At 61.9% G+C, this 51,316-nt stretch carries 51 protein-coding genes and 1 tRNA gene; 36 read left to right on the top strand and 16 right to left on the bottom strand.

The window, feature by feature from the left end; translation table 11 throughout:
- Positions 1–1,065: chromosomal replication initiator protein DnaA (gene dnaA / locus H2052_RS15570; RefSeq protein WP_293783657.1), on the top strand; the 1,065-nt coding region annotated here is incomplete at its 5' end.
- 141 nt (positions 1,066–1,206) lie between these two features.
- Here the strand turns inward: dnaA and H2052_RS15565 are convergent.
- Complete coding sequence (locus H2052_RS15565; protein ID WP_293783654.1) at positions 1,207–1,926, bottom strand: SIMPL domain-containing protein; 720 nt, start codon at positions 1,924–1,926, stop codon at positions 1,207–1,209.
- A gap of 78 nt (positions 1,927–2,004) precedes the next feature.
- On the opposite strand from H2052_RS15565, the gene H2052_RS15560 reads away from it, so the two are divergent.
- Genes H2052_RS15560 through H2052_RS15540 form a run of 5 tightly spaced genes read left to right on the top strand, consistent with a single transcriptional unit; the run spans position 2,005 to position 5,844 of the window.
- Complete coding sequence (locus H2052_RS15560; protein WP_293783651.1) at positions 2,005–2,457, top strand: thioesterase family protein; 453 nt, start codon at positions 2,005–2,007, stop codon at positions 2,455–2,457.
- Complete coding sequence (locus H2052_RS15555) at positions 2,454–2,870, top strand: VOC family protein (RefSeq protein ID WP_293783648.1); 417 nt, start codon at positions 2,454–2,456, stop codon at positions 2,868–2,870. The genes H2052_RS15560 and H2052_RS15555 overlap by 4 nt, the downstream gene beginning before the upstream one ends.
- 5 nt (positions 2,871–2,875) lie before the next feature.
- The gene (gloB, locus tag H2052_RS15550; RefSeq protein WP_293783645.1) at positions 2,876–3,595 is read left to right on the top strand and encodes a hydroxyacylglutathione hydrolase; all 720 of its coding nucleotides are present in this window, start codon (positions 2,876–2,878) and stop codon (positions 3,593–3,595) included.
- Between the two features lie 11 nt (positions 3,596–3,606).
- A complete protein-coding gene (locus H2052_RS15545) occupies positions 3,607–5,403 on the top strand; it encodes a gamma-glutamyltransferase family protein (RefSeq protein ID WP_293783642.1) in 1,797 nt (598 codons plus the stop codon).
- Positions 5,404–5,457: 54 nt separating this feature from the next.
- Positions 5,458–5,844: a DUF6491 family protein gene (locus H2052_RS15540; protein ID WP_293783639.1), complete on the top strand. Its 387-nt coding sequence runs from the start codon at positions 5,458–5,460 to the stop codon at positions 5,842–5,844.
- Between the two features lie 2 nt (positions 5,845–5,846).
- On the opposite strand, the gene H2052_RS15535 is transcribed toward H2052_RS15540, so the two are convergent.
- The 4 genes from H2052_RS15535 to H2052_RS15520 are packed head-to-tail and all read right to left on the bottom strand — an operon-like array spanning position 5,847 to position 9,495.
- Positions 5,847–6,602, bottom strand: a complete 756-nt coding sequence (locus tag H2052_RS15535; RefSeq protein ID WP_293783636.1) for a tetratricopeptide repeat protein — start codon at positions 6,600–6,602, stop codon at positions 5,847–5,849.
- Positions 6,603–7,325: an alpha/beta hydrolase gene (locus H2052_RS15530; protein ID WP_293783632.1), complete on the bottom strand. Its 723-nt coding sequence runs from the start codon at positions 7,323–7,325 to the stop codon at positions 6,603–6,605.
- Between the two features lie 13 nt (positions 7,326–7,338).
- Positions 7,339–8,382: a M48 family metallopeptidase gene (locus tag H2052_RS15525; protein WP_293783629.1), complete on the bottom strand. Its 1,044-nt coding sequence runs from the start codon at positions 8,380–8,382 to the stop codon at positions 7,339–7,341.
- A gap of 6 nt (positions 8,383–8,388) precedes the next feature.
- The gene (locus tag H2052_RS15520) at positions 8,389–9,495 is read right to left on the bottom strand and encodes a YjgN family protein (RefSeq protein ID WP_293783626.1); all 1,107 of its coding nucleotides are present in this window, start codon (positions 9,493–9,495) and stop codon (positions 8,389–8,391) included.
- Positions 9,496–9,625: 130 nt separating this feature from the next.
- On the opposite strand from H2052_RS15520, the gene H2052_RS15515 reads away from it, so the two are divergent.
- From H2052_RS15515 to infC, 4 genes are all read left to right on the top strand, one after another.
- Positions 9,626–10,522 carry a hypothetical protein gene (locus H2052_RS15515; RefSeq protein WP_293783623.1) on the top strand — a complete coding sequence of 299 codons (897 nt, stop codon included), beginning with the start codon at positions 9,626–9,628 and terminating at the stop codon, positions 10,520–10,522.
- A gap of 112 nt (positions 10,523–10,634) precedes the next feature.
- Complete coding sequence (thrS, locus tag H2052_RS15510; protein ID WP_293783620.1) at positions 10,635–12,626, top strand: threonine--tRNA ligase; 1,992 nt, start codon at positions 10,635–10,637, stop codon at positions 12,624–12,626.
- A gap of 18 nt (positions 12,627–12,644) precedes the next feature.
- A complete protein-coding gene (locus H2052_RS15505) occupies positions 12,645–13,397 on the top strand; it encodes a sulfite exporter TauE/SafE family protein (RefSeq protein ID WP_293783617.1) in 753 nt (250 codons plus the stop codon).
- 140 nt (positions 13,398–13,537) lie between these two features.
- Complete coding sequence (gene infC, locus H2052_RS15500; protein WP_293783614.1) at positions 13,538–14,056, top strand: translation initiation factor IF-3; 519 nt, start codon at positions 13,538–13,540, stop codon at positions 14,054–14,056.
- Positions 14,057–14,094: 38 nt separating this feature from the next.
- On the opposite strand, the gene H2052_RS15495 is transcribed toward infC, so the two are convergent.
- A complete protein-coding gene (locus tag H2052_RS15495; RefSeq protein ID WP_293783611.1) occupies positions 14,095–15,186 on the bottom strand; it encodes an alkene reductase in 1,092 nt (363 codons plus the stop codon).
- A gap of 85 nt (positions 15,187–15,271) precedes the next feature.
- Here H2052_RS15495 and H2052_RS15490 point away from each other — a divergent pair, with 85 nt between their 5' ends.
- Positions 15,272–16,204, top strand: a complete 933-nt coding sequence (locus tag H2052_RS15490; RefSeq protein ID WP_293783608.1) for a DMT family transporter — start codon at positions 15,272–15,274, stop codon at positions 16,202–16,204.
- Here H2052_RS15490 and H2052_RS15485 read toward each other — a convergent pair.
- Positions 16,173–16,574 carry a hypothetical protein gene (locus H2052_RS15485; RefSeq protein ID WP_293783605.1) on the bottom strand — a complete coding sequence of 134 codons (402 nt, stop codon included), beginning with the start codon at positions 16,572–16,574 and terminating at the stop codon, positions 16,173–16,175. The two genes, H2052_RS15490 and H2052_RS15485, sit on opposite strands and share 32 nt — an antisense overlap.
- A 112-nt stretch (positions 16,575–16,686) precedes the next feature.
- Between H2052_RS15485 and H2052_RS15480 the strand changes: the two genes are divergently transcribed.
- On the top strand, positions 16,687–17,463 hold the full coding sequence (locus tag H2052_RS15480; protein ID WP_293783602.1) for a helix-turn-helix transcriptional regulator: 777 nt from the start codon (positions 16,687–16,689) through the stop codon (positions 17,461–17,463).
- Here H2052_RS15480 and H2052_RS15475 read toward each other — a convergent pair.
- Positions 17,446–17,919: a VOC family protein gene (locus H2052_RS15475; RefSeq protein ID WP_293783600.1), complete on the bottom strand. Its 474-nt coding sequence runs from the start codon at positions 17,917–17,919 to the stop codon at positions 17,446–17,448. The genes H2052_RS15480 and H2052_RS15475 overlap by 18 nt on opposite strands.
- 131 nt (positions 17,920–18,050) lie before the next feature.
- The gene (gene aceA, locus H2052_RS15470) at positions 18,051–19,343 is read right to left on the bottom strand and encodes an isocitrate lyase (protein WP_366484601.1); all 1,293 of its coding nucleotides are present in this window, start codon (positions 19,341–19,343) and stop codon (positions 18,051–18,053) included.
- A gap of 216 nt (positions 19,344–19,559) precedes the next feature.
- Here aceA and H2052_RS15465 point away from each other — a divergent pair, with 216 nt between their 5' ends.
- A complete protein-coding gene (locus H2052_RS15465; RefSeq protein ID WP_293783594.1) occupies positions 19,560–20,990 on the top strand; it encodes a short-chain fatty acyl-CoA regulator family protein in 1,431 nt (476 codons plus the stop codon).
- Between the two features lie 3 nt (positions 20,991–20,993).
- Here the strand turns inward: H2052_RS15465 and H2052_RS15460 are convergent, their stop codons facing one another.
- On the bottom strand, positions 20,994–22,331 hold the full coding sequence (locus H2052_RS15460; RefSeq protein ID WP_293783591.1) for a UDP-glucose/GDP-mannose dehydrogenase family protein: 1,338 nt from the start codon (positions 22,329–22,331) through the stop codon (positions 20,994–20,996).
- A 305-nt stretch (positions 22,332–22,636) separates the two neighbouring features.
- Here H2052_RS15460 and H2052_RS15455 point away from each other — a divergent pair, with 305 nt between their 5' ends.
- The 7 genes from H2052_RS15455 (at position 22,637) to asnB (ending at position 31,180) form a co-directional block, all read left to right on the top strand.
- Positions 22,637–23,587, top strand: a complete 951-nt coding sequence (locus H2052_RS15455) for a hypothetical protein (protein WP_293783588.1) — start codon at positions 22,637–22,639, stop codon at positions 23,585–23,587.
- Between the two features lie 66 nt (positions 23,588–23,653).
- Positions 23,654–24,898: a lipid II flippase MurJ gene (locus H2052_RS15450; RefSeq protein WP_293783585.1), complete on the top strand. Its 1,245-nt coding sequence runs from the start codon at positions 23,654–23,656 to the stop codon at positions 24,896–24,898.
- Positions 24,895–26,001 carry a glycosyltransferase family 4 protein gene (locus H2052_RS15445; RefSeq protein WP_293783582.1) on the top strand — a complete coding sequence of 369 codons (1,107 nt, stop codon included), beginning with the start codon at positions 24,895–24,897 and terminating at the stop codon, positions 25,999–26,001. Before H2052_RS15450 ends, H2052_RS15445 begins: the two co-directional genes overlap by 4 nt.
- 46 nt (positions 26,002–26,047) lie before the next feature.
- Positions 26,048–26,881, top strand: coding sequence for a class I SAM-dependent methyltransferase (locus H2052_RS15440; protein ID WP_293783579.1), 834 nt, complete (start codon positions 26,048–26,050; stop codon positions 26,879–26,881).
- A 2-nt stretch (positions 26,882–26,883) separates the two neighbouring features.
- Positions 26,884–28,107 (top strand): O-antigen ligase family protein, encoded by a 1,224-nt coding sequence (locus H2052_RS15435; protein WP_293783576.1) that lies wholly within the window; start codon positions 26,884–26,886, stop codon positions 28,105–28,107.
- Positions 28,104–29,225, top strand: coding sequence for a glycosyltransferase (locus H2052_RS15430; RefSeq protein WP_293783574.1), 1,122 nt, complete (start codon positions 28,104–28,106; stop codon positions 29,223–29,225). The genes H2052_RS15435 and H2052_RS15430 overlap by 4 nt, the downstream gene beginning before the upstream one ends.
- Entirely contained in the window at positions 29,225–31,180 is a 1,956-nt protein-coding gene (asnB, locus tag H2052_RS15425) for an asparagine synthase (glutamine-hydrolyzing) (protein WP_293783571.1), read from the top strand. The genes H2052_RS15430 and asnB overlap by 1 nt, the downstream gene beginning before the upstream one ends.
- On the opposite strand, the gene H2052_RS15420 is transcribed toward asnB, so the two are convergent.
- Positions 31,159–32,316, bottom strand: a complete 1,158-nt coding sequence (locus tag H2052_RS15420; RefSeq protein WP_293783568.1) for a glycosyltransferase family 4 protein — start codon at positions 32,314–32,316, stop codon at positions 31,159–31,161. The two genes, asnB and H2052_RS15420, sit on opposite strands and share 22 nt — an antisense overlap.
- Positions 32,317–32,483: 167 nt before the next feature.
- Here H2052_RS15420 and H2052_RS15415 point away from each other — a divergent pair, with 167 nt between their 5' ends.
- Positions 32,484–33,785: a hypothetical protein gene (locus tag H2052_RS15415; RefSeq protein WP_293783565.1), complete on the top strand. Its 1,302-nt coding sequence runs from the start codon at positions 32,484–32,486 to the stop codon at positions 33,783–33,785.
- A 48-nt stretch (positions 33,786–33,833) separates the two neighbouring features.
- Here H2052_RS15415 and H2052_RS15410 read toward each other — a convergent pair.
- Both H2052_RS15410 and H2052_RS15405 read right to left on the bottom strand, forming a co-directional pair.
- Positions 33,834–33,909 (bottom strand) — tRNA-Ala (locus tag H2052_RS15410).
- Between the two features lie 99 nt (positions 33,910–34,008).
- The gene (locus H2052_RS15405) at positions 34,009–34,335 is read right to left on the bottom strand and encodes a TIGR02300 family protein (protein WP_293783562.1); all 327 of its coding nucleotides are present in this window, start codon (positions 34,333–34,335) and stop codon (positions 34,009–34,011) included.
- A gap of 239 nt (positions 34,336–34,574) precedes the next feature.
- Between H2052_RS15405 and aroA the strand changes: the two genes are divergently transcribed.
- From aroA to bfr, 3 genes are all read left to right on the top strand, one after another.
- Entirely contained in the window at positions 34,575–35,891 is a 1,317-nt protein-coding gene (aroA, locus tag H2052_RS15400; protein WP_293783559.1) for a 3-phosphoshikimate 1-carboxyvinyltransferase, read from the top strand.
- Between the two features lie 368 nt (positions 35,892–36,259).
- Complete coding sequence (locus tag H2052_RS17875) at positions 36,260–36,439, top strand: hypothetical protein (protein ID WP_366484591.1); 180 nt, start codon at positions 36,260–36,262, stop codon at positions 36,437–36,439.
- A complete protein-coding gene (gene bfr / locus H2052_RS15390) occupies positions 36,436–36,915 on the top strand; it encodes a bacterioferritin (RefSeq protein ID WP_293783553.1) in 480 nt (159 codons plus the stop codon). The genes H2052_RS17875 and bfr overlap by 4 nt, the downstream gene beginning before the upstream one ends.
- A 2-nt stretch (positions 36,916–36,917) precedes the next feature.
- Here bfr and wecB read toward each other — a convergent pair whose 3' ends face one another.
- A complete protein-coding gene (gene wecB, locus H2052_RS15385) occupies positions 36,918–38,024 on the bottom strand; it encodes a UDP-N-acetylglucosamine 2-epimerase (non-hydrolyzing) (RefSeq protein WP_293783550.1) in 1,107 nt (368 codons plus the stop codon).
- Positions 38,025–38,106: 82 nt separating this feature from the next.
- Between wecB and cmk the strand changes: the two genes are divergently transcribed.
- The 11 genes from cmk to H2052_RS15330 all read left to right on the top strand — a co-directional run bounded on the left by cmk (position 38,107) and on the right by H2052_RS15330 (position 47,523).
- Positions 38,107–38,736 carry a (d)CMP kinase gene (gene cmk / locus H2052_RS15380; RefSeq protein WP_293783660.1) on the top strand — a complete coding sequence of 210 codons (630 nt, stop codon included), beginning with the start codon at positions 38,107–38,109 and terminating at the stop codon, positions 38,734–38,736.
- A 204-nt stretch (positions 38,737–38,940) separates the two neighbouring features.
- On the top strand, positions 38,941–40,659 hold the full coding sequence (gene rpsA, locus H2052_RS15375; RefSeq protein WP_293783547.1) for a 30S ribosomal protein S1: 1,719 nt from the start codon (positions 38,941–38,943) through the stop codon (positions 40,657–40,659).
- A 192-nt stretch (positions 40,660–40,851) separates the two neighbouring features.
- Positions 40,852–41,130 carry an integration host factor subunit beta gene (ihfB, locus tag H2052_RS15370; RefSeq protein WP_293783544.1) on the top strand — a complete coding sequence of 93 codons (279 nt, stop codon included), beginning with the start codon at positions 40,852–40,854 and terminating at the stop codon, positions 41,128–41,130.
- A gap of 78 nt (positions 41,131–41,208) precedes the next feature.
- On the top strand, positions 41,209–41,514 hold the full coding sequence (locus H2052_RS15365) for a lipopolysaccharide assembly protein LapA domain-containing protein (protein ID WP_293783541.1): 306 nt from the start codon (positions 41,209–41,211) through the stop codon (positions 41,512–41,514).
- Positions 41,511–42,188, top strand: a complete 678-nt coding sequence (gene pyrF / locus H2052_RS15360; protein ID WP_293783538.1) for an orotidine-5'-phosphate decarboxylase — start codon at positions 41,511–41,513, stop codon at positions 42,186–42,188. Before H2052_RS15365 ends, pyrF begins: the two co-directional genes overlap by 4 nt.
- A 2-nt stretch (positions 42,189–42,190) precedes the next feature.
- On the top strand, positions 42,191–42,841 hold the full coding sequence (locus H2052_RS15355; protein WP_293783535.1) for a phosphoribosylanthranilate isomerase: 651 nt from the start codon (positions 42,191–42,193) through the stop codon (positions 42,839–42,841).
- Complete coding sequence (trpB, locus tag H2052_RS15350; protein ID WP_293783532.1) at positions 42,838–44,046, top strand: tryptophan synthase subunit beta; 1,209 nt, start codon at positions 42,838–42,840, stop codon at positions 44,044–44,046. The genes H2052_RS15355 and trpB overlap by 4 nt, the downstream gene beginning before the upstream one ends.
- Positions 44,043–44,513 (top strand): hypothetical protein, encoded by a 471-nt coding sequence (locus H2052_RS15345; RefSeq protein ID WP_293783529.1) that lies wholly within the window; start codon positions 44,043–44,045, stop codon positions 44,511–44,513. The genes trpB and H2052_RS15345 overlap by 4 nt, the downstream gene beginning before the upstream one ends.
- Positions 44,503–45,318, top strand: a complete 816-nt coding sequence (trpA, locus tag H2052_RS15340; RefSeq protein ID WP_293783526.1) for a tryptophan synthase subunit alpha — start codon at positions 44,503–44,505, stop codon at positions 45,316–45,318. The genes H2052_RS15345 and trpA overlap by 11 nt, the downstream gene beginning before the upstream one ends.
- Entirely contained in the window at positions 45,315–46,172 is an 858-nt protein-coding gene (gene accD, locus H2052_RS15335) for an acetyl-CoA carboxylase, carboxyltransferase subunit beta (RefSeq protein WP_293783523.1), read from the top strand. The genes trpA and accD overlap by 4 nt, the downstream gene beginning before the upstream one ends.
- A 19-nt stretch (positions 46,173–46,191) precedes the next feature.
- Entirely contained in the window at positions 46,192–47,523 is a 1,332-nt protein-coding gene (locus tag H2052_RS15330) for a folylpolyglutamate synthase/dihydrofolate synthase family protein (protein ID WP_293783520.1), read from the top strand.
- Here H2052_RS15330 and H2052_RS15325 read toward each other — a convergent pair.
- Positions 47,520–48,851, bottom strand: a complete 1,332-nt coding sequence (locus H2052_RS15325; RefSeq protein WP_293783517.1) for an MFS transporter — start codon at positions 48,849–48,851, stop codon at positions 47,520–47,522. The two genes, H2052_RS15330 and H2052_RS15325, sit on opposite strands and share 4 nt — an antisense overlap.
- Positions 48,852–48,963: 112 nt before the next feature.
- Here H2052_RS15325 and H2052_RS15320 point away from each other — a divergent pair, with 112 nt between their 5' ends.
- Entirely contained in the window at positions 48,964–50,115 is a 1,152-nt protein-coding gene (locus tag H2052_RS15320) for an aromatic ring-hydroxylating dioxygenase subunit alpha (protein WP_293783514.1), read from the top strand.
- Here H2052_RS15320 and H2052_RS15315 read toward each other — a convergent pair.
- The coding region (locus H2052_RS15315) for a dicarboxylate/amino acid:cation symporter (protein ID WP_293783510.1) at positions 50,105–51,316 on the bottom strand (1,212 nt) is incomplete at its 5' end. The genes H2052_RS15320 and H2052_RS15315 overlap by 11 nt on opposite strands.

The following is a 51,316-nucleotide window of genomic DNA, read 5'->3' as shown; positions in this document are numbered from 1 at the left end:
GAACAGCCCCTACCCGTGTCAGTGCGCGAGGTGCCGACGTTCGGCGTCGCGCTGGAGTCGCGCTATACGTTCGACAGCTTCGTCGTCGGCAAGGCGAACGAGCTTGCCTACAATGCCGCGCGCACGGTCGCCGAGGGCGGGCCTATCGATTTCAACCCGCTGTTCCTTCACGGCACCACGGGTCTTGGCAAGACGCACCTGATGCACGCCATCGGCTGGCAGATCCGGAATGCCGTGCCGGGCGCCAAGGTCGTCTACATGTCGGCCGAGAAGTTCATGGTCGAGTTCGTCTCGGCGATGCGCGACAAAGACACGCTGTCGTTCAAGCAGAAGCTGCGCACCGCCGACCTCCTGATGATCGACGACGTGCAGTTCATCGCGGGCAAGGATTCGACGCAGGAAGAATTCTTCCACACGATGAACGAGATCATCTCGGCAGGGAAACGGCTGGTCATCACCGCCGACCGCTCGCCGCAGAACCTCGAAGGCATCGAGAATCGTATCCTGTCGCGCCTCGCATGGGGCCTCGTTGCCGACATCAATCCTGCCGACTACGAGCTGCGGCTCAGCATCCTTCTTGAAAAGATGAAGCGGCTGCCGGGCGCGAATGTCGGCGAGGACGTGATTGATTTCCTCGCGCGCAAGATCACCTCGAACGTGCGCGAGCTCGAAGGCGCGCTCAACCGCATCGTCGCCTACTCGACGCTGGTGGGGAAGCCGATCGACCTCGATTTCGCGCGCCAGGTGCTCGCCGATGTGCTGAAGGCGCACGACCGGAAGGTCACGATCGACGAGATCCAGCGGAAGGTGGCGGACTACTACGCGATCAAGCTGAGCGATCTCCTGTCGGCGCGCCGTGCGCGCGAGGTGGCGCGGCCGCGGCAGGTGGCGATGTTCCTCGCCAAGCGCCTGACGCCGCGCTCGCTCCCCGATATCGGCCGCCGCTTCGGTGGGCGCGATCACACTACGGTGATGCACGCCGTGAAGCGCATCGAGGAACTGCGCGCCGACGATAGCGAACTCGACGCTGACATCACGCGGCTGACGCGCATCATCGACGCCTGAAGGCGCTGTTTCCCGATACAGGTGCGGTGCGTCCCTCGACTACGCTCAGGATGATGCACGTTTTTACAGGGTGCAGAGGCCTTTCATCCCGAGCGTAGTCGAGGGGCGCACAAGCATCGGGTCAGCGCCCCAAACGGCCGCTCAATCCTTCAGGTAGAACTCCACCGTCGTCACCACGCGCACCTTCTGCTCGGGCGAGGCGTCGGCCGGGCCGCCCGAGTCGCCGTCGCGCGACTGGATCGAGAAATAGCCCTGGCTCGCGGAGCGGATGCCGCCGACGCTGGCGCCCGAATCCTTGGCGAACTGTTCGGCGCCCTTGCGCGCGTCCTTGGTGGCTTCCGCGATCATCGCGGGCTTCACGTCGTTGAGCTTCGTGAAGCTGTAGGCGATGGAGGGACCGCCGTCTTCGAGCGCGACGCCGCGCGCGAGGAGTGCGGCCTGCCCGGCGTGCGCGGCCTTCGCCTCGGCGATCTTCGTGGTGCGCAGGCGGAACTGCTGGCGCACCTGGATCTGGTCGACGCCGTTGTTGTTCCACTGGTTGACGCTGATGCCGGCGGGCTGGATGTCCGCGCCGCTGAAACCGTGCTCGCCGAGATAGGCGCGGATCGCGTCCGCATCGCGGGCGGCGTCGGCCTGCACGGTGTCGAAGTTGCTGCCGGTCGAAAGCGTGCGGATCGTCCACGTCGCAAGGTCCGCGGTCACGTCTCGCTCGGCAAGGCCGCGCATCATTACGGCGCGGTCGGCGAGGCGCGCGCGCTTCAGCCCGTCGCCGAGCAGATAGCCGCCGAGAATGACGCCGATCGCCAGAACGACGGCGGCTATGATGAGTGATGAGTTGCGGTTGGTCGTGTCAGCGGCCATTGTGTGCCCCCATGAGCGGTGTCGGCGCATTCTATCGCGCTTTGCCGCTGCACAACAGCTGAACGAAGAAAGGCCTCCATGCCGCGCGCCGACTTCCGGTTCTCGTTCCCCAAGCGCGTCCGCTATGCGGAATGCGATCCGCAGGGTATCGTCTTCAACTCCCGCTATCTCGAATATCTCGATATCGGCATCACCGAATACTGGCGTGCGGTGGGCATCTATGCCTTGTCGCCAACGGGGGTGGGGCCGGATTTCCACGTCGCGCGCAATGTCGTGGAATACAAGAAGCCCGTGCTGCTCGATGAAATGATCGACATCTGCCTGCGTTGCCGCCGCATCGGCAGCAGCTCCATGATGATGGATTTCGAGATTCACGGTGCAAGCGCCGACGATCTGCGGGCAGTCGGCGAGCAGGTGGCCGTGAACGTCGCGGAATCGCGCGGCGCGCCCGCGCCGGTGCCGGACTGGGTGGTCCGTTGTTTTGAAGACTATGAAGGGCGCCCACTCAGGGCGGAAAAGGCTGCGGCATGAAATATCTCCACACCATGGTGCGCGTCAGCGATCTCGAAGCGAGCCTCGCATTCTACACGCTTCTCGGACTGCGCGAGATTCGACGCTACGACCACGAGGCGGGCCGCTTCACGCTGATCTTCCTCGCCGCGCCGGGCGACGAGGATGCGCAGGTCGAGCTGACCTTCAACTGGGACCCGGAAGTCTACACCGGCGGCCGCAATTTCGGACACCTCGCCTACGAGGTCGACGATATCTACGCGGACTGCCAGCGCATGATGGACGGCGGCATCACCATCAACCGCCCGCCGCGCGACGGCCGCATGGCGTTCGTGCGCTCGCCGGACGGTATTTCGGTCGAACTGCTGCAGAAGGGCGAGGCGAAGCCCCCCGTCGAGCCGTGGGCCTCGATGCCGAACACGGGCGTCTGGTAAGCGCCATGCTGGAAGTCATTCGCATCCCGGTGCTTTCCGACAACTACATCTGGCTCGCGCACGACGCAGCGAGCGGCGAGACGGCGGTGATCGATCCGGCGGTCGCCGAGCCGGTACTCGCGGAAGCGAACGCGCGGGGTTGGCGGATCACGCAGATCCTGAACACGCACTGGCATCCGGACCACGTTGGCGGCAACGCCGAGATCAAGGCGGCGACGGGCTGTACCGTCACCGGTCCCGCGGGCGAGGCGGCGAAGATCACCGGCATCGACCGCGCCGTCAGTGAAGGCGATACGGTGGCGATTGGCGGGGCCGAAGGCCGCGTTATCGACGTGCCCGGCCACACGGCGGGGCATATCGCCTACAGCTTCGACGGGGCGCTGTTCTGCGGCGACACGCTGTTCGCGATGGGCTGCGGGCGGTTGTTCGAGGGCACCGCCGCGCAGATGTTCGACAGCCTCGGCAAGCTGATGGCGCTGCCTGATGAAACGCGCGTCTACTGCGCGCACGAATACACCGAGTCGAACGGGCGTTTCGCGATCACTGCCGAACCGGAGAATGCGGCGCTTGCCGCGCGGCAGGCGGAGGTCGTTGCGATGCGCGCACGCGGGGAGCCGACCGTGCCCTCCACGATCGGCCTTGAACGCGCGACGAACCCGTTCACCCGCGCGGCTGACGTGGACGCGCTCGCGGCGCGGCGCACGGCGAAGGACAATTTCCGATAAGGGAGAGGGCCATGAAGCGGTTTGCGGGATTTGCGATGGGTGCTCTCATGCTGTCGACGTCGGGTCTCGCCGCAGAGCCTGTGAAGGATCAGGGTGATCGCTATTCGGGCGCCCCGCACGCTACGCGCTCCGCCGTACTCGGCCTGAACGGCATGGCCGCGACCAGCCAGCCGCTTGCAACCCAGATCGCGCTCGATGTCCTGAAGCAGGGCGGCAGCGCCGTCGACGCGGCGATTGCGGCAAACGCGGCGCTCGGCCTGATGGAGCCGACCGGGAACGGCATCGGGGGCGATCTGTTCGCGATCATCTGGGATCCGAAGACGGAGAAGCTGCACGGCCTCAACGCTTCGGGCCGCGCGCCTGCGGGGCAGAACCTTGCGCAGCTCAAGGCCCGCATCGCGAAGGCACCGCGCGCCGCGCAGGACCGGGACGGCACGGTGCCGGATTGGGGGGCGCTCTCGGTGACGATTCCGGGGGCGGTCGACGGCTGGTTCGAAATGCACGGCAAGTTCGGCAAGCTGCCGATGCAGCGCGTGCTCGCCCCCGCGATCCGCTACGCGCAGCAGGGTTTCCCGGTCAGCGAGCTCATTGCCGACGGCTGGAGAAACGGCACGGCGAACTTCGAGGCGCTCGCGAAGGCGGGTGTTATCGAGGAAATCGAGAACATGCGCCGCGTCTACATGCCCGGCGGCGCAGCGCCGAAGGAAGGCGAGGTCTTCAAAAATCCCGATCTCGCGCTGACGCTGATCGAAATCGCCGAAGGCGGCCGCGACGCCTTCTACAAGGGCAGCCTCGCGCAGGCGATGGACCAGTATTTCCGGCGCATCGGCGCGCCGCATCGGCTCAGCGATTTCGCGGCGCACACATCCGAATGGATCGATCCCGTCTCGGTCAATTATCGCGGATACGACGTGTGGGAGCTGCCGCCCAGCGGGCAGGGCGTCGCCGCACTGCAGATGCTGAACATCCTCGAAGGCTATGACCTCAAAGCGATGGGCCGCGCCTCCCCGGATTTCTGGCATGTGTTCGTCGAAGCGAAGAAGCGCGCCTTCGCCGACCGCGCGCGCTTCTATGCGGACCCGGCTTTTGCGAAAATCCCGCTCGGCCAGCTTCTTTCGAAGGACCGCGCAGCAAGGCAGCGCGCAACGATCGACATGGCGATCGCGTCGAAAACGGATATGCCCGGCCTCGCCATCGAAGGCGCGGGCAAGGATACGATCTATCTGACCGTGGCGGACAAGGACGGCATGATGGTCAGCCTCATCCAGTCCAACTATCGCGGCATGGGCTCGGGGCTGGTGCCGGACGACGGGCAGGGCCGTACGCTCGGCTTCATGTTCCAGGACCGCGGCGCGCAGTTCAATCTCGATGCGAAGCACGCCAATGCCTACACGCCCGGCAAGCGACCGTTCCACACCATCATCCCGGCGTTCCTCACGAAAGGCGGCAAGCCGCTGATGAGCTTCGGCTTGATGGGCGGCGCGATGCAGCCGCAGGGCCACGCGCAGATCGTGGTGAACATGGTCGATTTCGGCATGGGCGTGCAGGCGGCCGGCGACGCGGCGCGCTTCCACCACGACGGCTCCACCGATCCCGAAGGCGGCGCGCCGATGACGGACGGGGGTATCCTGGAAATCGAATCGGGGGTGCCGCAGACGGTCGCCGAGGCGCTGCGCGCGCGCGGTCACACGGTGCGTTACACGACCGGCCCCTTTGGCGGCTATCAGGCGATCTGGCGCGACACCGATACGGGCGTCTACCGGGGTGCTTCTGAAATGCGCAAGGACGGGCAGGCGGCGGGCTACTAAATCCCTTCGCGCTCTGCTAAATTTGTTCGGCGGGGATCAGTGGAGATCGAACACATGCGTAGCCTGTTTCTGCTCACTGCGGTCGCCCTCGCCGGGTGCGCCGCGAACGATGGCCCGGCACGTCAGGAGGCGCTTGCCGCCGTTCCCGGCAAGGCCGTCGGCGAACCCGTGACCTGCATCCAGCAACGCGATGTCGATCGCGTTGAAGCCGTGAACGATTATGTCGCCTTCTTCCACATGCGCGGCAGCCGCGTGTACCGGATGGACTTCCCGCAAAGCTGCCGGGGCCTGAAGCACGACGCGTTCAAGCACAGCTCATCGATCGCGCAATATTGCCGGGGTGACATCATCACGACGTTCGACACGACGACGAAGATGACGACGGGAAGCTGCGGCCTGTCCTCGTTCACGCCGTGGGAACTGCCGCCGAAGGGCGAGTAGGGCTACTTAGGGTTCCTGAGCAGCGCGGCGTCGGCGGCCTTGCCGGCGGGCGTATCTGGCCCGGCCCTTACGGCGGCGTTCCAGAGCGCGCGCGCCTTCGCATAGTCGCCGTCCATCGCCGCCATGTTGCCGGCTTCCACCTGCACGTCCGGGTCGTTGGGTGCGAGCCTCAGCGCATTCGCCAGCGCCGGGCGAGCATCGGCCAGTCGCTCCTCGCGCCGTGCAAGCACGCCGAGCAGCAGCCAGCCTGCCGCATCGTCGGGTGCGAGCGTGACCGCCTGTTCGAGATCGGCGCGGGCGCCGGTGCTGTTGCCCTGCGCCTCGCGGGCGCGGGCGCGGTCGATCAGCAGTTCGCCCTTCGGCTTGCCGCCCTGCCGCGCGGCGATCACGAGCGCGTTGCTGAGAACCACCTCGGCGCGCGCATATTGCTCGGCAAGCAGCAGCGCGTTGCCCGCCTGCCCATAAAGGTCCGCAGCGGACGCGTCGCCCTTTGCTTCGGCGATGCGCGCCGCATCCTCGAAGGCGCGCGCCGCTTCCGCAGGCTTGTTCGCGCCCATGTAGGACAGGCCGAGGCAATGCCGCGCGGGCACGCCGCCGTTCGCGTTCAGCCAGCGCGTCGCCGCGTCGATCGCGCCCGGAACGCCCTCGTTCGCGGCGCGCACGCAGTCCGCATAGAGCGCGCGGTCGCTGGCGGGGGCGGCGGGGCCGGGGAGCGGCGCGACCACCTGCATGAGCATCAGGGCGGCAAGCATCGGCATCTACAGATCCTCGATCACGCGCAGCAGCAGAGCGATGTCCTGCGGCCGCGAAAGGCGGTGGTCGCCGTCCTTCACCAGCAGCGTCTGTACGTCGGCTGAACCGAGCGCTTCGGCGAGCCGGAGCGAGACGGACCATGGCACGTCCGGGTCGGCCTGCCCGTGCAGCAGCCGCACCGGGCAGGTAAGTGGGATCGGCGCATCCAGCAGGCGGTTCGCTTCGCCCGAGCGCCAGAAGGCGGCGGTGGTGACATAGGGTTCGTCCGAGTAGGCGGACGGTTCCACCAGGTCCTCGCCGCGCGCGAAGGCGGCTTTCTGGGTGTCGGTGAAGCCCCAGTCGGTGAAGTCCGGCGCGGCGGCGATGCCGACGAGCGCCGAGACGCGCGCAGGGATGGCAAGCGCGACGAGCAGCATCAGCCAGCCGCCCATCGATGAGCCGATCAGCACCAGCGGACCCTCTGGCGCCGCCGCCGCGATCACGTCGAGCACGTCATCGCGCCAGCGCGTCAGCGTGCCATCCTTGAAGGCGCCACCGCTCCCGCCGCAGCCCGAATAGTCGAGCCGCAGGCAGGCACGGCCGTTTTCGGCGCACCACGCGTCAACGGCGAGCGCCTTGCTGCCCTCCATGTCGGACATGTAGCCGGGCAGGAACACGAATGTCGGGCCGGTTCCCGTGCGGTGCGCATAGGCAAGGGGAATGCCGCCGCGCGACGTGATCGTGGGCATGGAACTCCTGTCGTCAGTCTTGCCGGTCGGGATCGTTATGGCAGATATCGACGAGCGCGTCCCATTCGTCGCGGGAAAGCGCTGGGGTATAGGCCGCGCCTTTCGCGGCGCCCTTTCGGAAAGTCGCGGCGCGCCCCTTCGAAATCGGATGCGAGGAGAGGTAGACGAGCATGTCCGCGCCGCCGATCGTATCCTCGGCCTTCGCCAGCCGTTCGAAGAAGCCTGCCGTCGGCGCGGGCGATATGTGCGCCCGGTTCATCATCGCGATCGATTCGGCGTCGGCTTCGCCCTCCGCGTCGCGGCTGTAGCTGAGCGAGAGCAGGCCGTGGACGTTGCCCGCGACATCGCCGCCGAGCGTCGTGAGCACGAGGCCGAGGCCAAGCTCGCGCACCATCGCCTCGGCGACATCGCGGTTCTCTATGTGCGCGATTTCGTGCGCGAGCACGCCGGAGAATTCCTCGGGGCTCTTTGCCTCTTTCAGCAGCTCGTTGAAAATCACGATGTTGCCGCCGGGAAGCGCGGCAGCGTTGACGATGGGCAGATCGACGACGCGCACGTTGAGGCCTTTCACATCGGGCGCGAGCCGCCGGGTGAGCGCGTCGAGCGCGGCCTGTCCGCCCGGGCCTGCGCAGAACTTGCCGCCGAAATCGCCGACCATCGCATCGCCGTAGCTCTTCATCACGCGGTCGGGCACCAGCGGGGCCAGCCAGTGCGGCAGCTGGTAGACCGCGAACAGCACCGCCGCCGATACCGCAAGGCCGATGGCGCTCGCGCGCCACAGGCCGATGCGGTCGATCCAGCCGCCGTAGTGCGCCGCGTTCGGAAGCAGCGCGGCGATTTCGTCGGCAACAGGTTCGGGAACGCCGAGCCGCCAGCCGAGCACATCCTTCCGCCCGTACACCCGCTCTTCGGGGCGACTTTCGATGAAGACGAGATCGGCGGGGGCGACGCGGACGGTGCCGTCCTCCCCCGCGATTTCCAGCGTTTCGTCGCGGGCGTCGAGCGTTACGCTCCGGCGCAGCGCGGATTCGCCATCATACAACCAAGCGTTCGTCATCCGACGTCAGATTGCGCCGATGTCGAATGCGTCCGCAAGCCCTTCCGCATCGCTTCTGATGCGCGTGGTGGACTGTGTCAGCGCCGCCAGATCGACTTCGCCCTGCACTTCGAGGTGCCGAACGTAGAACGACCAGTGCCGATAGCCGAGGTACATGATGCCGAAGCCGAGCGTGAACACCACGAGCGCGATGTTGCCAAGGATCAGCATCACCCAGTCCATCGTGCGCGCGTTGAACGCGAAGCTGAGGTTCCCGAGCGTCATCTCTCCCACCACCTTGCGCATGAACACGGCGTAGTAAGCGAGGCTGACGAGCGAGAAGAGGGCGTAAAAGCCGATCACGGCGATGAAGAACGTCCCCATCATGCCCGCCATGACCCGCGGATCGGGATTCGTGCCCGCCGTGAAGAGCGTGCCCATGCCGAGCGCGAAGACGAGAATTCCCCACAGCACGGGTGTGGCATAGATCAGCAGATAGCGCCCCATCAGGCCTTGCACGGCGGGTCCGTCGCCCGCTTCGAACGCATGGGGGCCGAAGCTCATCTTGCCCCAGCGTTCCCGCCACAGCTTCACCATCGCCCACGGCACGAGGAGACCGAACGTCACGAACCCGATGATGTATTTCAGCATGGCGGAACCGGCATAGCTCCAGCCGCCGTCATCGCTGCCGCCGCGGATGCCGTGCCAATAGGTGCGGCTCAGCCGGTAGCGCAGCGCCCGGAACAGGGCGAGGCCGGCGAGATAGAAGAGAGCCAGATAGAGCCCGAGGGCGAGAACGGACGCGAGCACGCCCTGACCGCGCAGGATCAGGGCCTGCAGGCCGAACTGGAAGAACAGCAGGATCGGCACGAAGATCGCCATCACGATCAGGAAGCCGATGAACATCTCCCTGCCCGTGCCCGCCCATTCTAACCGTTCGTCGATGAACTGCGTGCGGCTCCACAGATATTTGCGCTCCCGCGTCTTCGCCCAGAATCGGTAGATTCCGAGCGTGACAATGGTGAGGAGCAGGTTGGTGAGCGCAATCGGCAGGAATTCCTGCCAGCGGCCGTGGAAAGTAAAGCCGTCAGAAAAGTCGCCGATTCTCGTATGATCCGGAGTCGCGTCGTCCATGAATACAATCCCCCTGCCTCGAATGGGGTCAATACGCTCTAATGGCGTAGCTTATCAAGAGGGAGGTATTGTGATATGTATTTGTGAATTTTCAATGATTGGAAATAATTCGCACAAAAGAGATTTTTCCATGAAATTACTGTATGTTTTAATTTTCCTGTCGTTGATTTCTGTGAAATCGGCCTGTGCAATGCAAAGCTCTTCTCCGAAAGGCTTTATAATTTCCCGAGAACACTATCCCGAAGGTTATTATTATCAAGATATAGAACTAAATTTTCCATTTAACAGCAAGGAATTTCATTTTAAAAAAAGAAAAGATGGAAGAATAGTTTTCTATTATTCCGGAAATACTAAAAATGCGCCACTGATAATATCCATGGGCGGAATTCCTCCGATTTTTGTTCGTTACGGCTATGTTATGGCGAGCGTTAGAGTTTACTATCAAGATCGGTTGACCGTTCAGGAAAGAATTAAAATCACGCTGGATTCGATCAGAGATTTTTTGGAAGAATCTAAGGAATATGGGTTCGATACATCGCGGATCGTACTGATGGGATTTCGTGAACATGCAATGCCTGCCGCGTTGCTGGCCACGGACCCCTCTTATCTTTCGAATGGACCGATCGATTTTACGGCCATCAAAGCGGTCGTTCTTCTGGATCCCGTGTGTCTCGATGTTGCCGCGCAGAACAATTCGTCGCGTGCACAACGATCAGATTTTATCCGTAAGAAATGCGGCGCCGTCGAAGCTGCTGAAAATCTCTCTCCGGCCAAACACGCGGGCGCACCCAATGCCGGTGCCTTTCTTATGATGCCAACGACCAGTACCACTGGTTCGGAGCGGCAGGTTCAGCTCTTTGATGAAGCCTTGCGTTCCTCTGGCACAACGGTGCGCATTGAAAATTTCGAGTTGTCCAGCAAGCCTTTGTTCGACGCACTTACAAAGTCGACATCTGCGGTAACGACATCACTCGTGGAATTCCTTGCCGAAACCGTGCCTTCCCAGGCGACACGTCCTGCGGAGTGACCCGCTCGTGAATCGCTATCGTCCTTTTTCCTGCGCTCTTGCGCCTTGCTTATCTGGCCTTTGAAAAGGCATAAGCCCGCGTCGTTCAATCACGCAAAGTCCAGAAACAGCCATGTCCGAGATGATCCGCCTCACCCTGCCTGACGGTTCCGTGCGCGAGATGCCGCGCGGTACGACGGGCGGCGATGTGGCGCGTTCAATCGGCCCGGGGCTTGCGAAGGCTGCGCTCGCCGCGAAGGTGAACGGCGAGGTGATCGACCTCGAACGGCCGATCGAGCAGGACGCGGCGCTGGCGCTGGTGACGGCGAAGGACGAGGCGGATGCGCTCGAACTCGTGCGGCATGACTTCGCGCATGTGCTCGCCGAGGCGGTGCAGAACCTGTTCCCGGGCACGCAGATCACCTTCGGCCCGGCGACCGAGGACGGCTTCTATTACGACCTTGCGCCGGTTCGGCCCTTCACCGAGGAAGACCTTCCGGCGATCGAGGAGGAGATGCGCCGCATCATCCGCGCCGACCAGCCGCTGCGCCGCGAGGTGTGGGATCGCGACGCGCTGATCGCGCGCTGGCGCGAACAGGGCGAGACGTTCAAGGCGCAGTGGGCGGCGGAGCTGCCTGCGGGCGACGAGATCAGTGTCTACTGGTCGGGCGACAAGTGGTTCGACATGTGCCGGGGGCCGCATCTTGCTTCCACCGGAAAGCTCGACCCGCAGGCGTTCAAGCTCACCCGCGTCTCGGGCGCCTACTGGCGCGGCGACCAGAAGAACGCGATGCTCTCGCGCATCTACGGCACGGCGTGGCTCAACAAGAAGCAGCTCGATGCGCACCTCCACATGCTGGAGGAGGCGGGCAAGCGCGACCACCGCAAGCTGGGCCAGGAGATGGACCTGTTCCACCTTCAGCAGGAGGCACACGGCAGCGTCTTCTGGCATCCCAAGGGCTATCTCATCTGGCGTCAGCTCGAGGCGTACATGCGCCGCCGGCTTGACGCGGGTGGCTATGAAGAGGTGAAAACGCCGCAGATCATGGACGCGCGCCAGTGGGAGCAGTCCGGCCACTGGGGCAAGTACCGCGAGAACATGTTCGTCATCCCCGACGAGGTGCCGAACACCGAGGACGAAGGCCCGGTGATCTCGCAGGACGCGGACTGGATGGCGCTGAAGCCGATGAACTGCCCGGCGCACGTGCTGATCTTCCGCCAAGGCATCAAGAGCTACCGCGACCTTCCCATCCGCATGGCGGAGTTCGGCTGCTGCCACCGGAACGAGCCGCACGGCGCGCTGCACGGCATCATGCGCGTGCGCCAGTTCACGCAGGACGACGCGCACATCTTCGTGCGCGCCGATCAGCTCGTCAGCGAGGTCGCCAAGTTCGTCGACCTGCTCGACACGGTCTACAAGGATCTCGGCTTCGACAAATATGCGATCAAGCTCGCGCTCCGCCCCGAAAAGCGCTTCGGCAGCGAGGAGATGTGGGACTGGTCCGAGCAGTCGATGCGCGACGCCGTCGCCGCCACGGGGCGCAACACGGCGGAGTTCGGCTGGGAAGAGCTTCCGGGCGAGGGCGCTTTCTACGCGCCCAAGCTGGAGTTCCATCTGACCGACGCGATCGGCCGCACCTGGCAGGTCGGCACGATCCAGACCGACACCGTACTCCCCGAGCGGCTCGATGCGAGCTACGTGGGCGAGGACGGCGAGCGCCACCGCCCGATCATGCTGCACCGCGCGATCCTCGGCTCGTTCGAGCGCTTCATCGGCATCCTCATCGAGCATTACGCGGGCAAGTTCCCGCTCTGGCTCGCGCCCGTGCAAGCGGTCGTCGCGACGATCGTGTCCGACGCGGACGGCTATGCTCACGATGTGGTCGAAAAGCTCCGCGCCGCCGGCCTGCGCGCAGAGGCGGACGCGCGCAACGAGAAGATCAACTACAAGGTCCGCGAACACAGCCTCGCCAAGGTCCCGCACCTCCTCGTCGTCGGCAAGCGCGAGGCGGAGGAAGGCACCGTCGCCATCCGCACGCTTGGAGAAGAGCGCCAGAAGGTGATGCCACTCGAAGAGGCCATTGCGTGGCTGCAGGCCGAGGCGACACCGCCTGACCTGCGTTAGCGGCACGGCCGGGGCGCGATGTTCGATGCAATCGGCCTGTCGCCCGAAGGCTTTGTCATTGCCGTCTTGATGACCTTCAGCGCCGCATTCGTGCGCGGCGTTACCGGGTTCGGCATGGCGATCATTCTCGTGCCGCTGCTCGGCCTCGTAATCGCACCTGAGCAGGCCGTGGTCGGGGCGATCCTGCTGCAATTGCTGATCGGCCCTGTCGGCCTGCGCCGCGTGATCGCGGACAGCGAGAAGGAGAGCGTTCTGCCGATCTCGCTCACCGCGGTCGCGACGACGCCCCTCGGGCTGCTCGCACTGACGATGATCCCGGCCGATCAGGCGCGGCTGCTCATCGCGGTGATCGCCATCGGCGCCTTCGTCCTCGTCACCCTGCCGGCGTCGGCGTCGGCCCGGGCGCCGAGCCGGATAGCAACCCTGCTCACGGGGAGCGCGGCCGGTCTGCTCGCGGGCTTCGCGGGTATGCCCGGTCCGCCGGTCGTGCCTTATTACATGCGCCGCAATCTGCCGCCCAGGTCCTCGCGGGCGTCCATGATCCTTGTGTTTTTCGCCACCGCGATCATGGGCAGCCTTGTGGCGGCACTGCGCGGGCTTGCGACTCCGTCGCTGCTGGCGCTTTCAGCGGCATTGTTTTTGCCGATGCTGGCGGGCAATTGGCTCGGCGGGCAGCTGTTTGGTCGCGTTCCGGTGCGGCTGTGGCGAGCGGGTGTTGGTCTGGTTCTCGGAATCGCGGCGGCTTCGGCGCTTTTTCGTCTGCTTGCCTGACGGGCTTTCCGATTAAATTTGTGTGGGACTGTTGCAGTGCTACCCCTTTCGCTAACGCGCGCAACACACTAAATAGCCACGCTTGAACCACGATTCATGGAGAAACTGCTATTCGACCGCCTCTGACCCGGCGCCCCCCGGTGCCGCAAAACTTTTCGGGCCCTCGCTACAACGAGTTCATCCAGTCCCCGAAAGTCCGTGTCATCGATCACGAAGGTGAAAACCTCGGTGTGATGCTCACAGCAGAAGCGATTGAAGCGGCAGCCGAAGTCGGCCTCGACCTCGTCGAGGTCTCGCCCAATGCCGATCCGCCCGTCGCCAAGTTCCTCGACGTCGGCAAGTACAAGTACGAGGCGCAAAAAAAGGCGAACGCCGCCCGCAAGAACCAGAAGACGCAGGAGATCAAGGAGATCAAGATGCGTCCGAACATCGACGACCACGATTACGAAACCAAGATGAAGGCCGTTCAGCGCTTCATCGAGGAAGGCGACAAGGTCAAGATGACGCTGCGTTTCCGCGGCCGCGAGATGTCGCACCTCCAGCTCGGCATGAAGCTGCTTGAGCGCGTGCAGCTGGATGCGGCCGAATACGCAAAGGTCGAGCAGCATCCGAAGCTCGAAGGCCGCCAGATGCTGATGGTGATCGCGCCCAAGCTGTAAGGGCTGCCCCCTCCTTCAAGGGAGGGGGCGCTCTCGTGTCAGGCTGCGGCCTGCGCCTGTTCCCACGTCGGATAGTCGGTGTAGCCCTCGGTGCCGTTCGTGTACCAGAGCTTGTAGTCTTCGGTCGCGAGCGGATGCCCGTCCTTGATGCGTAGTGGCAGGTCGGGGTTCGCGATGAACGGACGACCGAAGGCGACGGCGTCGGCCTTGCCGCTCTCGACGATCTCCGCCGCCATCGCGGGCGTGATGTCGTTGTTCAGCACCAACGGACCATCGTAGAGCTTCCGGAACGACGGGGATACGAGCGGCACGTCCGATTTTCCGAACGTGCCGTCCGGGCGCTGCTCGCGCAGTTCCACGAAGGCGAGTCCGCGTCCGGCCAGCTGGCGCGCAACGATGTCGAACAGCGTCGCGGGGTCGCTGTCGTCGGTGCCTTGCGTGTTGCCGTTCGGCGAAAAGCGGATCGCCGTGCGGTCGGCGCCGATCTCGGCGATTACCGCGTCCAGCACCTCATTCAGGAAGCGCGTCCGGTTCTCCGGGCTGCCGCCGTATTCGTCCTCGCGCGTATTGGAATTGTCGCGCAGGAACTGGTCGATCAGGTAGCCGTTCGCGCCGTGGAGCTGGATGCCGTCGAACCCGGCACGGATCGCGTTGCGGGCAGCGACGGCATAGTCGGAAACGATACCGGCGATTTCGTCCTTTGTCAGGACGTGCGGGACGACATAGTCCTTCTTGCCTTCATAAGTGTGGGCATAGTGGGGTGCCTGGATCGCGCTTGATGACACCGGCTCCATGCCGCTCACCGAGGGGTGAACGAGACGGCCCATATGCCAGAGCTGGGAGATGATCTTGCCGCCCGCCGCGTGCACCGCCGCCGTCACCGGCTTCCAGGCTTCGATCTGCGCTTCCGACCAGATACCCGGCGCGTTCGGCCAGCCGAGGCCCTGCCGGGAAATGCCAGTCGCTTCGGCAATGATGAGGCCTGCGCCCGAGCGCTGGACGTAATAGTCCTTCACGAACGCCTGCGGGACGCCGTCTCGGTCGGCGCGCGCGCGGGTGAGCGGGGCCATCAGAATGCGGTTGTCGGCGCTGATTGCGCCGAACTGAACGGGGTCGAAGAGTGTCGGCATCACGAACCTTCCTGTTGTGTCCATCCCGCCGCAACGTGGGAACGCGGGATGGCGGCGACAAACAAGATTAGGTATTGCCGCGCCAATGAAAACTCCCCGCTTCGCCTTCCCGCTGTTTCTGACAGGCAGTGCCATGCTCTCGGCGGGGCCGCTCCTTGTGCGCCTGGCCGACGTCGGTGTGGTCCAGTCCGCGTTCTGGCGGCTGGCGCTTGCCGTGCCGCTGCTCTATGGGCTCGCCCGCCTTGCGGACCGGCAGGCACCGCTATTGCCGCCGCGCCAGAGCCTGCCGTGGCTGCTCCTCGCCGGCTTCTTCTTCGCGGCGGACCTCGTCGCGTGGCATCTCGGCATCGGCTACACGGTGCTCGCGAACGCCACGATCATCGCAAACAGCGCGGCGTTCCTGTTCCCGATCTGGGGCTATTTCGTCATGCGCCGCTGGCCGACGCCCATGGCCGCGCTTTCGCTGGTGATGGCCGCGATCGGCATCGCGCTTCTGATGGGCCAGTCGGCGAGCCTGTCCGCCGATCATCTTCTCGGCGATCTGCTCTGTTTCGTCGCGGCGGTCTTTTACACGGCCTATCTCGTCGTCATCGATCGCGCGCGCGGCGGTCTTTCCGCGATGGCGACGCTCGCTCCGGTGACGCTCGCGGGGGCGCTGTTCATGCTCCCGCTGGCGTTGCTGGCGCCGGGCGCGTTCTGGCCTCGGGACTGGGTGCCCGTGGTCCTGCTTGCGCTTGGCAGCCAGGTGATCGGGCAGGGGCTCATTGTTTACGCGCTGCCGCACCTGCCGCCGCTCGCGAGCGGTATCGGACTGCTGATCCAGCCCGCGTTCGCGGCGGTGTTCGGCTATGTGTGGTTCGCGGAGATTTTGACGCCGGTTGCCGCCACGGGTGTCGCGATCCTGTTCGCGGCGATCATCCTTGTTCGGCGGCCGAGCGCGGCCCGGCCACCGGTTGAAAAGCGCGTGCCGCCCGCGGGCGGCGGTGTCACGCCGCCCGGAGGGACGCCGTCCGTTTGAGCGCGCCGATCTGAAGCGCGGCGAAGACCAGCACCGCGGCCGCCTGCACGATCACGAACGCCGTGCCAAGCGGCGTCGGATCGACGAGACCCGAAAGCAGCAGGGCGGCGCTCGACGCGGCCCAGGCCAGATTGATGGCGATGACGGCGCGAACGCCTGCCGCGGGCGGACTTGCGGCGCGCATCAACCACAACAGCAGTGCGACGAACGGCACGAAGACGAGACCCGACGCGAAGAGCAAGGTTTCGGGAAGGCCGAGCAGCCCGGCAAGCGCGCTTGCGCCCGCCAGCAGCAGGATCGCGCAGGCGCCGGACATGACGGCATCGAGCATCAGGGCGCGGCGCAGGGCGCTGTCAGGACTAAGGGACATGGCGATTCTCCTTGAGCATGTTGAACGCCGCCAAGCCTGCCTTTTGCCGTGGAGGCGTGTCGATTACCCCGGAGGTAATTGGAAACATGCCCCGCGCCGTTATGTTCGGGTCATGGCAACGCAGGCTTCATCGATCGGCGATCACCTTCGCGACTGGCGCAAACGCAAGCGCATGAGCCAACTCGATCTCGCGCTCGACGCCGAGATTTCGGCGCGGCATCTCAGCTTCGTGGAAACCGGGCGTTCGCGCCCCAGCCGCGAAATGGTTCTGACGCTGGCGGACCGGCTAGGGGTGCCGCTGCGCGAGCAGAACGCGATGCTGCTCGCAGCGGGCTATGCGCCTGCATTCAGCGCGCACGGCTTTGCTTCCGATGCGCTTGCTGCGGCGCGGCAGGCTGTCGACCATATCCTCAAGGCGCACGAGCCGTTTCCGGCGATCGCCGTTGATCGGCACTGGACACTGGTGGCGGCGAACGGCGCGATCGGGCCCTTGCTCGGGGGCGCGGCGGCCCATCTTCTTGAACCGCCCGTCAACGTGCTTCGCCTTGCGATGCACCCCGAAGGCCTAGCGCCCCGTATCGTGAACCGCGCGGCGTGGAGCGGCCATCTGCTCACACGCCTGCAGCGCGATGCCTTCGCCACCGGCGATCCTGTGCTTGCCGATCTCTGGCGCGAGCTTGCGGATTATGCACCGGATGCGGAAGGCCACGATGCGGCCGGCATCTTTCTGCCGCTGATGCTGCGCGGCGAGGGGGGCAGCACGCTCAGCTTCATCAGCACGATCACGAACTTCGGCACGCCTGCCGACGTGACGCTCGCCGAACTGTCGCTGGAGACATTCTTTCCCGCAGACGACGAAACGCGCGCGGCGCTAGTCGGCCATCGCTGAAGCGGCGGCGCGGATCTCGTCCTCGCTCATCGCCTTGATGTTCGACATGAACATCCACGTGTAGCCCGAAGGGTCGGTGAAGACGACGCGGCGCTCGCCGTAGAACTGGTCGGCAGGCTCTTCCGTCATGATGCCGCCCGCTTCGAGCGCATGATTGGTGAAGGCGTCCACATCGTCAACGTAGACGCAGAAGCTGACCGGCGAATGATCGAGCGCTTCGGAGCGCGGGCTGCGGATGGGGCTGCCGCCGGTGCCTTCGGGCGCACACATGAAGAGCAGCTGGCCTTTGTAGCGGAACTCAGCGTGGATCGGCATATGGCCGGGACCGTCGAGCACGAGGCCCAGCTCGAAGCCGAACACTTTCTCGTAGTAGCGGCGATTGTCCACCCAATCGGTGAGAACCAGATAGGGGGTCAGCCACGGCGCGTCCTGCGGCTTCGGGTTGAATCGGGTCATCGCTGGCTCCGGCGTTTGATCTGACCCGCATCCTTGCACCGCGTTTGTGACGGATACGCGACATGCAAAAAGAAGCGCCCGCCGGTTGTCCCGACGGGCGCTTCGTCACCCTCCCCGGTGATTGGGTAGGCTTATGCCGCGTCTTTCTTGAACTGATCGGCTTCGGTCGATTCGGCGAGTGCCGTCGTCGAGCTTTCGCCGCCTGCGAGCGTCGTCGCGACCATGTCGAAATAGCCGGTGCCGACTTCGCGCTGGTGGCGCGTCGCGGTGTAGCCGTTGGCTTCCGCGGCGAACTCGGCCTGCTGCAGCTCGGAATAGGCCGCCATGCCGCGATCCTTGTAGCCGCGTGCCAGCTCGTACATGCCGAAGTTCAGCTGGTGGAAACCGGCGAGCGTCACGAACTGGTACTTGTAGCCCATCGCGCCCAGCTCGCGCTGGTACTTGGCGATCGTGTCCTTATCGAGGTTCTTTTCCCAGTTGAAGCTCGGCGAGCAGTTGTACGCCAGCATCTTGTTCGGGAAGACCTTCTTGATCGCTTCGGCGAAGCGGCGCGCGTCGTCGAGGTTGGGAACCGAGGTTTCCCACCACAAGAGGTCGGCGTGCTCGGCGAAAGCGAGGCCGCGCTTGATGCAATGATCGACGCCGGTGCCATCCTTCAGGCGGAAGAAGCCTTCAGGCGTGCGTTCGCCGGTCAGGAACTCGCGGTCACGCTCGTCGATGTCGCTGGTGATGAGCTTGGCGCTCTCGGCGTCCGTGCGGGCGCAGATCACGGTCGGCACGCCGCAGACGTCGGCGGCGAGGCGCGCGGCGTCGAGGTTGCGGATGTGCGCCTGCGTCGGGATCAGCACCTTGCCGCCAAGGTGGCCGCACTTCTTTTCAGAGGCGAGCTGGTCTTCGTAGTGGACGCCCGAGGCGCCCGCCGCGATGTACGCCTTCATGATTTCGAAGCAGTTGAGCGGTCCGCCGAAGCCGGCCTCGGCGTCGGCGACAATCGGTGCGAACCAGTCGCGCTTGGCGCCGCCTTCGGAATGCTCGATCTGGTCGGCGCGCATCAGCGTGTTGTTGATCTTGCGGGCAAGCTCGGGTCCGGCGTTCGCGGGGTAGAGCGACTGGTCGGGGTACATCGCGCCCGCCGTGTTGGCGTCGGCGGCGACCTGCCAGCCCGAAAGATAGATGGCCTTCAGGCCCGCGCGCACCATCTGCATCGCCTGGTTGCCCGAAAGCGCGCCCAGCGAATTGATGTAGGGTTCCGTCTTCAACAGCTCCCACAGCTTGTTCGCGCCGCGCTCGGCGAGCGTGTAGGCGATCGGGAACGAACCGCGCAGACGTTCCACATCGGCGGGCGTGTACGGGCGCTTGATGCCGTCGAAGCGGCCGGCAGGGGCAGAGGGGATCAGCGATTCGAAGGTCGGCTGGGCGCTCATCGTGTATGACTCCGTGTTAACCATTCACAGTCTTTTTACATTGCAGCGCGGAAACGGGGCTTCAGATGAACCCTGGCGAATCGCAGTGCCCTGTAAATCTGCTATTGATGCCTTGTGGTCTTTCCCCTACTCGCAGCAAGCGGATCGTGTAAAAAACGTGTGTAAGTGTCTGTAAATTTCGTGTCTTGGTTGTTAAAAAGTAAAAGAGACATACAAATGGCGAGCATCGCAATCGACACTGCCGAACCGCGCGGGAAGCTCTTCGCCGGGCCCCGCGTGCGCCGCCTGCGCAGCCAGCTCGGTCTCACGCAGACGCGCATGGCCGAGGAGCTGGGCGTCTCGATTTCCTATTTGAACCTCATTGAACGCAACCAGCGCCCCCTGACCGCACCGTTTCTGCTCAAGCTGTCGCATCAGTATAATCTTGACCTCCGCCAGCTCACCGGCGCCGACGACGACCGCCTCGCACTCGACGTCTCCGAAGCGCTCGCCGATCCGTTGCTCAAAGGCCTCGATGTTGGCCGCGCCGAAGTGCAGGAATTTGTCGCGGCTTCACCCGGCATTGCACAGGCGATCGTGCGGCTGCGAAGCGCGCTTCGCGATGCGCGCAGCAGCGGTACGGGCGCCGAAGCGCCGCAAGGCGACGGGCCGCTCGAGCTCGTCCGCGCGTTCATTCAGGACCGCCGCAACCATTTCCCGGAGCTTGAAGCCCGCGCGGAGGCGCTGGCCGACGAGCTACGCCTCGCGGCACCGGATTTCTTCGCGGCGGTCAGCGACAGACTGCGCGCCCGCCACGGCCTCACGGTGCGCATCCTGCCCGCCGAGGTGATGCCCGAGCTGCTGCGCCGCCTCGATCTCCACGGCCGCCAGCTCCAGCTTTCGGAGCTGCTGGATCCCGCCTCGCGCAGTTTTCAGGCGGCCTACCAGCTAGCGCTTTCCGAAGGCCGCGGGGAAATCGACGCGATCGTCGCGCGTGCCGGGATGCCCGATGCGGCCTCGGAGCGGCTGCTCGTCCAGAACCTCGCCAATTATTTCGCCGCCGCCCTGATGATGCCCTACGGCCGCTTCCATACGGCCTGCGAGGCGACCGGCTACGACCTCGACCTGCTGCAGGCGCGGTTCAGCGCGGGGCTGGAGCAGGTCGCGCATCGGCTGACCACGCTGCAGCGCCCCGGCGCGCGAGGCATTCCCTTCTTCCTCGTCCGCGTCGACCGCGCCGGCAACATCTCCAAGCGCTTCTCCGCAGGGGGCTTTCCCTTTTCGCGCCACGGCGGCAACTGCCCGCTTTGGACGCTGCACAAGGCGTTCGAGCGCCCGGGGCAAATCCTGCGCCAGCTCGTCGAGATGGAGGACGGCGCAAAATACGTGTCGATCGCCCGCACCGTGCGCGCCTACGCGCAGCCCTACGGCGGCGTCCGCCCCGAGTACGCGATCGCGCTCGGCTGCGAGGCGCGCCACGCACACGGCCTCGTCTACGCGCGCGGGCTCGATCTCGGCAGTGGCGAGGCGACGCCGATCGGTCTCGGCTGCGAACTTTGCGAGCGGCCGCATTGTCGCCAACGCGCTCGGCCCCCCGCGAACAGCAGCCTCATCATCGATGAAAAGCAGCGCGGTCCGAACCCCGTTCAGTTCGGCCATGCGGGCTGAGAGCTAGGCCGGAAGTGATCGTGCCCCTGTGTCTCGGCCCGGGCGACCGATCGAGTGATAATGCAATCCTGCAGATCGCATGTCCTCGGGCGGGTAAACGTTTCGCAAGTCGATAAAAAGGGGTGATTTGAGCTGAGCCTTTACCTTGGCTAAATCGAGTGCCCGCAACTCATTCCATTCGGTTAGCAGTACGGCGGCGTCGGCCCCTACAAGAGCTTCGTAGGGATCGTTCGCCCAGTTCACTCCTGAAAAATACTTGTCTGCCTGCTCCCGTCCTTGCGGGTCGTATGCTGAGATTTGTGCTCCTGCGGCCTGCCAGGAGGGTATCATCACCAGTGAAGGCGCCTCTCGCATATCGTCTGTATTGGGTTTGAAGGTAACGCCAAGGACAGCGATCTTCTTTCCCGCAACTGAGCCGCCGCAGAGCCGGACTACACGCTCAACCATCTCTTCTTTGCGCGTGTTATTCACTTCTGTCGCAGCGGTAACGATCTTAAGCGGTACCCCGTTGGAGTGCGCCGTTCGCAGAAGTGCAAGCGTATCTTTGGGAAAACAGGAGCCGCCGTAGCCGGGCCCTGGGTGAAGAAATTTCGGTCCAATTCTCTTGTCAAGGCCTATGCCTTTCGCAACATCCTGAACATTCGCGCCGACGGCCTCGCACAGGTTTGCTATCTCATTGATAAAGCTTATTTTTATCGCGAGAAACGCATTTGCTGCATACTTGATCACTTCGGCCGTTTCGCGATCGGTGAAAACCAAAGGGGTCTCTCTCAGCGAAAGCGGCCGGTAGATCGCGCGCAACACAGATTCCGCTTTCGGGTCGTTTACACCGCAAATCACCCGATCGGGGCGCATGAAATCCTCAATTGCTGATCCTTCCCGAAGAAATTCCGGGTTGGATGCCACGCTAAGCTGTTTATCGGGCGCCACTTCCCGGCATATGGCTTCAACTTCGCGCGCCGTACCCACAGGGACTGTCGATTTGTCGACAATTACGCAGCCATCGGGGGCTGCAGATGCAATTTCGCGCGCCGCAGCATAAACGTGGGTGAGGTCTGCATGCCCGTCGCCCCGTCGCGATGGTGTTCCGACGGCGATGAAAACGGCATCCGTGGCTGCGACGGCGGATGCCGTATCTGATGAAAAGCGCAACCTTCCGGCTTTTATATTTCGAGCAACCAGCGTGTCGAGGCCGGGCTCGAAGATAGGAATGACGCCAGCTTGGAGCTTTTCAATTACGGAGGAATTGCTGTCGATGCAGACGACGCTGTGACCGAATTCCGCAAAACAGGTTCCAGACACGAGGCCTACGTACCCGCTACCGATCATTACAATTTGCATAGCCTACTCCGTAGATTGCCCTCTGAGACGGCCTTGCCGCAAGGACCAAGGAAGGGCAAGTAGCCCTTGATCAGCTTCTCCGGCATCTGGGCGGGGCGTGCAGCTTTTCCTAGCGTGGGGCGTTGCCTGCGTGTCAGGTTGCAGCTAATGGCGCTTCGATAAAGGGTTATACCGTTGTATGGCGACAGGCCACGGCCATGTCATGCTGTCGGCTCTACTGACCACGAGGACGGTGAGACGCGAGATCGGGAGGTAATTTTTTGGACCAATTTCATTCCGATAGCGGCGTGCCCGGAGAAGCTGCAGTGTCCGAATATCGTGAAAAGATGACCCAGTATACAGCGCTCGCAGAGCTTACATTTTTTGAAGTTCTGAAGATGTCTCTATCGAGATGGTGGCTTATATTGGGAACTTTTACAGTATTCATGACGGCATATTACACGTACATCAATTTCGCTACTTTTAAATATGTCGCCGAAATAAAACTTGCTCCGGCGCCATCAAGTGAAAACTCTTTGCGATCAGGCATTGGTGGTCTTGCTGCTCTTGCCGGTCTACGATTAAATGAAGGTCAAAACCTTCCACCTTTTCTGGTCTATACAGAGCAATTGCGTTCGCGAGAAGTTGCGGAGAGGCTGAGCAGGGACCCGACTATCATGCGAGGCCTTTTTGCCGCTGAGTGGGATCCTGCGGCCCGAAGATGGCGGGAACACAAAACTCTCGTTTCAGGATTGCGCGACGTGGTTAAGGGCGTTTTGGGGGTGCCTGTCTACGAATGGAGGCAGCCCGGTGCGGCGCAACTTCAAAGGCTTTTGGAACTTCAGCTAGAGGTAGAAGAGAACAAGCTCACGTCGATTGTCACATTGTCTTTCGCACATCCCGATGGGGCATTCGCTAAACGGTTTCTGACAAGCCTCCACCAAGCGACGGACGATATCATTCGCACGCGCAACCTTCGCCGCGCCAACGAGAATATTCGCAATCTTGAACAGCGGCTCAGGCAAACGGACATCGCGTCATACCGACAGGCGATTGCGGATATTCTTGCTATTCAGGAACGTTCGCGAATGATGGCCAGCGCAAATGTAGCTTATGCCGCGGAACCCATTGGGGAAGCTTACACGCCGGACAGGCCGACCAGGCCAAGAGCTGGTCTTTTGCTCGTGCTGACCATAGTCGGCTCCCTTCTGCTGGGAATGGTCATATCTCTGACCATCGAATTTCAGCAGCGAAACCCAAGATCTGCAGGGCTTTGACGGCGATCTGAATTGACCCATAACCCTGATCGCGACAAGCCGCTCCATGTGCGTGTACTGCGGAACATGTCGTGGCTGTTCGTCTTTCTCCTAATCTCCAAGGCGGTTGGTGCACTTAAAGAGGTTGTTGTCGCGTGGCACTTCGGCGCCGGCGAGATTGCCAATGCTTACGTTTTTGCAATGGCGATCGTTCTCTGGCTTCCGATGTTGCTTCAATCCGTGCTGACGTCTGTCGTAGTGCCGGTAATGATGAGGACGGAACTGGGCAAACGTGGTTCGAAAGAGCTATTTACTCGCGAGCTTGCCGCCTTCACCGCGCTAGTGGGCATGTTCTGGACGGGAGGGCTGGTCGCGGCAGCGCAGCTGGGCGTACTTCCGGACGAACTTGGATATTTCGGGCGATCGATGCTGGAGCAGCTTGCTGTCGTTGGTACCCTGGCTGCGATAGGTGCAGGCCTAGCGGTTCGCCTTCTCGCAAAAGAACGTTATGGTATGCATTTGATCGAGAGCATTCCTGCCCTTGTCCTCATCCCATTTGTCGTCCTGCTTGCTTCAGGCGTAGATACCCTGCTCTTGGGGACAGTTGCCGGCTATTGTGCTTTCCTCGGCGTTGCTATTTTCTATGCGCGCAAACATCGTGTTTTCGCTTTACCGCGCTTGGGTTTTCGCTCCGACTATTGGTTACCGATCCGCAGAGGGCTGGGCGTCATGATTTTCAGTCAGGTCGTCATGAGCCTGACGAACGTAATCGATCCTTGGATGACAGCGGAGTTGGCCGGAGGCGATGTTGCTGCGCTGGGTTACGCAAATCGCGTGGTAAGCTTACTCGTCACCTTTGGTGGCTCGATGGTGGCGAGTGCAATTTTTCCTGTGCTCTCCGATCTCTCGGCGAGAGAGGGTCATGCCCGCGTCTTCAAACACGCCATGCTCTGGGCTCGGTGGTCGTTTCTTGCTGGATTGGGTGTAGTTTTGGTTGGGTGGTTTTCTGCTCCACATGCCATTGCGTTTCTTTTTGAGCGCGGCGCCTTCCGATCTGACGACACACAGTTGGTCTCTGCAATCTTTCAGTGTGGACTTCTTCAGGTGCCGGCGTACATGGCTGGCATAATTCTTGTTCAGGCCCTGGCTTCCACCGGTCATTATCGATGGATTGCGATCGGAGCCGTTCTAAACGTGCTTGTGAAACTGGCGGCGAACACCGTCCTCGCCCCCCATTACGGGGCGGCTGGGATAGCGCTGGGCACTACAATAATGTATTCTATCTCCCTGATTTTTCTGTTTATTATGTCGCGCAGGGCCGTCCGTTCATGAATGTGATGATCGTGATTCCCTCTTTGGAGGGGGGCGGAGCGGAGCGAGCCTTTGTTAACTTGTCGAGTCATTTTCGGGCGAAGGGTTGGAATGTCACCATTGCTACATTTGGTAGCAGCCACCTTGACGCCTACCAGCTTGACCAAGGTGTTCAACGAATAGAATTGGGGCTATTTATAACCAGTCGTAACCCGGTGATTGGTGCATTATTATCCTTATGCCGGGTCTTTAGAATCCGAAACGCTATCAAGAGTTTACGACCAGACATTGTTGTCGGAGTGATGCCAGCTGCAGGCATATTAAGTATATTGGCGACGGTTTCCACGAAAATTCCAGTAATTGTTGCCGAACGATCTCATCCCGGCGCTATACTTTTGCCCATGCACTGGAGGGTTCTACGTAAGCTGCTTTACCGTTATGCAAATGCAGTGACAGTGCAAACGGAGGCTGCAGCCGTCTGGATCAGAAGCGTATGCAAAATGGAGCGGGTTGAGGTAATTCCTAATGCCTGCCATTGGCCCGTTGCAGATAGCCCGCCATTTGTTCCGATCCCAGACGGTAACAAAATCTGCTTGGCGGCCGGTCGTTTTGGACCCGAAAAGGGATTTGATCTGCTTCTGGAGGCTTGGGGGCGAATTTCATATCGTTTTCCCGATTGGCGACTTGCAATAGCGGGCACTGGTGAACAGTACCGTTCGATCCAACAACGCGTCTTTGAATTGGGTCTTGAAAACCAGGTGAGCTTGCCGGGTCGCGTGGGCAACATGGCGATGTGGTATGCCCGGGCCGAAATGTTTGTCCTCTCGTCAAGATTCGAGGGCTTTCCTAACGTCTTGGTGGAGGCTTTGGCTTCGGGATGTGCTGCAGTTGCCTACGACTGTTTGGCTGGACCGGCAGATATCGTACGCAATGGTATAGACGGCATTTTGGTCAGGCCCGGGGAAGTTGAAGAACTGGCTAACGCGATGGAAAAATTGATGGCAAATCCTGATCTCCTTGCGAGATATCGTGCGGCTGCTCCAGATATCATTTCGCGCCTGTCTGTCGATCAGGTTTATGATCGCTGGGAAGTGCTGTTTCGAACGTATACCCTCGCAGGCTAATTGCGGAAGGGAATGTCGGCAAGCTGGAGTTTGTAAGGAGGTGGAAATGGACGCTGTGAGCGAAATCGATTCCGGAGAACGTTTTGGATTTGGAAAGAACTGGTCAAACTTTCTCAAAGTATTGGACGAGGCGCGGATTGAGCAGGCTGAAAAATCACTCCGTACGATGCTGGAAGTCGAAACTCTCAAGGGTCTATCATTTCTTGATATCGGCTCCGGCTCCGGCCTGTTTTCTCTTGCGGCGCGGCGATTGGGTGCGACGGTACATTCCTTTGATTTTGACCCGAATTCCGTCGCATGCGCGATCGAGTTAAAGAGGAGATATTTCCCAAACTGCAAGGAATGGAAGATCGAACAAGGGTCAGCGTTGGACACAGATTATCTGGATGCTCTGCCAGAATTCGATATCGTGTACAGTTGGGGCGTTTTACATCACACAGGCTCCATGTGGGATGCGTTGCAGAATGCATCGCTGAAGGTAAAAGATAACGGCGGAAAGTTGTTTATCTCGATATATAATGATCAAGGGCTGTTCAGCAGATATTGGCTAATTGTAAAGAAAATTTATAATAAATTGCCAAACTTTCTCCGCGATATATTTGCATTTTTTGTGATGTTTCCCCGTGAGATGGCATCGTTAATCGCGCATATCCTAAGAGGAAATCCAAGTGGATATTTTCGTTCTTGGACGCAATACAAAAAACAGAGAGGCATGAGTCGCTGGCACGATATTATTGATTGGGTGGGAGGTTTGCCGTTTGAAGTGGCTAAGCCAGAGCAAATCTTCGATTTCTACTACAAGAAGGGGTTTTCTCTGGAAAGATTGGCTACATGCGCCGGAGGACTAGGGTGCAACGAATATGTATTTTTTAAAAAATAGTTATGACAAGTAATTCAATAAAATATTATGATAATAATGCTCGATATTGGTCATTTTTATATCTAAATATTGTCGGAATTTTTTCAATAGCATCACTAATATTAAATATTCCAAACTTTTTATCTGTAAATTATAATTTCCCGCCGGTTCTTTTTTATTCCATTTTATCATTGTTATGTTTTATTTCTATAGTAATACATGGAAATAAATTTAGAATTGTTTTAACTCAGCCTTTTTTTATTTGGGCAACGTTTGTTATAATTATATATTATATACATCTTTTAATTTCGTACATCACGTATTCTGAAAGAGTTTCGTCAACTATTGCTATTGATTTAATGATTATTCTGGCGGCATTGCTTCCGGCTGCAGCCCTCACTCTGATGGATCGCCGTGTCAAACATGCAAGCTTAGCAGTTGCGGCGCTTCTTTTGCCCGCGTTGATCGTGCTGGACTTTGTTCGGCCGGGTCTTCTCTATCCTCTGGGGACGGAAGGTGCCGTCCTTGGTCGGGGGGCGGCAACCTTCATCAATCCAAATGGCGCTGGAGAGGCTGCATTGTTGGCCACGCTTCTCGTGGCTCCCATATTGCCACCGCGCTGGCGGATTATCCTTTTGGTTGTTTCCGGCATCGGGGTTCTGGCAACGTTTTCAAGAGCAGCAATGCTGGGCTGGGGGCTTGTGCTTCTAATCCTCGTCTATGCCGGCGCGGTTTCCAAAAAAGTAGTGGGATCGCTTTTTATTGGTGCCGTTTCAATCGTGGCGTTCAGCGCGGTGATCGTGACTTATGTGGCGGGCCGTGAGGACTTGGCGGAAGGGGCCGAGAACCTAGTGGGTCGGATCAACTTTTTTCAGAGTGGAAGCCTGGAGGATGCGAGCAGCCTCGAACGTCTTTATGTTCTGGAGGCCGGCATCGAAATGTTCGCCGAGAACCCCATCCTTGGTGGCGGCGCAGGCGCGACCCGGAACTGGCATCTGCGAGCAAGCACCCATAATCAGGTCGTTCTGCTTGCCGCAGAGTTAGGTCTCGTGGGATTGGCGTTATGGGGCAGCCTTCTGTGGATTCTATCGAAGGGGGAGTATTTCTCAAACTATAGATTACAGGTTGGGGGAGCGTTGTTGGCTGTATATTTCGGCATGTTTTCTCATAATTTGTTCAATAGCACGCATTGGTTGTTGGCATTCATCCTGATATCGTCTCGATACGGAAATCGTGAACGCGCATGATCCGCGTATTGCACATCATTACAGGCTTGTCGGTGGGCGGCGCGGAAACCATGCTCGCCAAACTGATCGGCGCAATGAACAAGGATCATTTCGAAAATGAAGTGGTTTCCTTGACAGACTTTGGTCCAATAGCTGAGCGTATGAGAGATACAGGTGTAAATGTATCTGCCCTGCACATACCCCGCCTCGCTGGTATCTCAGGTCTTGTCGGGAAGATTCGGTCTACCCGCGCGGATATCGTTCAAACATGGATGTATCATGCTGATCTCCTAGGCGGCATCGTTGCAAGGATGCTGACCGATCGACCGGTGATCTGGAATATCCGGAATAACGAGTTGCCAGCCGGTGCTGGGTCGTTGCCGACGCGCTTCACGATGCGCGCGTGCGCTCTGCTCTCCGACCGCGTGCCGACCCGCATTGTCACGAATTCGAACATGGCGAGGGACGTGCACGTCCGTGAAGGCTATCGGGATACAAAATTTCGTATCATACCAAATGGGTTTGACACTCGGCGCTTTTCTCCGGATTCGGAACAGCGAGCTTCCATTCGAAAGCAACTCGGCATTTCAGACAATGATTTTCTTGTGGGCTTTTTTGCACGTCTTGATCCGGTGAAGAATCATACAGGCTTTATCGATTCTTGTGCCTCAATTCTGACTGAGGTCCCGCAATTGCGTATTTTGATGTGCGGGAGAGGTGTCGACGAGAAGAATGTTCTGCTCCTGCGGCAGTTGGAGGCGGCAGGCTTACGAAGCCATGCGATACTCCTGGGAGAGCAGCCTGACATGCCTCGCTACTATGCGGCCATAGATACACTTTGTTTGGCTTCGAAAAGTGAGGCCTTTCCCAACGTCGTGGGAGAGGCCATGGCATGTGGGATACCTTGTGTCGTGACAGACGTTGGCGATTGCCACGACATTGTAGGGGAGGCGGGTTTGGTTGTGCCGGCTGAAAATGAGATTGCTTTGGGTGCCGCGCTGAAGGCACTGGCCGCTATGCCGGTCGAACAGCGACAGGCAATGGGCCGGTTCGGGCGGGAGAGGATTGCTTCGGTTTACTCGCTTGACCAGATCGCGCGTCAGTATGAGCGTCTCTATGACTCCGTGGTGAACATATAATGTGTGGCATTGCCGGTTTCCTCTCCTTCTCTGCCTCGTCTGAACAAGCGAACACGACTCTGGTTCGCATGGGAGAGGCAATTGCTCACCGCGGTCCGGACGATCTGGGACTTTGGTTCGACGAACGCGATGGCGTGGGCTTTGTGCACCGCCGCCTGTCGATCGTTGACTTGTCCGCCGCTGGACACCAGCCGATGATTTCGCCCAGCGGTCGTTTCGTCATCATCTTCAACGGAGAAATCTACAATCACCTTGATCTCCGCCGTGAACTTCAAACGGTTGAGTCGATCTCGTGGCGCGGTCATTCGGATACGGAAACGATACTCGCAGCGGTTGATGTTTGGGGAATTGAGGAGGCCGTCAAGCGCTGTGTAGGCATGTTCGCATTTGCGCTTTGGGATATTCGCGACAAGCGATTGGCGCTGGCGCGGGACCGTTTCGGCGAGAAGCCGCTCTACTTCGGTTGGCAGGGTGAGGCCTTTATATTCGGTTCTGAACTGAAAGCGTTACGTCGACATCCCGGATTTCTCGGCGAGCTAAACCCCGACGCGATCGCGCTCCAGTTCAGGCATAATTACATTCCGACACCGTTTTCGATCTACCAGGGGATTTCCAAGCTCACTCCCGGGACAATTTTGTATTTCGATTCCGCAGCGCGGCGCGCCCGTAGCGCAGGTAAGGCCGTGGTTTACTGGAGCGCGAAGGGTGCCGCGGAAGCAGGGCTTCGCGCGCCATTCACGGGCTCTGAGGCAGAGGCCGCAGATTCGCTTGAGCGGCATCTCCAGAATAGCATTGCTGGGCAGATGGTCGCTGATGTTCCTCTCGGCGCATTTCTATCAGGAGGAATTGACTCCTCAACGGTGGTGGCTCTGATGCAGGCGCAATCTTCCCGCCCGATTCAGACCTTTACGATCGGCTTTGATGAAGAGGGTTACAACGAGGCCAAGCACGCAAAGATTGTCGCAAAGCACTTGGGAACGGAGCACACCGAGCTCTACATCCGGCCTGAGGAGGCGCAGGCCGTCATTCCCCTACTTCCAACAATCTATGATGAACCCTTTTCAGACTCGTCCCAAATTCCGACGTTCCTTGTTTCGCAGCTTGCGAGTCGGTCGGTAACGGTAGCCTTGTCTGGGGACGGCGGTGACGAGTTGTTCTGTGGGTATTCGCGTTATGCGCTGCATGGCGACCTATGGCGCAAGATCCGCATGTTTCCTCAGCCTCTCCGCACTTTCGTCGGTACGGCGCTGCAGGAACTTCCATCGTCGATGGTCAACGTTGCGGGAAATGCCATAAGCCGAGCCTTTGGTTTGGGGCCTGTGCGATTGGGTGATCGTCTGTTCAAGGCGGGTGGGGTGCTTCGTCAGCCCAGCCCCGAGGCGGTCTATCGGATGCTGGTTTCTCACTGGACCGAGCCACAGAACCTTGTGGCAGGATCCAGCGAACCCTTATTGCCATTTTTCGATCCGCAGTACGCGGAGACTATAAGCGACATGACGCACAAGATGATGCTGATGGATACGGTCAGCTACCTGCCTGATGACATTTTGGTGAAGGTGGACCGCGCCGCCATGGCCAACAGTCTTGAGACCCGAGTGCCGCTCCTCGATCATCGTATATTTGAGTTTGCGTGGACTCTGCCGCTCGGCATGAAGCGGGGGAGCGACGGGGGGAAGCACGTGTTGCGGCAAGTACTGTACCGCTATGTTCCGCGCGCGCTCGTGGACAGGCCGAAGATGGGTTTCGGCGTCCCGATAGGGGATTGGATGCGCGGAGGGTTACGCGACTGGGTGGAAGATTTGCTGAGTGATCGCAAGTTGCGTGATGGACCAATCGCCCCCGCCCCGGTTCGCCAGTTATGGAGCGAACACCTGTCCGGGAAACGGGATCATCGATACTTATTGTGGGACGTACTAATGTTCCAGTCTTGGCATCAGGCGTCAAAGGCCGAATGACGCGCTAGTAGTTCGCTGTAACGTTCAAGGACGACCGAGGAAACCGCCTCGTCGGAAAATCGGGCGATGGCGTCTTGGCGCGCTGCGTCGCCCATAGACCTTGCGAGGCTTGGATTTTCGGCCATTTGCATCATGGCGGCCGCGAGCGCTTCCGGGTCACCTGCCGGGACGAGATATCCAGTTTCGCCCGGGCGCACTACGTCGCTGCATCCGGGCACGTTCGTGGCGACTAAAGGCCGGCCCATGGCTGCTCCTTCCAGAAGGACAAGAGGGATGCCCTCTCTATATGAAGGCAATACGATGGCATTCGCGGCCTCAATAAAGGGGCGAACGTCGTCAGTTTGCCCCTTGAAATGGACAATATTCATACTCTTAGCTAGAAATATTTCTTTCTCTGTGAGTGTTGACGGGTTATTTTTGTCAATTTCTCCAACTATATCGATGGATATTAGTCTGTTATTATTTCTAATTATGGCTGCAGCTTGAATAAGATCGTTTATTCCTTTTTCTTTTATAAGTCGGCCTATGAAAAGAAATTTAAAAATTTCTGTATTTTTTATTATTTTTGAGGATTTAAAATATTCCGTATTCACCCCGCTACCATTTACAATCGATGTTTTTTTAGTATTAACGATATTTAACTCTGAAAAAACGATCCAATCGTGCCGATTGTAGAAAAATATATGATCGCACACGCTCAGTGAAACTTTGTAAAGCAAAACAATTGTCCTGCTAATTATTTTTGATTTGCTCAAAAATCCATGCCCCAACCCTGGAATGGTGGCCACTCTTACATCGATGCCGCATATTTTGGCGGCAATCATGCCGGCGATCACAGGTTTCACGGTAAAGGCGTGAAAAATGTCCGGCTTTATCTTTCGGAAAACTTTGATGAATTGCAGAATGAGCAAGGCCAGGGCGATAGGATTAAGTGAGCCTTGCCGGACCGGAATGGCGTGAAACGCGATACCTTCGCGTTCCAGTTTGCGTGCAGAACATCCGTTATCCGTGTCTTCGCCTACCGCGACGACTTTGAAGCCTTGGCGCATCGCAGCGTGTGCAAGCGCGCGCCGTTGTGAAAGCATAGTTTGCGCGCAACGGCTGGCGATAAGCAACTGGGGGGCAGGGCGCGGCACGGCAATCGATCCTTTATGGGCTGTGTTTTGTTATCAAGCGTGCTTAAAATGGTCCAACCGCTGGTTAGCTAGGCTTGCGCGTTGTCTCCAAGTGGGCAAGGCGTGTCGACAGTTTTCTTGGTTGTTTCTTTTAAGGTTTTCGATCTATGGCCCGGCCAAAGTTGCTCATGCTTGAGCTGAACGAAGTAAATTTCGATTTTGTTCAAACTTATATCGATCGTGGTTTTCTGCCAAACTTCAAGACTCTCATTGAGCGCTACGGCTTTGCAGAGACGACGTCCGAAGCTCGCTATGAAGAGTTGGAGCCCTGGATACAGTGGGTAACAGCTCATACCGGTTTATCGCTTGCGCAGCATGGCGTGTGCCGATTGGGCGACATCATGCAGCGGGATATTCTTCAAATTTGGGAGCATTTAGAAGCCAATGGGCTAGTAGTTGGTGCGATCAGCCCGATGAATGCGAATAATCGTCTGAAAAACCCCGCCTTCTTTGTGCCCGATCCTTGGACGCCCGCGTCGACGTCTGGTGGCGTAATTCTTAAACGGTTGTCTTCAGCGGTGTCGCAGGCGGTAAACGATAATGCGCAGTCACGGTTAGCCCTTTCGTCTCTACTATGGCTTGCATTGGGTGCTCTGCGCTACGCGAGAGTCGATAGCTATCCGGAATACTTTCGGTTGGCTAAGGGTGCGAGAATGAAGCCCTGGTTTAAGGCTATGTTTCTGGATCTGCTATTGTCAGATGTATTTATAAAGGAATCAATTAATAAAAATCCAGAATTCTGCTCTTTATTTCTAAATTCCTCTGCTCATATACAGCATCACTATATGTTTAATTCTTCCGCATATCGCGGAGAAATGCGGAACCCGTCCTGGTATGTTTCGGAAAATTTGGATCCCCTTTTGGATGCTTATCAGGTTTACGATAAAATTCTCGGCGAAATAATAAGAGTTTTTCCAGATTACCGGTTGATGATTGCAACGGGGTTGCATCAAGACCCATATCCGAAACTCACCGTGTACTGGCGGCTAAAGAGGCACGACGATTTTCTTCGTAAGGCTGGCGTGCTTTTTGAGGCGGTCGAGCCGCGGATGTCTCGAGATTTCTTGGTGAAATGCCAAACACCGGAAAAGGCATTAGCGGCTGAGCAGCGTCTAAAAGACATTGTGGCAGACGATGGTGTGCCGCTCTTCGACATCCACAATCGCGGCTGTGATCTTTTCGTTATGCTCACTTATCCCCACGAAATCGGGGATGCATTGGGATTCCGCGCAGGTAACGTGCACTTCAAAAGTTTACGCAATGATGTCGCGTTTGTCGCCATAAAGAACGGTGAGCACAACGGTATCGGTTATTTTTTGGATACTGGGAACGCTGTTCCGGTTCGTGAACGCTTCGCTTTGACTGAGATCCCTCAGAGAATATGCGCAGCGCTCGGCGTTGGCCGAATGCCAATATGCGCCGACAAGTGAGATTGGACGGTGTCTTGTGATTGAGAATGAAGGCGGATGAGAAGCGAGTGGTGGAGCCGAGGGGGATCGAACCCCTGACCTCTACAATGCCATTGTAGCGCTCTCCCAGCTGAGCTACGGCCCCACACATCTCGTTTGCGGCCCGGTCTGGTCCCGGGCGGCGGGCATTTAGTTCAGAAGCCGCGTCGCGCGCAAGCGCCTTGTGCGGCTCCCTTTCAAAAAATCAGACGTCTTCGCCCGATTCCTTGGTCACGGCGACTTCGCCGAGGTCGTCGTCGCCGCCGAGGTCGTTCTCGTCGTCCGGGTTCACGTCGTCGTCGTCGACATCCACGTCGAGATCGTCTTCGTCGAGGGCGGTTTCGGCGCTCTCCGGATCAACTTCCTTCTTGGCCACCTCGAAGGGCAGCGGCTGCTTGGACTTCAGGATCGGCTCGGGCGCCCAGGCGGTCCCGCATTCGATGCAGGTGACGGGATCATCGGCGCCAAGATCGTAAAAGCGGGTGCCGCATTTCGGGCAGGTACGCTTCGTTCCCCATTCGGGCTTCACCAAGATATGTCTCCGGACGTTCGTATTTCGTACAGCTGTCTGTCGTGTAGCCGCTACCCAAGCGCACAAAAGGGCGCCGTACGGGGCGGATTCGCGGCCGGTGCCTTGCCATGCGCGTGCCGCGCTGTCAAAACCTAATCGCGCCGGGGGCCTCCGGGCGCGGCCGCTGGTGCTGTGCCGGCAGCTTCCCATAGCCGTTTCCTCAAGGATAAAGGGGCCGACCGCTGTCCGCCGCCACACCCATGCCGCTTTCGCTTGTTGCCGAGGGGCCGCTTTCCGGTCGTGTGCGCGTGCCGGGCGACAAGTCGATCTCGCACCGCGCGCTGATGCTTGGCGCACTCGCGGTCGGTGAAACCGTGATCGATGGCCTCCTCGAAGGCGAGGATGTTCACGCCACGGCCGCTGCAATGCGGGCGATGGGTGCGCACGCGGAGCGGGGTGCGGAGGGGCGCTGGCGCGTGCGCGGTGTCGGTGTGGGCGGGCTGTTGCAGCCTGCGGGCGTGCTGGAGATGGGGAACAGCGGCACCTCGACGCGGCTGCTAGCCGGGCTTGTGGCCAGCCACGCGATTCGCGCGACCTTTGTGGGCGACGCCTCACTGTCGAAGCGCCCGATGCAGCGGATCATCACGCCGCTGTCGAGGATGGGCGCGCGGTTTTCGGGGAACGGCGACCGCCTGCCGATGACGGTGGAGGGTGCCTGTCCCGCGCTGCCGATCGAATACCGCCTGCCGGTCGCCTCTGCGCAGGTGAAATCCGCTGTGCTTCTCGCCGGGCTCAACGCGCCGGGGATTACGCGGGTCATCGAAAGCGTGCCGACGCGCGACCATTCGGAGCGGATGCTGCGTGGTTTCGGCGCGGATTTGACGGTGGAAACGCTGCGGGATGGTGCGCGCCTCATCTCCGTGCGTGGGGAGGCAGAGCTGAAGCCGCAGCGAATCACCGTGCCGGGAGACATTTCATCCGCGGCGTTCCCGCTTGTGGCGGCGCTGGTGGTGCCGGGCAGCGAAGTCGTGATCGAAAATGTCGGCCTCAATCCCACGCGCACGGGCATCATCGATGCGCTCGCCATGCTCGGCCTGGAGGTCGTGGTCGAGGACAGGGGCGAGGCGGGGGGAGAACCCGTAGGGGCGCTTCGCGTCCGCCATGCCATGCTCAGAGGCGGCGAGGTCGATCCGGCGATCGCGCCGCTGATGATCGATGAATATCCGATCCTGATGGTCGCGGCGGCGTTTGCGGAGGGCACAACCGTAATGCGCGGGCTGGAGGAGTTGCGCGTCAAGGAATCGGACCGTCTCGCGGTGATGGCGGCGGGTCTTGCCGCCTGCGGGGTGCCGGTCGAGGAACGGGAAGACGGCATCGTGATCCACGGCAGCGGCGGCGCGGCGGTACCCGGCGGCGCAACCGTGGCGAGCCATCTCGACCACCGCATCGCGATGAGCTTCGCAGTGCTCGGTCTGAATGCAAAGGCGCCGATCATTGTGGACGACGCCCGTCCGATCGCGACCAGCTTTCCCGATTTCCTGCCGCTCATGCAGCGTATGGGCGCAACGTCCCGCTAGAAAAGATAGACCAGCGCAAACGCTGTTCCGGCGACATAGGTCGTCAGGAAAAAGCGCAAATCGTTGATCAGTGCCGCCCGGGAAACGCGCGCGCGAACCTGCACATACTCTTGCTCGGAGACCACGGCCTTACTCCCAACGTCTTTGCTGTTAACAAAGTTACCAAATCGTTAACGATTGGGAAGTCCGAAAATGGCGCGCATAACCGCGAATGCGAACGACTTGCAGAAACGATGCGATTCTGCTAATCGTTCGCATTATTGGCCTTGTGGATGGTCCCGTTCTGATGATCCTTTGTGTGTGCAATGCCTTGCGGGAAAACGACGTCCGTGCTGCCGCAGGACCGAAAGGCTGTCCGGTGGAAACCTATGCGCGCCTGGGCGCGCGCCCGCAGTGTGGCCAGTGTCTCCCGCATGCCCGCCGCCTGCTCCGAGGCGCTCGCGCTGCCTGATAGTGCTTCGCATCATCGCAAGTCATTGTTGACGCTGGATTTTCCGGGGCGCATCATGGCGCTTTCCCTGTTCCGTATCAAAGGAGGCGCGCCATGAAGGGTGACAAGGACGTCATCAAGCATCTGAACGCGGCGCTCAAGAACGAGCTGACGGCGATCAACCAGTATTTCCTGCACTACCGGATGCTGGACAACTGGGGCGTCACGCGTCTCGCCAAATACGAGTACGGCGAGTCGATCGACGAGATGAAGCACGCCGACAAGCTCGCGCAGCGCATTCTTTTCCTCGACGGACTGCCGAACTTCCAGCTGCTCGGGCGACTGCGCATCGGCGAATCGGTCGAAGAGGTGCTGAAGGCCGATCTGGAGCTTGAACGCGAGGCGATTCCGCCGCTGCGCGATGCCATCGAGCACTGCGAGAAGGTGCGCGATTACATAAGCCGCGAGATCCTTGAGGACATTCTTGAAAGCGAGGAGGAGCATGTCGACTTCCTCGAAACGCAGCTGTCGCTGATCGACGCGATGGGCATTCAGAACTATATCCAGCTTCAGACGAAGCCCGCCGAAGACTGATTTTACGCGGCTGGGCGCTGCGCGGCGCGCAGCTCATCACGCAGCCTCCGGGCGATCCGATCGGCGGCTTTGCCGTCTCCGATCCGCGTCGAAGCGATTGCCATGCTGCGATGCGCGGCGTGGTCGTCCAGCAAGCGCGTTGCCGCGGCGAGGATGCTGTCCCGCACCGTGTCCACGATCAGTGCCGTTCCTGCCTCCACCACCTCGGGCCGCTCGGTAAGGGCGCGCACGATAAGTGTCGGGATGCCGAGCGCGGAGGCTTCCTCCTGGATGCCACCCGAGTCGGTGATGACGAGGTGTGCATCGGCGAGTGCGGCGACGAAGTCGGGGTAGGGCATCGGCGGCACCAGCCGTGCGGCCGGCAAGGCTTCGAGCGAGGCGTAGGTTTCAGGCGAACAGCTGGGGTGGCGGGGTAACAGCAGATCCACGTCGCCGCGCGCTGCGATGGCTGCAAGCGCACCCATGATCTGGGGGAAGGCTGTTTCGCGCCTTTCCCGTCGATGCAGCGTCGCGAGTACGAGGCGTCGATTGGTTTGCCGCCGTACCGGCAGCTCTCCGAGCATCTGGCGCAGCGCATCGACGACAGTGTTGCCTGTCACTTCAATGGCTGTTTCGGGCACGCCCTCGGCGCGGAGGTTGGCCTGTGAACCGGGTGTCGGCGCAAAGTGCAGTGTCGCGAGCCGCGCGATCAGCGTGCGGTTGAGCTCTTCCGGATAGGGCTGGGCGAGATCGAAGCTTCGTAGCCCCGCTTCGACGTGGGCGACGGGAATACCGACCTGCCGCGCCGCAATGGCGCCGGCGAGTGCCGATGTCGTGTCACCCTGTACGACCACCCACGCGGGACGCTCACGCGCCAGCAGCAGCGCGAGGGCGCCCACCGCCCGCTCGGTGAGTTTGGCCAGGGACTGCCCCGGCCGCATCAGCGCGAGGTTCACGTCGGCCAGGATGCCGAATGGTCCCAGCGCCTCGACGGCCATCTCGGGATGCTGTCCGGTAAGGCATACGCGGACTGAAAGCAGCTGCGCGCGCAGCGCCAGTATGACCGGGGCGAGCTTGATCGCCTCGGGCCGTGTGCCGATCACGACCATTACCGTCTCTGCTGATGTCACGAAGGCCCCCGCCCGCTGTTCACATCGCGCTTCTCCGCTCTATAGGAGCGGCATGACCGCGCCGAATGCAAATCGTTTCGACATCGTTATAGCCGTCGATGGCCCTGCTGCCTCGGGGAAGGGAACGATCGCACGCGCGCTCGCCGCGCATTTCGGCCTTCCGCACATGGATACGGGAAGCCTTTATCGCGCGGTCGGCCTCGCTGTGCTGCGCGCGGGCGGCGATCCGGCCGACGCCGCGCTCGCTGCGAAGTGCGCGAGGATGCTCGACGTCACTGCGCTCGATGACCCGGCGCTGCGCGAATCGGCGACGGCGCGCGCAGCCTCCGTCATCTCCGCGCATCCGGAGGTGCGGGCCGCACTCCTCGAATGCCAGCGGGGGTTCGCGCGTCAGCCGGGCGGCGCGGTGCTCGACGGGCGTGACATCGGCACGGTCATCGCCCCCGATGCCGACATCAAGATTTTCGTGACCGCGAGCCTCGAAGTGCGCGCACGGCGACGGCAGGCGGAAACGCCGGAGCGCGACCTCGCGGTGGTTCACGCGAATCTCGCCGAGCGTGACGCACGCGATTCCGGGCGTGATGCCGCGCCGCTCCGGCAGGCGGAGGACGCGATCCTGCTGGACACGTCGGCTATGGATCGCGAGGCGGCGATTGCCCGCGCGATCGCTCTGGCCGAGGCGCGGCTTGCGGAAAAGACGGCTTTGCGATAGAGCGACGCCGCTTTTCGTGGTGGCAGCCTTCAGGATGCCGCCCGTTTTCCGCGTTCCCTGAACCCGGAAATGAAGGGCCAAACGCAAGGTTTTGCAGCGCAGGCTTTTGCAGGGGAGCGGACGGGCATGGGGCCCGGACGTCTTTCCAGACCGCCGGAAACAACCGGTCGGCCAGTAAACAGACACGAAGGAAAACTGATACTTATGGCAACCAACCCCACGCCGAGCCGCGACGATTTCGCGGCGCTCCTCGAAGCGAGCCTCGGCGGCAGCGAATCATTCGAAGGCCGGGTCGTCACCGGCACCGTTACGGGCATTGAAAACGACATGGCGGTCATCGACGTCGGCCTGAAGTCGGAAGGCCGCGTGCCGCTGCGCGAATTCGCAGCGCCGGGCGAGAAGCCCGAAATCAAGGTCGGCGACCAGGTCGAAGTCTATGTCGACCGCGTCGAGAACGCCTATGGCGAGGCCATGTTGTCGCGCGACCGCGCGCGCCGTGAAGCCGCCTGGGACAAGCTCGAGTCCGAATTCCAGGAAAACGCCCGCGTCGACGGCATCATCTTCGGCCGCGTCAAGGGCGGCTTCACCGTCGATCTCGGCGGTGCGGTGGCGTTCCTCCCCGGCAGCCAGGTCGATATCCGCCCCGTGCGCGACGTCACCCCGCTGATGGGCATGCCGCAGCCGTTCCAGGTGCTGAAGATGGACCGCAAGCGCGGCAACATCGTCGTGTCGCGCCGCGCCGTGCTTGAGGAAACTCGCGCCGAGCAGCGTTCGGGCCTCATCCAGACGCTCACCGAAGGCCAGACGGTCGACGGCGTCGTGAAGAACATCACCGACTACGGTGCGTTCGTGGACCTCGGCGGTATCGACGGCCTGCTCCATGTCACCGACATGAGCTACAAGCGCGTCGGCCATCCGTCCGAAGTGCTGAACATCGGCGACACGGTGAAGGTGCAGATCGTCCGCATCAATCGCGACACGCAGCGCATCTCGCTCGGCATGAAGCAGCTTGAATCGGATCCGTGGGAAGGCGCCGCCGCCAAGTATTCGGTGGGTCAGAAGGCCACGGGCCGCGTCACCAACATCACCGACTACGGCGCCTTCGTGGAGCTGGAAGCGGGTGTCGAGGGTCTCGTCCACGTCTCCGAAATGTCGTGGGTCAAGAAGAACGTCCACCCCGGCAAGATCGTTTCGACGAGCCAGGAAGTCGACGTCGTGGTGCTCGAGGTCGATGAGGACAAGCGCCGCATCAGCCTCGGTCTCAAGCAGGCCCAGCAGAATCCGTGGGAAGCGTTCGCGTCCCAGCATCCGGCGGGCAGCGTCGTTGAGGGCGAAGTCAAGAACACGACCGAATTCGGCCTGTTCATCGGCCTCGACGGCGACGTGGACGGCATGGTCCACATGTCCGACATCGCGTGGGGCGTGAACGGCGAGGAAGCGCTGGAACTGCACCACAAGGGCGAGACGGTGAAGGCTGTCGTGCTCGACGTGGACGTGGAGAAGGAGCGCATTTCGCTCGGCATGAAGCAGCTCGATTCCGCATCGGGCGGCGGCGGCGGTGCCACGGTCTCCAGCGGCGGCGGTGTCAACAAGGGTGAAACAGTCACCTGCACCGTGGCGGCGATCACCGACGGCGGCATCGAGGTCACGCTGGGCGACAGCGGTTCGACTGGCTTCATCCGCCGCGGCGATCTCAGCCGGGACCGCGACGAGCAGCGTCCGGAGCGCTTCCAGATCGGTCAGAAGGTCGACGCGCAGGTGATCGGCTTCGATCGCTCGAAGAAGCCGAACCTGTCGATCAAGTCGCTGCAGATCTCCGAGGAGAAGGAAGCCGTGAAGCAGTACGGTTCCTCCGATTCGGGCGCGAGCCTCGGCGACATCCTCGGCGAAGCGCTGAACAAGGCCAAGGACGCGAAAAAGTAAGCGACGCGCCTTTGTGAGCCGTTTTGCGGCCCGTCAGTTCCGCTACTGACGGGCCGCTTGCTTTTTGTTAACTTGCTCAAGCTGTTGTATGATTTGCGCGGACCGAGTCGGGGGACAGTGGACCCGGGCCGTGCTGGGTGGCCCGCAAGGTGTTTTGAACAAAAAATTGGGGCTCGAGAAACGGGGTGAGAGATGATTCGATCTGAACTCGTCGCAGCAGTCACGGAAATGAACCCGCATTTGTCGCAGCGGGATGTTGAACGCGTCGTATCGACCATTTTCGATTCGATTTCGGAGGCGCTCGCCGAAGGACGCCGCGTGGAACTGCGTGGTTTCGGCGCTTTTTCTACGCGCGGCCGCGATCCGCGGACGGGGCGCAATCCCCGCACCGGCGAAAAGGTGGCCGTGGATGCGAAGCGCGTACCGTATTTCAAGGCGGGCAAGGAACTGCGCGAGCGGCTCAACAAATAAGCGGAGCCCCGAGCACTGATGGCGGTTTATGCGCCATCGGCGCTGGCATCGTGTCCACGTGTCCGTTAAGCAGAGATCATGCGCATCGTCACGCTGATCTTCTACTTCCTGTTCGGCGCGCTGCTGGCTTGGTTTGCCGCGCGAAACTGGGATTTCGTCACGCTGAAGCTGTGGGGCGATTACGAGCTGGCAATCCGGCTCCCCGTTCTGCTGCTCCTCACGTTCCTGATCGGCGCACTTCCGCTCGCGATCCTGCGCTACACCAGCCGCTGGCACTGGTCGCGGCGGGTGAAGAAGCTCGAGCGCGCGCTTGAAGACACGCAGGCCCCGGAGGCGGCGCCTGTCACGGATCCGGCCCCGCCGCCGCCCATCGCGCCGCTATGACCAACCCCGTCTTCTGTGCGGTCGATACGGCCGACAAGGATCACGCGCGGGCACTTGCCATGCGGGTCGCGGGCCGCGTCGGCGGAATCAAGCTCGGCCTTGAATTCTTCATGGCGAACGGCCGCGAGGGCGTGGCTGCGGTTGCGGGGGAGGGCGGGGTGCCTGTCTTCCTAGATCTCAAGCTCCATGACATTCCGAACACTGTCGCGGGCGCCGTCCGCTCGCTCGCTTCGTGCCCCTACGACATCCTCACCGTCCATGCGGGCGGCGGCAGCGCGATGATGCGCGCGGCGAAGGATGCGGCGCGGCCTGGCGCGAAGGTCGTGGGCGTCACGGTGTTGACCAGCATGGACGAGGACGATCTGGCCGCCACCGGCGTGATCGGCACGCCGGCCGACCAGGTCCGCAGGCTGGCGGTGCTGGCGCAGGGCGCGGGGCTCGACGGGATTGTGTGCTCCGCCCATGAAGTCGCCGCGATGCGCGCGGCGTGGCCGGAAGGTTTCTTCGTCGTCCCCGGCATCCGCCCGTCGGGCAGTGCCGTCGGCGATCAGAAGCGCGTGATGACGCCGCGCGAGGCGATGGGCGCGGGCGCGAGCATTCTCGTCATCGGACGGCCGATCACCGGCGCCGATGATCCCGGCGCGGCGGCGGACGCGATCCTTCAGAGCCTTTGAGCATGGCGCGCATCAAGATCTGCGGCGTGCGCGACCGTGCCGCGATCGATGCCGCAGCCGCCGGGCGCGCGGACTATGTAGGCTTCGTGTTCTTCGCGAAAAGCCCGCGCAATCTCTCGCTGGACGAGGCGGGCGGACTTGCCGGTGTGGTGCCGTCCGGCATTCGCCGTATCGGCCTGTTCGTGAACGCCGACGACGAGGCGATCGGCGCGGCCGTGCGCGCCGCGCGGCTGGACGGTGTGCAGCTTCACGGGGACGAGGGGCCGGACCGCGTGGCGGCGGTGAAGGCGCGCTTTGGCGTCGAGGTATGGAAAGCCCTGCCCATCGCAACCCGCGCGGATCTCGCCGCGGCGCGGCAGTATGCGGGCGTCGCCGATCGTATCCTGTTCGATGCGAAGACACCGCCCGGCGCGGCGCTTCCCGGCGGCATGGGCGTGCGCTTCGACTGGCGGTTGCTTGCCAGGGACAACGGGGGCTTTGATCCGGGGGCGCCGTGGGGGCTGGCGGGCGGACTTGACGCCTCGACAGTCGGCGAAGCCCTCGCTACGACGCAGGCGCCGCTCGTCGACGTTTCGTCGGGGGTGGAGAATGCGCCGGGCGTCAAGTCCCCGGCGATGATCAGGGCGTTTTGCGAGGCGGTGCGCGCACGATGACGGTTCAGAACAGCCTGAGACAGCAGCCGGACGAGCGCGGCCATTTCGGCGCCTTCGGCGGGCGCTATGTCGCTGAAACGCTGATGCCGCTGATCCTCGATCTTGAGCGCGAATACCGCGCCGCGCAGATCGATCCGGCATTCCGCGACGAGTTCGATTATCTGCTCAAGCACTATGTCGGCCGCCCGAGCCCGCTGTGGCTGGCGGAGCGGCTGACGGCGGACCTCGGCGGCGCGAAGATTTTTCTCAAGCGCGAGGACCTCAACCACACCGGCGCGCACAAGATCAACAATTGCATCGGCCAGATCCTGCTCGCGAAGCGCATGGGCAAGACAAAGATCATCGCGGAGACCGGCGCGGGCCAGCACGGCGTTGCGACCGCGACCGTGGCTGCGCTCTTCGGCCTGCCGTGCACGATCTTCATGGGCGCGGTGGATGTCGCGCGCCAGCAGCCGAACGTGTTCCGCATGAGGCTGCTCGGCGCGGAAGTCGTAGCGGTGGAATCGGGCGCAAAGACGCTGAAGGACGCGATGAACGAGGCGCTGCGCCACTGGGTCGCGAACGTCCACGATACCTTCTACATCATCGGCACGGTGGCGGGGCCGCACCCCTATCCGGAGCTGGTGCGCGATTTCCAGTCCGTGATCGGCACCGAGGCGCGCGCGCAGATTCTGGAGGCGGAAGGCCGGCTGCCGGATATGCTGATCGCGCCCGTCGGCGGCGGATCGAACGCCATCGGCCTGTTTCACCCGTTCCTCGACGACACGGATGTCGAGATCGTCGGCGTCGAGGCGGCGGGCGAGGGGCTGGACGGCAAGCACGCCGCGAGCCTCGCGGGCGGATCGCCGGGCGTTCTCCACGGCAACAAGACCTATCTGCTGCAGGACGAGGACGGCCAGATTACCGAGGCGCACTCGATCTCGGCGGGGCTCGACTATCCGGGCATCGGGCCGGAGCATGCGTGGCTGCACGACATCGGCCGGGTCCGCTATGAGCCTGTCACCGATGCCGAGGCGCTCACCAGCTTCCAGCGGCTGTGCAAGCTGGAAGGGATCATCCCGGCGCTCGAATCCGCGCACGCCATCGCGGCGGCAGAACGCATCGCGCCGACGATGGGCAAGGACAAGATCATCATCGTCAACCTCTCCGGGCGGGGGGACAAGGACATTTTCACGGTCGCCGAGGCGCTGGGGGTGAAGCTGTGAGGGGGCGTCTGGCCGTTTCAGTTTTGAAGAATGCCGTGCTTGCTGTTCTGCCCTTCTGGATCGTTTTTATTCTGACAAAGATCTTGAGTGATGGACCAGACTACGATCATCAAGGCTTTCATCTCACAATAGCCGCACTTGTTTTTTTATTGCCGCTCTTATGGGGTGCTGTTTTTGGTGTTTTTGTAGATGAAAATCTTGAGAGGTTGCGTTCAAAAAAATGTTATGATTATCATGATTATTGGTATTACTTTTTTGTAAGCATATTGTTCTATTTTGCTCATTGGGCATTTAGAGAATCTTGTGATTATGGATTTGTGGCAATGCAAATGCATTCTGCAATTGATTATTCCAATACGTGTGCCCCCAGATTCTTTTCATTCGCTATCGTATGCCAAGTGCCGACTTTTTTTCTTACTTTGAGAGGCGCTCGAAGTTCACTGGAACGGGCGTATAATGCAGACTAGAATTTCTTTCGCCTTCGCCCGCACCAGCTCCGAAGGCCGCGCGACGCTTGTCACCTTCGTTACCGGAGGCGATCCGACGCCTGCCGACACGGGCGCCGTGCTTGACGCGCTCGTCGCGGGCGGGGCGGACGTGATCGAGCTCGGGATGCCATTCACCGATCCTATGGCGGACGGCCCCGCCATTCAGCGCGCGAACCTCCGTGCGCTCGGGGCAGGGACGACGACGGCTGATATTCTCGGCATTGCGAAGACGTTCCGTGCGCGCCATCCGCAGGTGCCGCTCGTGCTGATGGGGTATGCGAACCCGATGCTTCGGCGCGGTGCTGATTGGTTCGCCGCTGCCGCGAAAGATGCGGGCGTGGACGGCGTGATCGCGGTCGACCTGCCGCCAGAGGAAGACCGCGAGCTTGGCCCGTCGCTGCGCGCGGCGGGGATCGATTTCATCCGGCTGGCGACGCCGACGACGGACGCCGCGCGGCTGCCCGCCGTGCTGGAAGGCGCGTCCGGCTTCCTCTATTATGTTTCGGTCGCGGGCATCACCGGGCTCCAGCAGGCCGCGCAGGGCAGCATCGAAGACGCTGTCGCACGGCTGAAGGCGGCGACGGATTTGCCTGTCGCGGTCGGCTTCGGCGTTCGCACGCCGGAACAGGCTGCCGCGATCGGCCGCGTTGCGGACGGTGTTGTCGTCGGCTCGGCGATCGTTGATATCGTTGCCGCGCACGGCGCCGGTGCCGCACCGCATGTGAAGGATTATGTGGCCGGGCTCGCCGCCGCGCTCGCCACTGCAAGGGAGAAGGCCGCATGAGCTGGCTCGAACGCATCCGCCCCGCGCTCAGTTTCCTCACCAAGAAGGAAACGCCGGACAATCTCTGGACGAAATGCCGGGGTTGCGGTCAGATGAATTTCCACCGCGAACTGGTGGATAACATGAACGTCTGCCCGCGCTGCGAATTCCACGAGCGCATCGGCCCGAAGGAGCGCTTCCAGCAGATATTCGACGGCGGCAAGTACGAGCGGCTGGCGATCCCGTCCGTGACCGAAGACCCGCTGAAATTCCGCGACCAGAAGAAATATACCGATCGCATCAAGGCCGCGCGCGCCGCGACCGGAGACCCCGAGGCGTTCGCGGTTGCGAAGGGCCGGATCGAGGACGTGCCCGCCGTCGTCGGCGTGCAGAACTTCGCCTACATGGGCGGATCGATGGGCATGGGCGTGGGCGAAGCGTTCATCGCGGGGGCGGAAGCCGCGCTCGATGCGCGCGCGCCATACGTTGTGTTCACCGCGGCGGGCGGCGCGCGGATGCAGGAGGGGCTCCTCAGCCTGATGCAGATGCCGCGCGCGACCGTGCTTACCTCGCTGCTGCGCGAGGCGGGGCTGCCCTACATCGTCGTCATCACGGATCCGACGACGGGCGGCGTCACGGCGTCCTACGCAATGCTCGGCGACGTCCATATTGCCGAGCCGGGCGCGCTCATCGGCTTCGCGGGCCAGCGCGTCATCGAACAGACGATCCGCGAAAAGCTGCCCGAAGGCTTCCAGCGCGCCGAATATCTGCACGAGCACGGCATGGTCGATCTGGTCGTTCACAGGAAGCGGCTGAAGGCACAGCTCGGCAGCCTGCTCGGCATACTCACGCAAGCCCCTGCGAAAGCCGCATGAACCGGATGATGCCGCACTGATGGCGACCGAGGGGGCCCGGTCAGAAAATCCCGCGCTCGATGCCCTGCTCGTCGAGGCGAAGGCGCTGCATCCCAATCTGATCGACCTGACGCTCGGCCGCGTCGAACGGCTGCTCGGCAAGCTCGGCAATCCGCACCACCACCTGCCGCCGGTGTTTCACGTGTCCGGCACGAACGGCAAAGGCTCGACTGCCGCGTTCCTGCGCGCTTGCCTTGAGGCGGCGGGATACCGCGTCCACGTTTTCACCTCGCCGCATCTGGTGCGTTTCAATGAGCGCATCCGCCTTGCCGGGCGGCTCATCACCGACGGCGAACTGATCGAGCTTCTGAACGATGTGATCAGCGTCAACAACGGCGAGCAGATTACCTTCTTCGAGCTGACCACGGCGGCCGCGTTCACGGCCTTCTCGCGCACGCCCGCCGACGCCTGCGTCATCGAGGTCGGGCTCGGCGGCACGTGGGATGCGACGAATGTGCTTCCGACGGCGGCGATCTGCGGCATCGCGCAGCTCGGGCTCGATCATCAGCAGTTCCTCGGCAATTCAATCCTCGACATCGCGCGCGAGAAGGCGGGTATCGCCAAGAAGGGCGTGCCGCTTGTCACCTCTCGCTACCCGCAAACGGTTGCGGCGGCGATCGGCGAGGTGGCGGGGCCGAAGGGCGCCCGCATCATCGCGCGCGGCATCGATTGGGACGTGGGCATCTATCAGGACCAGCTTCACTATCGCGACAGCAAAGCCAAGCTGACGCTCGGCATGCCGCGCCTGCCGGGCGCGCACCAGATCGACAATGTCGGCCTCGCCGCCGCGATGCTGCGCCACCAGAGCGCGCTCGCCGTGCCGGACGCGGCGCTGCGCGCCGGGCCGGGCTGGGCGGAATGGCCCGCGCGCCTGCAGCGACTGGAAAGCGGCCCGCTTGTGGCGCACCTGCCGCAGGGCAGCGAACTCTGGCTCGACGGCGGCCACAATCCTTCTGCCGCCCGCGTCATCGTCGACGCCTTTCGCGCCCAGGATATCGCGGCGACGCCGTTCCACCTCGTGCTCGGGATGCTCCAGAGCAAGGATGCGGCTGCCTTCCTGAAAGCGTTCGCGGGCCGCGTGACGGCGGCACACACCGTACCGATCCCCGAGCACGACTGCCTGCCCCCGGAAGCGCTGGCGAAACTCGCCGGCGATGTGGGGCTGCCCGCGACTCCCGCCGCGTCGGTCGACGAAGCGCTCCGCCGCATCGGCCACGCCGCCGACCGCAAGGCGCCCCCCGTGGTGCTGATCGCGGGCTCGCTCTACCTTGCGGGGGATGTGCTGAAGATAAACGGACCGCTGCCCGTCTAATCTTCGGCCTTCTCCGTTCCCGCGGTGCCGATCGATGCGTCGATGAGCCCGGCGCGCATCATCAGCCAGAAGAGGAGGATGCCGGGGAGCGCGATGGCCGTGGTGAACAGGTAGTAGTTCACATAGCCGAACGCTTCGATCAAAGCGCCCGCTGTCGTTCCCGTCATGAAGCGGCCGACGATGCTGGCGAAGGCGGAGATGAGCGCATATTGCGCCGCTGTGAAACGAAGATCGGTGAGCGCGGAGAAATAGGCGACGACGCAGACACCGCCGATGCCGCTCGCAAAATTTTCGAAGCCGATGGCAAGCGCCATGCCGGTGTTGCTGTGTCCAGCAGCGGCGAGCAGCGCGAAGCTGAAGTTGGACACAGCCATCAGGATCAGGCTGAGCAGAACGGAGCGCTTGAGGCCGAGCCGGGCATAGAGCACGCCGCCCACGAAGATCCCCGCGAGCAGCGCCCAGAAGCCGACGCCCACGTCGTAGATCGCGATTTCCGTATTCGAATAGCCAAGGTCTTCGAACAGCAGGCGAAGCGTGAGGTTCGCCAGCGTGTCGCCGATCTTGTGGAGGAGGATGAACAGCAGCACCAGCCACGCGCCGCTGCGCTGGAGGAACTCCGCGAACGGGCCGATGATCGCCGTGCCGAGCGTCTTCAGTGTCTTTCGCGCAGCCACTTCCTTGTGGCGCGCGGGTTCGCCCATGATGAGCGCGGTGATCGCGGCCGGAAGCGCGAACACCGCGCACAGCATATAGGCCGCGCCCCAGCCGAGATTCCATTGCATCGGGTCGGCGGCCACGAGCGCGAGCGCACCTGCGCCCGCCGCGCCGATGCGCCAGCCGTATTGCGACATGCCCGCGCCGACGCCGAGCTGGCGCGGCTCCAGCAGCTCGATGCGATAAGCGTCGATGACGATATCGAACGTCGCGCCGGCGACACCCACGAAGATCGCGGCGAGCGCGACCGCCATGATATCCGCCTTCGGGTCCATAAGCCCGAGATTGATGACCGCGACGATGACCAGCACCGCCGTGAACAGCATCCACGAGACGCGCTGGCCGAGGCGCCCAAGCAGCGGCAGGCGCACGCCTTCCACAACCCACGCCCAGAGGAACTTGAAATTATAGGCGAGGAACACGAGCGCGAAGGTGGTGACGCTCTTCTTGTCGATACCGTCCTGCGCAAGCCGCGTGGTGAGCGTCGCGCCGATCATCGCGTAGGGGAAACCCGATGACATGCCGAGGAACAGCGCAGCGAACGGCGCGGCTTCGAAATAGGGGCGGACACCTGCGGGAAGACGGTCCCGAACCGATGCCAAATTGCCCGCCATGCGTGCTCCTTCATGCTGACCGGGTGCGTGTGTAAGCGAGAAATGGCCGCACGGGAATCTCCCGCGTTTGCGCTAGGTGTCGGAGAGACACAGGCGCGGTAGAATGGGCCGCATGGATGCTCTTTCACCCCCGCGCCGTCCGACGCCCGGCCAGCTTGCGCTGGCGCGCGCGGTAGCGGAGGGCGGCGGCATGGAGGAGGCGCGCACGGCGACCGTGCCTGCCGCTGTCTACACCGACGCGGCCCGGTTCGCGCTGGAGCGCGAGCGGCTGTTCGGGCGGCTGCCCGTGGCCGTCGCGGTGTCGGCGCTGCTGCCCGAGGCGAACATGGCGGTGCCGCATGACGGGTTCGGCGTGCCGCTGCTTCTCGCGCGTGACGGCAAGGGCGCGGTGCGCGTGTTCCTGAACGTCTGCCGCCATCGCGGCACGCGGCTGATGGACGGTGCCGAGGTGCAGAAGGCGCCGCGCATCGTCTGCCCCTATCATGCCTGGGCATATGGACCCGACGGCCATCTGGCGGGCGTGCCGCGCGCCGACACGTTTCCGGGGCTGGACAAGGCGGAGCGCGGGCTTCTGGAACTGCCCTCGCGCGAGGCGGGCGGCATCATCTGGGCGGGGCTGGAGCGGGATCGGGCTTACGATTTCTCGTATGTCGAGGGGCCGCTTGCTGCCGATTTCGATGCGCTCGGGCTTGGCGAGATGTATCTCTACAATCGCCGCACGCACGATGTGCCCGCGAACTGGAAGCTGATCATGGACGCGTTCCTTGAAAGCTACCATGTGCAGCGCCTGCACGCGAAAACGATCGCGCCGTTCTTCGTGGACGGGATCACGGCGGGCGACCTCATCGGCCCGCACGCGCGCTCGGCGGTGGCGCGTGCCGATTATCTTGCCAAGGTCGACCTTGAAGACTGGGCGGCGCTGCGCCGTGTCGTCACCTACGCCTATCAGCTCGTGCCCGGCACGGTGCTGGTGTTCTCGCCCGACTATGTGAACCTGATGACGCTGATGCCGCAGGCAGCGGGGCGCACGCTTGTCGAGGACTTCATGCTGATCCCCGAAAAGCCCGCGACGGCGAAGGCCGAGGATCACTGGCGGCGGTCATGGGAGTTGCTCGACGGCGGCGTGTTCGGCACCGAGGATTTCGGCGCCGCCGCGCGCGGTCAGCAGGGGCTGGAATCGGGCGCCGTTTCGGAGCTGTTGCTCGGCAGCCTCGAACTCGGCATCCGCCGCTTTCACGAGACGGTCGAGAGCCTTATCGCATAGGCTCCGGGGTGAGCAACGGCGGGTCGGTCTCGCCGCGCGACACCACCACGGCGGCGGCAAGATCACCCGTCACGTTCAGCGTCGTGCGGCACATATCGAGGAAGCGGTCGACACCGAGTATGAGGCCGATGCCTTCGGGCGGCACGCCGACCATGCCGAGGATCAGCGCCACCACGGGCAGCGAGCCCGCAGGCACGCCCGCCGTACCGATGCCGCCGAGGATGCACACCAGCATCACCACCACCTGCTGGCCGAGATTGAGTTCGACGCCAAAGAACTGCGCGAGGAACAGCACGGTGACGCCTTCGAACAGCGCGGTGCCGTTCTGGTTCGCCGTTGCGCCGATGGTGAGCACGAAGCGCGAGACGCGGCGCGGCAGCATCAGTTTGGTCTCCGCGACGCGCAGCGCCGTGGGTAGCGTGGCGTTCGACGAGGCGGTGGAGAAGGCCATGACGATCGCCTCCTCCGATCCCTTGAAGAAACGCATGGGCGACATGCCGCCGAGATATTTCACCGCCAGGGAGTAGACGACAAGCATGTGGATGCCGAGCGCGAGGACGACGACACCGACGTAGGAGGCGAGGCGGGCGAGCAGATCCCACCCGAACAGCGCGGCAAGGTTGAACATGAAGCAGGCGACGGCATAAGGCGCGAGGCGGATGACGAGATTGATGAGCGTCATCGTGACGTCGAACAGGCCTTCGATCGCGCCTTTCAGACGCTCGGCTCCCGGCGTATTCGCGATAACGAGGCCGATGCCGAACATCAGGGCGAAGAACATCACGGCGAGGATGTCGTTGTCCGCGGCCGCGCGGATGACGTTCGATGGGACAATATTGAGCAGCGCGTCCATGCCCGAAGGCGCGGTGCGCGAGGTGTTGACGATGGCGGACGCGCCCTCGCTCGCATCGGCGAGCAGGCGCTGCGCGAGTGCTGGATCAATGCCGTCGCCGGGGCGCAGGACGTTCACCAGCACGAGCCCGATCACGACCGCGATGGCCGAAACCCCGATCGTGTAGGCGAGCGTTTTCCAGCCGATACGGCCGAGCGAACGGATGTCGCCCATCTCCGCGACACCGAGCACCAGCGCCGAAAACAGCAGCGGGATCACCAGCATGAACAGCAGGCGCAGGAACAACTGGCCGATCGGGCCGGTCACATAGGTCGTGACGGTCTGCACCCATGCAGCGTCGGCGCCCGC

Source organism: Sphingosinicella sp. (assembly GCF_013911755.1).
GTDB lineage: Bacteria > Pseudomonadota > Alphaproteobacteria > Sphingomonadales > Sphingomonadaceae > Sphingosinicella.
This window is presented reverse-complemented; position numbering and strand designations above follow the sequence as displayed.

What these genes read in the sequence shown, in the direction of transcription:
- H2052_RS15565 (WP_293783654.1), bottom strand. Translation starts at nt 1,926, where the DNA reads ATGGCCGCTGACACGACCAACCGCAACTCATCACTCATCATAGCCGCC.
- H2052_RS15560 (WP_293783651.1), top strand. Translation starts at nt 2,005, where the DNA reads ATGCCGCGCGCCGACTTCCGGTTCTCGTTCCCCAAGCGCGTCCGCTAT.
- H2052_RS15555 (WP_293783648.1), top strand. Translation starts at nt 2,454, where the DNA reads ATGAAATATCTCCACACCATGGTGCGCGTCAGCGATCTCGAAGCGAGC.
- gloB (WP_293783645.1), top strand. Translation starts at nt 2,876, where the DNA reads ATGCTGGAAGTCATTCGCATCCCGGTGCTTTCCGACAACTACATCTGG.
- H2052_RS15545 (WP_293783642.1), top strand. Translation starts at nt 3,607, where the DNA reads ATGAAGCGGTTTGCGGGATTTGCGATGGGTGCTCTCATGCTGTCGACG.
- H2052_RS15540 (WP_293783639.1), top strand. Translation starts at nt 5,458, where the DNA reads ATGCGTAGCCTGTTTCTGCTCACTGCGGTCGCCCTCGCCGGGTGCGCC.
- H2052_RS15535 (WP_293783636.1), bottom strand. Translation starts at nt 6,602, where the DNA reads ATGCCGATGCTTGCCGCCCTGATGCTCATGCAGGTGGTCGCGCCGCTC.
- H2052_RS15530 (WP_293783632.1), bottom strand. Translation starts at nt 7,325, where the DNA reads ATGCCCACGATCACGTCGCGCGGCGGCATTCCCCTTGCCTATGCGCAC.
- H2052_RS15525 (WP_293783629.1), bottom strand. Translation starts at nt 8,382, where the DNA reads ATGACGAACGCTTGGTTGTATGATGGCGAATCCGCGCTGCGCCGGAGC.
- H2052_RS15520 (WP_293783626.1), bottom strand. Translation starts at nt 9,495, where the DNA reads ATGGACGACGCGACTCCGGATCATACGAGAATCGGCGACTTTTCTGAC.
- H2052_RS15515 (WP_293783623.1), top strand. Translation starts at nt 9,626, where the DNA reads ATGAAATTACTGTATGTTTTAATTTTCCTGTCGTTGATTTCTGTGAAA.
- thrS (WP_293783620.1), top strand. Translation starts at nt 10,635, where the DNA reads ATGTCCGAGATGATCCGCCTCACCCTGCCTGACGGTTCCGTGCGCGAG.
- H2052_RS15505 (WP_293783617.1), top strand. Translation starts at nt 12,645, where the DNA reads ATGTTCGATGCAATCGGCCTGTCGCCCGAAGGCTTTGTCATTGCCGTC.
- H2052_RS15495 (WP_293783611.1), bottom strand. Translation starts at nt 15,186, where the DNA reads ATGCCGACACTCTTCGACCCCGTTCAGTTCGGCGCAATCAGCGCCGAC.
- H2052_RS15490 (WP_293783608.1), top strand. Translation starts at nt 15,272, where the DNA reads ATGAAAACTCCCCGCTTCGCCTTCCCGCTGTTTCTGACAGGCAGTGCC.
- H2052_RS15485 (WP_293783605.1), bottom strand. Translation starts at nt 16,574, where the DNA reads ATGTCCCTTAGTCCTGACAGCGCCCTGCGCCGCGCCCTGATGCTCGAT.
- H2052_RS15480 (WP_293783602.1), top strand. Translation starts at nt 16,687, where the DNA reads ATGGCAACGCAGGCTTCATCGATCGGCGATCACCTTCGCGACTGGCGC.
- H2052_RS15475 (WP_293783600.1), bottom strand. Translation starts at nt 17,919, where the DNA reads ATGACCCGATTCAACCCGAAGCCGCAGGACGCGCCGTGGCTGACCCCC.
- aceA (WP_366484601.1), bottom strand. Translation starts at nt 19,343, where the DNA reads ATGAGCGCCCAGCCGACCTTCGAATCGCTGATCCCCTCTGCCCCTGCC.
- H2052_RS15465 (WP_293783594.1), top strand. Translation starts at nt 19,560, where the DNA reads ATGGCGAGCATCGCAATCGACACTGCCGAACCGCGCGGGAAGCTCTTC.
- H2052_RS15460 (WP_293783591.1), bottom strand. Translation starts at nt 22,331, where the DNA reads ATGCAAATTGTAATGATCGGTAGCGGGTACGTAGGCCTCGTGTCTGGA.
- H2052_RS15450 (WP_293783585.1), top strand. Translation starts at nt 23,654, where the DNA reads ATGTCGTGGCTGTTCGTCTTTCTCCTAATCTCCAAGGCGGTTGGTGCA.
- H2052_RS15445 (WP_293783582.1), top strand. Translation starts at nt 24,895, where the DNA reads ATGAATGTGATGATCGTGATTCCCTCTTTGGAGGGGGGCGGAGCGGAG.
- H2052_RS15440 (WP_293783579.1), top strand. Translation starts at nt 26,048, where the DNA reads ATGGACGCTGTGAGCGAAATCGATTCCGGAGAACGTTTTGGATTTGGA.
- H2052_RS15435 (WP_293783576.1), top strand. Translation starts at nt 26,884, where the DNA reads ATGACAAGTAATTCAATAAAATATTATGATAATAATGCTCGATATTGG.
- H2052_RS15430 (WP_293783574.1), top strand. Translation starts at nt 28,104, where the DNA reads ATGATCCGCGTATTGCACATCATTACAGGCTTGTCGGTGGGCGGCGCG.
- asnB (WP_293783571.1), top strand. Translation starts at nt 29,225, where the DNA reads ATGTGTGGCATTGCCGGTTTCCTCTCCTTCTCTGCCTCGTCTGAACAA.
- H2052_RS15415 (WP_293783565.1), top strand. Translation starts at nt 32,484, where the DNA reads ATGCTTGAGCTGAACGAAGTAAATTTCGATTTTGTTCAAACTTATATC.
- aroA (WP_293783559.1), top strand. Translation starts at nt 34,575, where the DNA reads ATGCCGCTTTCGCTTGTTGCCGAGGGGCCGCTTTCCGGTCGTGTGCGC.
- H2052_RS17875 (WP_366484591.1), top strand. Translation starts at nt 36,260, where the DNA reads ATGCGCGCCTGGGCGCGCGCCCGCAGTGTGGCCAGTGTCTCCCGCATG.
- bfr (WP_293783553.1), top strand. Translation starts at nt 36,436, where the DNA reads ATGAAGGGTGACAAGGACGTCATCAAGCATCTGAACGCGGCGCTCAAG.
- rpsA (WP_293783547.1), top strand. Translation starts at nt 38,941, where the DNA reads ATGGCAACCAACCCCACGCCGAGCCGCGACGATTTCGCGGCGCTCCTC.
- ihfB (WP_293783544.1), top strand. Translation starts at nt 40,852, where the DNA reads ATGATTCGATCTGAACTCGTCGCAGCAGTCACGGAAATGAACCCGCAT.
- H2052_RS15365 (WP_293783541.1), top strand. Translation starts at nt 41,209, where the DNA reads ATGCGCATCGTCACGCTGATCTTCTACTTCCTGTTCGGCGCGCTGCTG.
- pyrF (WP_293783538.1), top strand. Translation starts at nt 41,511, where the DNA reads ATGACCAACCCCGTCTTCTGTGCGGTCGATACGGCCGACAAGGATCAC.
- H2052_RS15355 (WP_293783535.1), top strand. Translation starts at nt 42,191, where the DNA reads ATGGCGCGCATCAAGATCTGCGGCGTGCGCGACCGTGCCGCGATCGAT.
- trpB (WP_293783532.1), top strand. Translation starts at nt 42,838, where the DNA reads ATGACGGTTCAGAACAGCCTGAGACAGCAGCCGGACGAGCGCGGCCAT.
- trpA (WP_293783526.1), top strand. Translation starts at nt 44,503, where the DNA reads ATGCAGACTAGAATTTCTTTCGCCTTCGCCCGCACCAGCTCCGAAGGC.
- accD (WP_293783523.1), top strand. Translation starts at nt 45,315, where the DNA reads ATGAGCTGGCTCGAACGCATCCGCCCCGCGCTCAGTTTCCTCACCAAG.
- H2052_RS15330 (WP_293783520.1), top strand. Translation starts at nt 46,192, where the DNA reads ATGGCGACCGAGGGGGCCCGGTCAGAAAATCCCGCGCTCGATGCCCTG.
- H2052_RS15325 (WP_293783517.1), bottom strand. Translation starts at nt 48,851, where the DNA reads ATGGCGGGCAATTTGGCATCGGTTCGGGACCGTCTTCCCGCAGGTGTC.
- H2052_RS15320 (WP_293783514.1), top strand. Translation starts at nt 48,964, where the DNA reads ATGGATGCTCTTTCACCCCCGCGCCGTCCGACGCCCGGCCAGCTTGCG.